The 54,221-nt window shown below is 64.0% G+C and carries 61 protein-coding genes (2 of these 61 only partly in view); 36 read left to right on the top strand and 25 right to left on the bottom strand.

Annotated features, from left to right (window positions below; all coding sequences use genetic code 11):
• Window positions 1-271, top strand: the 3' portion of a protein-coding gene (locus tag GQY20_RS04955) for a heterodisulfide reductase-related iron-sulfur binding cluster (RefSeq protein WP_157215885.1). 1,097 nt of this gene lie to the left of the window's left edge; the window shows 271 of its 1,368 coding nt (coding positions 1,098-1,368); the start codon falls outside the window, past its left edge; it ends in the stop codon at window positions 269-271.
• A gap of 3 nt (window positions 272-274) precedes the next feature.
• Complete coding sequence (locus GQY20_RS04950; RefSeq protein WP_157215884.1) at window positions 275-865, top strand: DUF3501 family protein; 591 nt, start codon at window positions 275-277, stop codon at window positions 863-865.
• 41 nt (window positions 866-906) lie between these two features.
• Here GQY20_RS04950 and GQY20_RS04945 read toward each other — a convergent pair whose 3' ends face one another.
• Window positions 907-1,173 (bottom strand): hypothetical protein, encoded by a 267-nt coding sequence (locus tag GQY20_RS04945; protein ID WP_157215883.1) that lies wholly within the window; start codon window positions 1,171-1,173, stop codon window positions 907-909.
• A gap of 95 nt (window positions 1,174-1,268) precedes the next feature.
• Between GQY20_RS04945 and GQY20_RS04940 the strand changes: the two genes are divergently transcribed.
• From GQY20_RS04940 to GQY20_RS04930, 3 genes are all read left to right on the top strand, one after another.
• Window positions 1,269-1,523 (top strand): peptide chain release factor-like protein, encoded by a 255-nt coding sequence (locus GQY20_RS04940; protein WP_232475884.1) that lies wholly within the window; start codon window positions 1,269-1,271, stop codon window positions 1,521-1,523.
• Between the two features lie 137 nt (window positions 1,524-1,660).
• Window positions 1,661-1,867: a hypothetical protein gene (locus GQY20_RS04935; RefSeq protein ID WP_157215882.1), complete on the top strand. Its 207-nt coding sequence runs from the start codon at window positions 1,661-1,663 to the stop codon at window positions 1,865-1,867.
• Window positions 1,868-1,998: 131 nt separating this feature from the next.
• Window positions 1,999-2,844, top strand: a complete 846-nt coding sequence (locus GQY20_RS04930) for an SDR family NAD(P)-dependent oxidoreductase (protein ID WP_157215881.1) — start codon at window positions 1,999-2,001, stop codon at window positions 2,842-2,844.
• A 103-nt stretch (window positions 2,845-2,947) separates the two neighbouring features.
• Here GQY20_RS04930 and GQY20_RS04925 read toward each other — a convergent pair whose 3' ends face one another.
• Together GQY20_RS04925 and GQY20_RS04920 are read right to left on the bottom strand one after the other, a co-directional pair.
• Window positions 2,948-3,283, bottom strand: a complete 336-nt coding sequence (locus GQY20_RS04925; protein WP_157215880.1) for a hypothetical protein — start codon at window positions 3,281-3,283, stop codon at window positions 2,948-2,950.
• Window positions 3,284-3,311: 28 nt separating this feature from the next.
• Window positions 3,312-3,608: a hypothetical protein gene (locus tag GQY20_RS04920; RefSeq protein WP_157215879.1), complete on the bottom strand. Its 297-nt coding sequence runs from the start codon at window positions 3,606-3,608 to the stop codon at window positions 3,312-3,314.
• A gap of 227 nt (window positions 3,609-3,835) precedes the next feature.
• Here GQY20_RS04920 and GQY20_RS04915 point away from each other — a divergent pair, with 227 nt between their 5' ends.
• The 3 genes from GQY20_RS04915 to GQY20_RS04905 all read left to right on the top strand — a co-directional run bounded on the left by GQY20_RS04915 (window position 3,836) and on the right by GQY20_RS04905 (window position 6,129).
• Window positions 3,836-4,111: a metal/formaldehyde-sensitive transcriptional repressor gene (locus tag GQY20_RS04915; protein ID WP_157215878.1), complete on the top strand. Its 276-nt coding sequence runs from the start codon at window positions 3,836-3,838 to the stop codon at window positions 4,109-4,111.
• A 10-nt stretch (window positions 4,112-4,121) separates the two neighbouring features.
• Entirely contained in the window at window positions 4,122-5,102 is a 981-nt protein-coding gene (gene dmeF, locus GQY20_RS04910; protein ID WP_157215877.1) for a CDF family Co(II)/Ni(II) efflux transporter DmeF, read from the top strand.
• Window positions 5,103-5,241: 139 nt separating this feature from the next.
• Window positions 5,242-6,129, top strand: a complete 888-nt coding sequence (locus GQY20_RS04905) for a TIGR03619 family F420-dependent LLM class oxidoreductase (RefSeq protein WP_157215876.1) — start codon at window positions 5,242-5,244, stop codon at window positions 6,127-6,129.
• A gap of 50 nt (window positions 6,130-6,179) precedes the next feature.
• Here the strand turns inward: GQY20_RS04905 and GQY20_RS04900 are convergent, their stop codons facing one another.
• The 4 genes from GQY20_RS04900 to GQY20_RS04885 form a co-directional block, all read right to left on the bottom strand.
• Window positions 6,180-7,028 carry a hypothetical protein gene (locus GQY20_RS04900; RefSeq protein WP_157215875.1) on the bottom strand — a complete coding sequence of 283 codons (849 nt, stop codon included), beginning with the start codon at window positions 7,026-7,028 and terminating at the stop codon, window positions 6,180-6,182.
• Window positions 7,025-8,368: a lipopolysaccharide biosynthesis protein gene (locus tag GQY20_RS04895; RefSeq protein ID WP_157215874.1), complete on the bottom strand. Its 1,344-nt coding sequence runs from the start codon at window positions 8,366-8,368 to the stop codon at window positions 7,025-7,027. Before GQY20_RS04895 ends, GQY20_RS04900 begins: the two co-directional genes overlap by 4 nt.
• On the bottom strand, window positions 8,365-9,072 hold the full coding sequence (locus GQY20_RS04890) for a nucleoside/nucleotide kinase family protein (protein ID WP_157215873.1): 708 nt from the start codon (window positions 9,070-9,072) through the stop codon (window positions 8,365-8,367). Before GQY20_RS04890 ends, GQY20_RS04895 begins: the two co-directional genes overlap by 4 nt.
• A 148-nt stretch (window positions 9,073-9,220) precedes the next feature.
• Window positions 9,221-9,679: a hypothetical protein gene (locus GQY20_RS04885; protein ID WP_198350832.1), complete on the bottom strand. Its 459-nt coding sequence runs from the start codon at window positions 9,677-9,679 to the stop codon at window positions 9,221-9,223.
• Window positions 9,680-9,694: 15 nt separating this feature from the next.
• Between GQY20_RS04885 and GQY20_RS33000 the strand changes: the two genes are divergently transcribed.
• Complete coding sequence (locus tag GQY20_RS33000; RefSeq protein WP_408641052.1) at window positions 9,695-10,672, top strand: DUF6882 domain-containing protein; 978 nt, start codon at window positions 9,695-9,697, stop codon at window positions 10,670-10,672.
• On the opposite strand, the gene GQY20_RS04875 is transcribed toward GQY20_RS33000, so the two are convergent.
• The 5 genes from GQY20_RS04875 to mgrA form a co-directional block, all read right to left on the bottom strand.
• Entirely contained in the window at window positions 10,587-10,790 is a 204-nt protein-coding gene (locus GQY20_RS04875; RefSeq protein WP_157215870.1) for a hypothetical protein, read from the bottom strand. The two genes, GQY20_RS33000 and GQY20_RS04875, sit on opposite strands and share 86 nt — an antisense overlap.
• 220 nt (window positions 10,791-11,010) lie before the next feature.
• On the bottom strand, window positions 11,011-11,274 hold the full coding sequence (infA, locus tag GQY20_RS04870; protein WP_157215869.1) for a translation initiation factor IF-1: 264 nt from the start codon (window positions 11,272-11,274) through the stop codon (window positions 11,011-11,013).
• A 4-nt stretch (window positions 11,275-11,278) separates the two neighbouring features.
• Complete coding sequence (locus GQY20_RS04865; RefSeq protein WP_157215868.1) at window positions 11,279-11,485, bottom strand: cold-shock protein; 207 nt, start codon at window positions 11,483-11,485, stop codon at window positions 11,279-11,281.
• An 87-nt stretch (window positions 11,486-11,572) separates the two neighbouring features.
• Window positions 11,573-12,214 (bottom strand): hypothetical protein, encoded by a 642-nt coding sequence (locus GQY20_RS04860; RefSeq protein WP_157215867.1) that lies wholly within the window; start codon window positions 12,212-12,214, stop codon window positions 11,573-11,575.
• Window positions 12,215-12,335: 121 nt separating this feature from the next.
• Window positions 12,336-13,412 (bottom strand): L-glyceraldehyde 3-phosphate reductase, encoded by a 1,077-nt coding sequence (mgrA, locus tag GQY20_RS04855; protein WP_157215866.1) that lies wholly within the window; start codon window positions 13,410-13,412, stop codon window positions 12,336-12,338.
• A gap of 100 nt (window positions 13,413-13,512) precedes the next feature.
• Here mgrA and GQY20_RS04850 point away from each other — a divergent pair, with 100 nt between their 5' ends.
• From GQY20_RS04850 to GQY20_RS04805, 10 genes are all read left to right on the top strand, one after another.
• Window positions 13,513-15,027, top strand: coding sequence for an ABC1 kinase family protein (locus GQY20_RS04850; RefSeq protein ID WP_157216165.1), 1,515 nt, complete (start codon window positions 13,513-13,515; stop codon window positions 15,025-15,027).
• A 100-nt stretch (window positions 15,028-15,127) separates the two neighbouring features.
• Complete coding sequence (locus GQY20_RS04845) at window positions 15,128-15,382, top strand: hypothetical protein (RefSeq protein WP_157215865.1); 255 nt, start codon at window positions 15,128-15,130, stop codon at window positions 15,380-15,382.
• A 24-nt stretch (window positions 15,383-15,406) separates the two neighbouring features.
• Window positions 15,407-15,910 (top strand): hypothetical protein, encoded by a 504-nt coding sequence (locus GQY20_RS04840; RefSeq protein WP_157215864.1) that lies wholly within the window; start codon window positions 15,407-15,409, stop codon window positions 15,908-15,910.
• An 83-nt stretch (window positions 15,911-15,993) separates the two neighbouring features.
• Window positions 15,994-16,251 (top strand): hypothetical protein, encoded by a 258-nt coding sequence (locus GQY20_RS04835; protein WP_157215863.1) that lies wholly within the window; start codon window positions 15,994-15,996, stop codon window positions 16,249-16,251.
• A 49-nt stretch (window positions 16,252-16,300) separates the two neighbouring features.
• A complete protein-coding gene (locus tag GQY20_RS04830) occupies window positions 16,301-16,495 on the top strand; it encodes a hypothetical protein (protein ID WP_157215862.1) in 195 nt (64 codons plus the stop codon).
• 102 nt (window positions 16,496-16,597) lie between these two features.
• A complete protein-coding gene (locus GQY20_RS04825) occupies window positions 16,598-17,251 on the top strand; it encodes a hypothetical protein (RefSeq protein ID WP_157215861.1) in 654 nt (217 codons plus the stop codon).
• A gap of 2 nt (window positions 17,252-17,253) precedes the next feature.
• Window positions 17,254-17,907, top strand: coding sequence for a ubiquitin-activating E1 FCCH domain-containing protein (locus GQY20_RS04820; protein WP_157215860.1), 654 nt, complete (start codon window positions 17,254-17,256; stop codon window positions 17,905-17,907).
• The gene (locus GQY20_RS04815) at window positions 17,907-19,727 is read left to right on the top strand and encodes a hypothetical protein (RefSeq protein WP_157215859.1); all 1,821 of its coding nucleotides are present in this window, start codon (window positions 17,907-17,909) and stop codon (window positions 19,725-19,727) included. The genes GQY20_RS04820 and GQY20_RS04815 overlap by 1 nt, the downstream gene beginning before the upstream one ends.
• Window positions 19,724-20,176 (top strand): hypothetical protein, encoded by a 453-nt coding sequence (locus GQY20_RS04810; protein ID WP_157215858.1) that lies wholly within the window; start codon window positions 19,724-19,726, stop codon window positions 20,174-20,176. The genes GQY20_RS04815 and GQY20_RS04810 overlap by 4 nt, the downstream gene beginning before the upstream one ends.
• Entirely contained in the window at window positions 20,176-20,727 is a 552-nt protein-coding gene (locus GQY20_RS04805; RefSeq protein WP_157215857.1) for a hypothetical protein, read from the top strand. Before GQY20_RS04810 ends, GQY20_RS04805 begins: the two co-directional genes overlap by 1 nt.
• Window positions 20,728-20,741: 14 nt before the next feature.
• On the opposite strand, the gene GQY20_RS04800 is transcribed toward GQY20_RS04805, so the two are convergent.
• Complete coding sequence (locus GQY20_RS04800; protein ID WP_157215856.1) at window positions 20,742-21,656, bottom strand: hypothetical protein; 915 nt, start codon at window positions 21,654-21,656, stop codon at window positions 20,742-20,744.
• A gap of 320 nt (window positions 21,657-21,976) precedes the next feature.
• Between GQY20_RS04800 and GQY20_RS04795 the strand changes: the two genes are divergently transcribed.
• From GQY20_RS04795 to GQY20_RS04775, 5 genes are all read left to right on the top strand, one after another.
• On the top strand, window positions 21,977-25,282 hold the full coding sequence (locus GQY20_RS04795; protein WP_198350831.1) for a hypothetical protein: 3,306 nt from the start codon (window positions 21,977-21,979) through the stop codon (window positions 25,280-25,282).
• A 291-nt stretch (window positions 25,283-25,573) separates the two neighbouring features.
• Entirely contained in the window at window positions 25,574-26,011 is a 438-nt protein-coding gene (locus GQY20_RS04790) for a hypothetical protein (protein WP_157215854.1), read from the top strand.
• Window positions 26,008-26,475 (top strand): M15 family metallopeptidase domain-containing protein, encoded by a 468-nt coding sequence (locus tag GQY20_RS04785; RefSeq protein WP_157215853.1) that lies wholly within the window; start codon window positions 26,008-26,010, stop codon window positions 26,473-26,475. The genes GQY20_RS04790 and GQY20_RS04785 overlap by 4 nt, the downstream gene beginning before the upstream one ends.
• Window positions 26,472-26,726 (top strand): hypothetical protein, encoded by a 255-nt coding sequence (locus GQY20_RS04780; RefSeq protein WP_157215852.1) that lies wholly within the window; start codon window positions 26,472-26,474, stop codon window positions 26,724-26,726. The genes GQY20_RS04785 and GQY20_RS04780 overlap by 4 nt, the downstream gene beginning before the upstream one ends.
• Before the next feature lie 471 nt (window positions 26,727-27,197).
• The gene (locus GQY20_RS04775) at window positions 27,198-28,271 is read left to right on the top strand and encodes an acyltransferase family protein (RefSeq protein ID WP_157215851.1); all 1,074 of its coding nucleotides are present in this window, start codon (window positions 27,198-27,200) and stop codon (window positions 28,269-28,271) included.
• A gap of 181 nt (window positions 28,272-28,452) precedes the next feature.
• On the opposite strand, the gene GQY20_RS04770 is transcribed toward GQY20_RS04775, so the two are convergent.
• From GQY20_RS04770 to GQY20_RS04750, 5 genes are all read right to left on the bottom strand, one after another.
• The gene (locus tag GQY20_RS04770; protein ID WP_157215850.1) at window positions 28,453-29,391 is read right to left on the bottom strand and encodes an acyltransferase family protein; all 939 of its coding nucleotides are present in this window, start codon (window positions 29,389-29,391) and stop codon (window positions 28,453-28,455) included.
• A 222-nt stretch (window positions 29,392-29,613) separates the two neighbouring features.
• Window positions 29,614-30,687 (bottom strand): acyltransferase family protein, encoded by a 1,074-nt coding sequence (locus tag GQY20_RS04765; protein ID WP_157215849.1) that lies wholly within the window; start codon window positions 30,685-30,687, stop codon window positions 29,614-29,616.
• Window positions 30,688-30,737: 50 nt separating this feature from the next.
• The gene (locus GQY20_RS04760; protein WP_157215848.1) at window positions 30,738-32,057 is read right to left on the bottom strand and encodes an O-antigen ligase family protein; all 1,320 of its coding nucleotides are present in this window, start codon (window positions 32,055-32,057) and stop codon (window positions 30,738-30,740) included.
• Between the two features lie 90 nt (window positions 32,058-32,147).
• Window positions 32,148-33,239 carry an SGNH/GDSL hydrolase family protein gene (locus GQY20_RS04755; protein ID WP_157215847.1) on the bottom strand — a complete coding sequence of 364 codons (1,092 nt, stop codon included), beginning with the start codon at window positions 33,237-33,239 and terminating at the stop codon, window positions 32,148-32,150.
• 10 nt (window positions 33,240-33,249) lie between these two features.
• Window positions 33,250-34,836: an MBOAT family O-acyltransferase gene (locus GQY20_RS04750; RefSeq protein WP_157215846.1), complete on the bottom strand. Its 1,587-nt coding sequence runs from the start codon at window positions 34,834-34,836 to the stop codon at window positions 33,250-33,252.
• A gap of 230 nt (window positions 34,837-35,066) precedes the next feature.
• On the opposite strand from GQY20_RS04750, the gene GQY20_RS04745 reads away from it, so the two are divergent.
• Window positions 35,067-35,948: a polysaccharide lyase gene (locus GQY20_RS04745; RefSeq protein ID WP_198350830.1), complete on the top strand. Its 882-nt coding sequence runs from the start codon at window positions 35,067-35,069 to the stop codon at window positions 35,946-35,948.
• Between the two features lie 17 nt (window positions 35,949-35,965).
• On the opposite strand, the gene GQY20_RS04740 is transcribed toward GQY20_RS04745, so the two are convergent.
• Complete coding sequence (locus tag GQY20_RS04740; protein ID WP_157215844.1) at window positions 35,966-36,595, bottom strand: CatB-related O-acetyltransferase; 630 nt, start codon at window positions 36,593-36,595, stop codon at window positions 35,966-35,968.
• Between the two features lie 125 nt (window positions 36,596-36,720).
• On the opposite strand from GQY20_RS04740, the gene GQY20_RS04735 reads away from it, so the two are divergent.
• The 6 genes from GQY20_RS04735 (at window position 36,721) to GQY20_RS04710 (ending at window position 43,335) form a co-directional block, all read left to right on the top strand.
• On the top strand, window positions 36,721-38,274 hold the full coding sequence (locus GQY20_RS04735) for an O-antigen ligase family protein (protein WP_157215843.1): 1,554 nt from the start codon (window positions 36,721-36,723) through the stop codon (window positions 38,272-38,274).
• A gap of 139 nt (window positions 38,275-38,413) precedes the next feature.
• Window positions 38,414-39,088 carry a polysaccharide biosynthesis/export family protein gene (locus tag GQY20_RS04730; protein ID WP_157215842.1) on the top strand — a complete coding sequence of 225 codons (675 nt, stop codon included), beginning with the start codon at window positions 38,414-38,416 and terminating at the stop codon, window positions 39,086-39,088.
• Window positions 39,089-39,125: 37 nt separating this feature from the next.
• Entirely contained in the window at window positions 39,126-41,381 is a 2,256-nt protein-coding gene (locus GQY20_RS04725; protein WP_157215841.1) for a GumC family protein, read from the top strand.
• A gap of 36 nt (window positions 41,382-41,417) precedes the next feature.
• Window positions 41,418-42,632, top strand: a complete 1,215-nt coding sequence (locus GQY20_RS04720; RefSeq protein ID WP_157215840.1) for a hypothetical protein — start codon at window positions 41,418-41,420, stop codon at window positions 42,630-42,632.
• 25 nt (window positions 42,633-42,657) lie between these two features.
• Window positions 42,658-42,885 carry a hypothetical protein gene (locus GQY20_RS04715; protein WP_157215839.1) on the top strand — a complete coding sequence of 76 codons (228 nt, stop codon included), beginning with the start codon at window positions 42,658-42,660 and terminating at the stop codon, window positions 42,883-42,885.
• 75 nt (window positions 42,886-42,960) lie between these two features.
• The gene (locus tag GQY20_RS04710) at window positions 42,961-43,335 is read left to right on the top strand and encodes a DUF427 domain-containing protein (protein WP_157215838.1); all 375 of its coding nucleotides are present in this window, start codon (window positions 42,961-42,963) and stop codon (window positions 43,333-43,335) included.
• Between the two features lie 17 nt (window positions 43,336-43,352).
• Here the strand turns inward: GQY20_RS04710 and GQY20_RS04705 are convergent, their stop codons facing one another.
• The gene (locus GQY20_RS04705) at window positions 43,353-44,111 is read right to left on the bottom strand and encodes a class I SAM-dependent methyltransferase (protein ID WP_157215837.1); all 759 of its coding nucleotides are present in this window, start codon (window positions 44,109-44,111) and stop codon (window positions 43,353-43,355) included.
• An 82-nt stretch (window positions 44,112-44,193) separates the two neighbouring features.
• On the opposite strand from GQY20_RS04705, the gene GQY20_RS04700 reads away from it, so the two are divergent.
• Window positions 44,194-44,982 carry an MmyB family transcriptional regulator gene (locus GQY20_RS04700; protein WP_157215836.1) on the top strand — a complete coding sequence of 263 codons (789 nt, stop codon included), beginning with the start codon at window positions 44,194-44,196 and terminating at the stop codon, window positions 44,980-44,982.
• Window positions 44,983-45,217: 235 nt separating this feature from the next.
• Entirely contained in the window at window positions 45,218-45,913 is a 696-nt protein-coding gene (locus GQY20_RS32995) for a TonB family protein (protein WP_157215835.1), read from the top strand.
• Here the strand turns inward: GQY20_RS32995 and GQY20_RS04690 are convergent.
• Window positions 45,901-46,665, bottom strand: coding sequence for an AraC family transcriptional regulator (locus GQY20_RS04690; RefSeq protein WP_157215834.1), 765 nt, complete (start codon window positions 46,663-46,665; stop codon window positions 45,901-45,903). The two genes, GQY20_RS32995 and GQY20_RS04690, sit on opposite strands and share 13 nt — an antisense overlap.
• Before the next feature lie 88 nt (window positions 46,666-46,753).
• Here GQY20_RS04690 and GQY20_RS04685 point away from each other — a divergent pair, with 88 nt between their 5' ends.
• Window positions 46,754-47,959 carry an MFS transporter gene (locus GQY20_RS04685; RefSeq protein ID WP_157215833.1) on the top strand — a complete coding sequence of 402 codons (1,206 nt, stop codon included), beginning with the start codon at window positions 46,754-46,756 and terminating at the stop codon, window positions 47,957-47,959.
• Here GQY20_RS04685 and GQY20_RS04680 read toward each other — a convergent pair whose 3' ends face one another.
• Window positions 47,960-48,802, bottom strand: a complete 843-nt coding sequence (locus GQY20_RS04680; RefSeq protein ID WP_157215832.1) for a LysR substrate-binding domain-containing protein — start codon at window positions 48,800-48,802, stop codon at window positions 47,960-47,962.
• Window positions 48,803-48,879: 77 nt separating this feature from the next.
• Between GQY20_RS04680 and GQY20_RS04675 the strand changes: the two genes are divergently transcribed.
• Complete coding sequence (locus GQY20_RS04675) at window positions 48,880-49,416, top strand: DinB family protein (RefSeq protein WP_157215831.1); 537 nt, start codon at window positions 48,880-48,882, stop codon at window positions 49,414-49,416.
• A 7-nt stretch (window positions 49,417-49,423) separates the two neighbouring features.
• On the opposite strand, the gene GQY20_RS04670 is transcribed toward GQY20_RS04675, so the two are convergent.
• From GQY20_RS04670 to GQY20_RS04660, 3 genes are read right to left on the bottom strand one after another with little or no spacing between them, the layout of a single operon-like run.
• Window positions 49,424-50,953, bottom strand: coding sequence for a DHA2 family efflux MFS transporter permease subunit (locus tag GQY20_RS04670; protein ID WP_157215830.1), 1,530 nt, complete (start codon window positions 50,951-50,953; stop codon window positions 49,424-49,426).
• A 9-nt stretch (window positions 50,954-50,962) separates the two neighbouring features.
• Complete coding sequence (locus tag GQY20_RS04665; RefSeq protein WP_157215829.1) at window positions 50,963-52,138, bottom strand: HlyD family secretion protein; 1,176 nt, start codon at window positions 52,136-52,138, stop codon at window positions 50,963-50,965.
• Complete coding sequence (locus GQY20_RS04660) at window positions 52,131-53,630, bottom strand: efflux transporter outer membrane subunit (RefSeq protein WP_157215828.1); 1,500 nt, start codon at window positions 53,628-53,630, stop codon at window positions 52,131-52,133. Before GQY20_RS04660 ends, GQY20_RS04665 begins: the two co-directional genes overlap by 8 nt.
• Window positions 53,631-53,717: 87 nt before the next feature.
• Here GQY20_RS04660 and GQY20_RS04655 point away from each other — a divergent pair, with 87 nt between their 5' ends.
• Window positions 53,718-54,221, top strand: the 5' portion of a protein-coding gene (locus GQY20_RS04655) for a TetR/AcrR family transcriptional regulator (RefSeq protein WP_157215827.1). 135 nt of this gene lie beyond the right edge of the window; the window shows 504 of its 639 coding nt (coding positions 1-504); it begins with the start codon at window positions 53,718-53,720; its stop codon lies beyond the right edge, outside the window.

Here is a 54,221-nt window from a genome sequence, read left to right as displayed (position 1 = left end):
GATCCCCGACGCGACGATCGAGCTGATCGAACGTTGCTCGGGCCATGGCGGCACTTTCGGCGTGATGAAGGAGACGCGCCCAGCGGCGGTGAAGGTCGGCAAGCCCACGGCGCGGCAGATCGCCAAGAAGGAGGGCGACGTGCTCTGTTCGGATTGCCCGCTGGCATGCAAGCATCTCGGCCAGCTCGTCTCGGCGGAGCTGCCCGAAGGCAAGGCCGCGCCGCGGCAGGCGAGCCCGATCGAGATCTTCGCCCGCGCCTATGGATTGTAGCCCATGCCCGTCGCAACACGCCAGGTGACCCGGGACGACATCCTTCCCGACGCCGAATTCCGCCTGCAGCGCAAGGACCGGCGCGCCGCGCTGCTGCCCCGGAAATCGCTGCGCCGGATCGCGCTCGGCCCCTGGTGCACCTTCTATTTCGAATGTTTCGAGACGATGCTGTTCCAGATCCAGGAGATGCTGCTGATCGAAAAGGGCGGCGAGGCGCAGATCGCCGACGAGCTGGCGGCCTATAATCCGCTCATCCCGCAGGGCAACGAGCTGATCGCCACGGTGATGTTCGAGGTGGACGATCCGGTGCGGCGCGCGCGCGTGCTGGCCGGGCTCGGCCGCGTGGAGCATCGTTTCGAGATCCGCATCGGCGCCGAGCGGGTGAAGGGCGTGCCGGAAGACGATGCAGAACGCAGCCGGGAGGACGGCAAGACCTCCGCCGTGCATTTCCTGCGCTTCGCCTTCACCGCCGAACAGGCGCAGGCGTTCCGCGAGAGCCCCGAGCCGGTGATCCTCGCCTGCGACGATCCGCGCTACCTGCACATGGCGGGCATTGGCCCGGAAACGCGGGCTGAGCTGGCCGCCGACTTGTGAGGAGCGATCATCCTCCCGCGAACGGGGAGAATGAGGAACGACTACGCCAAACCCAGCAGCCAGCGATCCAGCTCCACCGGCACGATCGGCGCGCCAGGGGCGCTGCGGGCGAGATCGGCGCGATGGGCCATGATCCAGCGCAGGCATTCCGCGCGCGTCTCGAAGGCAGGAAAATCGCTGTAGTCGGGCCGCAGATCGCGTTCGCTGATCAGGAAGCGGGCGCCACGGCGACAACCGGGCCACCCATCCCAGTCGCGCGAGGGCGCAACCACTGACGGCACCCAGTGGGGGCGCGTGGGATCGAGCATGGCTTGCCTCTCCTCACTCTTTTATTGCGCAACATTATAAGCGTTCTGCGAGGCCACGGAAAGGAAAACGGCAGCGTATCGATCGGTCGGGAGATGTGCTCGGGGTCCGGCACCAGCAGGCCAACCGCACCGACAGCGCGGTTCGGGCGGCGCATCGGCCGACCGGCCTCACTACCAATTCGCAGGACCAGCGATCGCAACATGCCAACAAACGGATCGCGCGGCTGAAGCTGACGATGATGCTGGCGGACCAGTGCCTTAAGAACGGGGCCGGGCTTCGTGCGAAGAGGATAGCATCCTCCCCTCGACACGTGGCCACAAGCGACGGAGTCACTGACCTGAACCGGTAGCGCCCTGCCCGAAGCGGAACCATGACAAGTATTTAACGTTATCTTCGCGCAGTCTTCGGACTGAGCAGCGAAGCCTTGGCCGGCGGCACGACCGCTGGCCATTTTTCTTCCGTCAGCGAGCTGTGATGGAGCGGCACATGGCGCCCAAGATTCAGGAAGAACCCGGCGAAATCTATCATGAAGATGGCGTGGTGATCGTCGATGGGCCGGACGGGTGCGCCCTTTCGCTCTCGCCCCGCGCCGCCAAGGAGATGGCCAAGCGGCTGATCGATACGGCCGAAGCGGCCTATGACGCGGCCGATGCCGCAGAAGGGGATGGCCGGCACGGCAAGGCGGCAGGCTGAACGGCGCGGCCGCCGCATCTGCCGAAGCTGGCCCTTTGGCCGCACATGGCCGGAGTGGAAGGGCGGCCACACTCGACGCCGCGGCGGCTTTACCCCTATTCCGCCTCCGCAGCGAAGGGAGAGCAACAGCCATGCAGACGCAGCCGCTTGCGGGGAAGACCGCGTTCATCACCGGGGGCTCGGGCGCGATCGGATCGGCCACGGCGCGCGTGCTGGCGGCGGACGGTGCCGCCGTCCTGATCATGAGCCGCCGCGCCGAAGCACTGGCCGAGGTGAAGGCGGCGATCGAGCGGGACATTCCCGGCGCGCGGATCGACTATCATGCCGGCGACGCCACCAAGGTGGAGGATGTGCGCGCGGGGCTTGAAAAAGCGCATGCGCTGCAAGGCCGGCTGGACATCATCGTGCCGCTGGTCGGCGGCGGGCCGTTCAAGCCGTTCCTGATGCTGGATGTGGAGACGGTGCGCGAGACGCTGGATTTCTGTATCACCAGCGCGTTCATCGCGATGCGCTATGGCGCGCCGCTGATGACGGAGGGCGGATCGATCGTCTGCATCTCCTCCAATGTCGGCAAGATGCCGTTCCGCTATCTTTCCGCCTACCATGCCGGCAAGAGCGGCCTCGAAGGGCTTGTGCGCGCGGCCGCCGAGGAGCTGGGCAGCGCCGGCATCCGCGTGAACGCCGTCCGCCCGGGCCTCACCCGCACCGAGGCGGCGGGCATGATGTTCACGGAGAAGAGCTTCCTCGATCGCTATACGGAGCAGACTCCGCTCGGCAAATGCGGCGGCGAGCCGGAGGACATCGCCAGGGCGGTGCGCTTCCTGGCCGGGCCGGACTCCTCCTGGATCACCGGCCAGAGCTTCGCGGTGGACGGCGGCCACGAACTGCGCCGCAATCCCGACATGACCGACCTCGTCACCCAGATGTTCGGCCAGGAGGCGATGGACGCGGTGTATAAGGGGCAATCGCCGGCGTGATATAGCTGCGGGCAATCCGCCGCTTGCCCTCGATGCTGCGGCTTGCCTAGCGTGACGGCAACGCCGAGGCTCAGCTATCGCGTCGACAGATAGAAGGCCGGATTTACGATCGATACCGGCTCACCAGCCGGCGCCAATCGCGCTCGGGCGGCGGGGGGAGTTGGTGGCCGGGGGTTTCGTCCTCATCGGTGATGCGGATCGCCGGGCGGATCCTGCCATGGCCGGCCTCATAACAGGCCCCACAGTGAAACCGCTGCGACGCGTCCTTCAGGGAATCGTTCCAGCGGCGCTGCGTGAACAGCCACCATGTCCCTGCCGCGTTGAGGATCCGCACCCTGCGGCACCGCGGACAGACCAGGCGTAGATTCTTGCGATACAAGGCCACATGCTCGACATGGCTGAGGCGCGACGCCAAAAAGCGATCGGAGGAATCCGCCATGACCGCGACGCTCCATCATCTTTCCTCCTCAATCGCGCACCAGCGCGGGATCGGGCAGCGATGCGATCAGATCGGCCGCGCTGATCGTCCAGGCACGGGCGAGCGCGTCGATCTCCGCGCGGGAGAGCCGATCGCCCGCCGCAATCCCCGCCAGCCGCGCCGCGGCGATGCCGGTCTGCTTCGCAAGCTGGACGACGGGCGTGCATTTCTGCATCTGCCAGGCATGGAACCAGGCGCTGCCGGTCGCGATCGCATGCGCCACCGGATGCGCGGGCGACCAGAGATCGAGCTGCTGCGGGATCGTCCGCTCGCCCTTGCGCCGCATCACGGCAGCGACGAGGCGGCGGGTTCACGATAACGGGGGCGCACGGCTAAGCGCCGCGGCTGATCATGCTGCATGACTGGACTCCATCGATTTGCGATCCGGCAGCCATTGGCCACCCTCTAGAACAAAAGTGGAACATCGAATCGGAGTCGGTCAAGCGGAGAGTCTGACAAAATATGATCCAGACATTGCTTCAACCCCACATATAGGATACCCCCCTTACCTATATGGCTCATCTCTCCTCCCATAACGACGCCCTGCTCAAGCGGGTAAGGCGCATTGCCGGGCAGGTCGCGGCGATCGAACGGGCGCTCACATCCGCGGCCGAATGTGCCGAGACGCTGCATCTGATCGCCGCCACGCGCGGCGCGATCAACGGGCTGCTCGACGAAGTGATCGAGGCGCATCTCCACGATCATGTCGCGCGGCCCGGGCTCGGCGACGCCGAGCGGGCTCAGGGGGCCGAAGAGCTGCTGGCGGCGATCCGCCGCTATTCGAAATAGGACCGCTGCCATGACCGCCTCCGCCCTGCCCGATCCCGGCCGCTTCGCGCACGACCACGTCTATCTCGGCGCGCGCCACGACGAGAATGCCCGACGCACGATATGGGTCGTAGCGCTGACCGCGGTGATGATGGTGGGCGAGATCGTCGCGGGCTATGTCACCGGATCGATGGCGCTGCTCGCCGACGGCTTCCACATGGCGACCCATGCCGGCGCGCTGACCATCGCGGCGCTGGCCTATGGCTTCGCCCGGCGTCACGCCACCGATCGCAGCTTCAGCTTCGGCACCGGCAAGGTCGGCGATCTCGCCGGCTTCGCCTCGGCGCTGGTGCTGGGCATCATCGCGCTGGGCATCGGCGTCGAATCCGCGCTGCGGCTGGTGACGCCCGTGAAGGTGGCTTTCGACGAGGCGATCCTGATCGCGGCCGTGGGCCTGGCGGTGAACATCGCAAGCGCGCTGCTGCTCGGCCACGGCCACGATCACGGGCATCACCACCATGGTCATGACGACCATCATGATCATCACGGCCACGCCCACGCAGATCATGACCATGCTGCGCTCAGCCGGGACAATAATCTGCGCTCGGCCTATGTGCATGTGCTCGCCGACGCGCTGACCTCGGTGCTGGCGATCGCCGCGCTGGTCTGCGGGCGGTTCCTCGGCTGGGTGTGGCTGGATCCGGTAATGGGCATCGTCGGCGGCCTGGTGATCGCGCGCTGGGCCTGGGTGCTGATGCGCGACACCTCCGCCATCCTGCTGGACCGGACCGACGGCAATGTGGCCGCGGAAGTGTGCGAGCTGATCGAGGCGCCCGGCGATGCCCGCGTGGCCGACCTTCACGTCTGGCGCGTCGGCCCCGAGGCGCATGCCGCGATCGTCAGCGTGGTGACGCGGCCCGGCGCAGATGGCGAGCAGATCCGCCGCCGTCTGGCGCCGGTGCACGAACTCGCGCATCTGACGGTGGAGTGCCGGACGGCGGAGGCGGCCTGAGCGAAGTCGGCTGAACGGCCATCTTGATCGCGATGGCCGCAAACGGGCGCGCGCGCCCAATCCGCCGCCGCCCTCCCCTTTCCTGCCGCGGGATGCCATGATCTAACGCCGCCAAAGACGCGAGCGAGAGGATCTCCCGATGCGGTTCGGCTATCATTCGACGATGTGCGATCCATCCTTCTACATGCCGCTGGCCAAGGCGGCGGAGGCGGCCGGATTCGACACCTTCACCTTGCCGGACAGCATCTGCTATCCCGAGCATGCCGAATCCAAATATCCTTATAATACGGATGGTTCGCGCGAATTTCTGGACGGCGTGCCGTTCATCGATCCGTTCATCGTCACGGCCTGGATGGCTGCCGGCACGACCACGCTGAAATTCTCGACCTCCGTGCTGAAGGTCCCGATCCGGCACCCGGTACTGCTCGCCAAGCAGCTGACCAGCCTCAATACGCTGATCGGCAACCGCTTCGTGTTCGGTATCGGCCTGTCGCCGTGGGAAGAGGATTTCCTGGCGACCGGCACCGACTTCCACTCGCGCGGCAAGCGGATGGAGGAGATCATCCAGATCATCCGCGGCCTTTCGACCGGGGATTATTTCGGCTGGGACAGCGAATATTACCAGATCCCGCGGATCAAGCTGTGCCCGGTGCCGACCGAGCCGGTCCGCATCCTCTATGGCGGTCACAGCGATCCCGCGCTGAAGCGCACCGCGAAGCTGTGCGACGGCTGGATCAGCGCCGGCGGCCATATGAACGAGCTGGCCGACATGATCCATCGCCTGAAGGATTATCGCAAGGCGTTCGGCCGCGAGGGCACGCCGTTCGACATGCAGGTGATGGGCCCGGAAGTCTATAATCCGGACAGCATCAAGCGACTGGACGACATGGGCGTGCAGGAAGTGCTCGTCGCCTTTCGCGACGCCTATGCCGCCGAAGAGGACCATCGCACGCTGGACGGCATGATCGCCGAGATGAACCATTATGCCGAGACGGTGATCGCACCGGTGCGCGCGGCGGGACGCTGAGGCGGGGCCGGGAGCAAGAGCAAAGCCCTCAAACGCCGTCAGAGATTGCCTCAGTGGCGCAGTGTCGCCACGTCCTCCTCATAGCGCCCGACCAGCGCGGCGATGCGGTCCCGGATCGCAGGCGGCAGGGCTACGGGCTCGCTATGGTAATCGAGCGCACCGGTCGTGTGACGCTCGACGAGATCGTCATGCATCGCACCCATCAGGCCGTTGATCGCGCTGAGGAAGCGGGACAGGCGGTAGACATCCTCGCCGGGGCGTAGCGTGCGCAGCACGTCGATGAAGGCGACGAAGCGGCTGACGATCTTGCGCATCGCATGAAAGGCGTCGCCGGTCAGCTGCGGCGCCGCCAGCATCGCGGCAAGACGGCGCATCTCGGCCGTGCGATAGCGGCGGAAACCCTCGGCGCCTTCCGGCCGGAGCACGCGCGCCTCCCACGTCATCAGTGCCCAGAGCGGGCGCGAAAGCAGAAGGCGCAGCAGCAGCGCATAACCGCGCACCGCCATCGGATGCCGGTTGCGAAAGGCGTCCTGCACATGGCCCATCAGCGTCGTCACCGCCTTGACCAGCGGCGGGCAGCGATGACGCCGATCGTAGAGCACGCAGGCGAAGCGGAGCTGCTTGAACTTGGCGCGGACATGCTTGTAGGCGACGCGATGCGCCGGATCGAGATCGGCATGGCGCACCAGCCGACCGACGAGCATGCGCGCCTCGCGACGATCGATTCCATCCCGCCAGAGCTGAAGGACCAGAGCGAAGCAATCCTGGATCAACCTGTCGTCGATCGGGAAAGCGATACTGTCGGGCAGGCTCGTATTGGGTTCGACGACGTCGTTGACCAGCACCGCATCGAACAGCGCCTCCACCTGCCCAGAGGCGAAGCGCGCCGGCACGATCATGCCGGCGCCCCCTCTTCCGGCGGCACCGGCCGGGCATAGACGGCGCGCCGCCGATAGCTCTGTACCGTCGGCAGCAGCATGCACAGCGCCGTCGCCAGCGTACCGAACAGGAAGGCGATGCCCGCGCCCGTGAGCCCCCAGAGATGCGACAGCACGACCAGCGCGACGCAATAGATCAGCGCGGAGGAAAGCTGCGCCGCCAGCGCCGCGCGCTGCCGCCCGACCATGTAGAGCAGCGATTCGAGGGGGAAAGTGCCCATTTCGAGGATGAGCGCGGCGGTCATGATCTGCAGGAGCCCGAAGGCGGGCAGATATTTTTCGCCGAAGACGAAGCCGATCACCGGCTTGCCGCCGACGAACACCACGAGCAGCACCAGCGCGCCGATCGCCGCCGCGATCAGTCCGGTGCGCAGCGCGAGTCGCCAGGGACGCTTGGTCGCCGGATCCAGCCGCATGATCTCCGGATAGAAGCCGCGGGCAAGCAGGTCCGCCGGTTTGCCCGCCGAATCCGCTATGGTTCCGGCGATCTTGAACAGGCCGGCAGCGGCGGGGCCGAGCATGGCGCCCACGATCACGTTGCTGATCGGCCCCCAGGCGGCATAGACCGAATGGGCGATGTTCGTCGTCCAGACGAAATCCCAGGAACCCGGCAGGCGGCGCGCCGTGCCGAACAGGCCGGGTCGCAGCGCCGACAGCATCGAGCGGCGGCGCAGTTCCTCCACCGCCATGCCCCACACTGTGAGATCGCCGGCCAGATCGGCGATGTACCAGCTGGCGACGAAGCCGGGAAAACCCAACTCGAAATGATAGGCGATCAGCGCGCCGATCGCCCGGAGAGCCGGCGTCACGATCTGCTGCATGGCGATGAGATCGAAGCGATCGAGCAGCCGCAACACGCCGGTGGGCGTCGCCGCCGTCATCGTGGGCACCAGCGTGCAATAGAGCAGCGCCAGAGTGAGCTCCTCCGGCCCGATGCCGAAGCGCGGGCCAAGCAGCGGCAGGGCGATCATCGCCGCGACCATACCGATCAGACCGCTCGTCACGTCGAGGCCGAAGGCGAAGCGGATCGTATCGCGCACCGTGCCCGCCTCGCCCGCCTGCAGCGGATGGGTGCCGTAGCGGACGACGAACTGCCAGGTCTGGAACTTGACGAGCGATCCCGCGCCTGTGGCATAGGCGTGGACGATCACCAGCATGCCGAACAGCGCCGGCGTCATTCCCCGTCCGGCGCAGCCGAGCGAGACGAGGCCCAGCACGGCACCGACCAGCTTGGAGGATCCCAGATAGGAGGCGTTGCGAAGGATGCTGCGGAACGCGCCATCCGCGAACCACCGCTTCATCGCGGCTGCGGCGCCCCGTCGCGCGCGTCGAGAACCGCCCGTACCGCCCGCTTTGCCTCTTCCAGCACTTCGGGCAGCGGGCGCTGTGCGTCGATGTCGACGATCGGCGCGCCCTGGAAGCTGAGCCGCGGTACATCCGCCACCTTGCGCGCGAGCGATGACGGCCGATGATCCGGCTTGCGAGCCAGCGCGGTTTCCAGCGAGACGTTGAGGCGGATCACCAGATCGGGACGATGCGCGGTCATCCAGCGATATTGCGCCTGCTCCCGCCGGGAAAGAAAGCGCACCACGGCATTGCGCAGCTCGACATCCGCCAGGGCCATGCCGTCCATCGGACCGGGTACCGCCATCTGCGGGAAACGATCCGCGACGATCGCATAGCCTTGCCGGCGCAGTGCGAGCATCCGGCGGAAACGACGCACCCGGCGCATCGAGAAGGCATAGATGACAAGCGCAGTAAGGATGCCCGGCCCGCCCTTGGTCTTGGCGACCTGCGCCTTTTCATGGATCGTCTTGTCCAGCCGCTTGCCCATGAACGGCAGGCGCGCGATGCGGCGCCCGATATTGCCGGTCTGCTTGCCGAGATGGCACAGTGCGGTGCGCCGCTCCTGCGCCATCCAGTCGCGCAGGATCGTCGTCACCGTGGACTTGCCGGAACCGTCGCACCCGACGACGGCGATCAAGGGGGGCTGACCCGACGTCATGGCCGCCCGCCCCATAGCGATGTCAGTTTCATCGGGGCGTCTCTAGAGACTTAGGCGTCGCGCGGAAATAGGCGATGTGGCCGTGCTGGGGGTTCGCTTATCCTGGCAGAGACCAGCGCCCTTACCGGAATGGGAGGATCAACGGCGGCTAGCGGCCGAAGGGCCACCAGCGCTTCTTCGGCGTCGCCTCCGGTCCGCCATCGATACGCAGCGAGCGCACGATGCCGCGCACCTCGGCCAGTTCCTGCCCGCTCGGCGTACCATTGCAGAAATAGCTGGCCTGGATCCGCGCAGTAGCGCCGTGCAGGCACCAGAGCTGCGCGTAAGCGAGATCGCGCAGATCGAAGATCGCCGAGCCGAGCTTGCCATATGGCGTCGTCACCCGCGTGATTTCCCGGATGCGGCCGCCGAAGGCCACGGCGGCATCGGCGGCGAAGCGGCCGGCGTCGATCGTCGCGGGGGACCCGTGCGGATCGATCTCCCCGCAAACCTCAAGGACGTTGCGACTTGCCGAGTCGCGGAGGCGGAAGGAAGAGAACGACATATTGCCCTCCACTATTTCCCAATTTTCAGGCAGATCGAACGCGGGCAAAGCCGGGCTGGTCATCATTCCCTCAGAGGGATGCCGCAGGAACGCCGGCACCCGATTCGACCGCATAGCCAGCGATTCATGACAATCTCACGACAGCAGCATGTCCAACTTTCCATCTCCGCCGGCGAGCACGCGCATTGCGGCTCGGGGGCAGCGGTGGCATTTTTTCACCTGGGGAAGGGAAGCATGATCGGCGAACAACATGGCGAGGAGCCGGAGGCTACCTTCCGGCGGGCAACACGCGAAATGAAACTGAAGCAGCAGCGCAACGCCGCGCGCTGGGGCCTGGGCGATCATGAGCATTGGCATGCCGATCTGAGGCTGGGCCATATCCTGTTCAGCAGGCCGGGCGGCGAATTGCTGATGGCGCCGGTGCAGCTGATCGGCAGCTATGATCCGACGGAATCCCGCTGGCGCTGGGGCTGGGATCATCCGCCGGCCCATGCCGCCGTCACCCGGGCGGCCGAGCTGGTCCGCCGATTCGGCGAGGTCTATGGCCTCGCGGCTCTCACCACGCGCGAGATCCAGTGTACCGAGGATCAGGCGTGGCGCTTCACTGCGATGGCACTGCATCTCTCCGAAGCGGAGGGTGCCTATCGCGGCCGCGCTGGCGAGACACTGAGCTTCATGACGTTCGGCGCGATGACCGTCGGCAAGGCGAACTACGGGGCCTGCACGCAGGCTCCTCAGCGCGATCGGGACCCACGGGTCACCAGAACCGCTTCGACCGCGGCTAGGCCATCGGGGCCCGCAATCGCGAGATCGATCGGTCTTCCGCCCAGTTCATCGTCATGGGCGTTCAGAAATGCGACGGCTTCGGTCCTGCCGAATGCCTCCAGAGCGAGCCTGGACACCCGGCCCTGGCGTTCGGCCTCCCCGGGCGAAAGGCGCGGGGGGCTGAGTTTCTTGACGAAAGACCGGCTCACTGGCCGGCCTCCATGCGATCACTCCGCTCGACCGCCTGCCGCCTGCGTTCGGCCTCGCTGCGCAAAAGGCGATCCGCCATAGCTTGCCAAGCTGCTTCGGCACGCAGGCACCGTTCGCGGACGTTGACCAGCTGGGTCTCCCGGGCAGCACGAGCGCTTTCTTCGGCACGGGCGAGATAGAAATCGCTGGTGGCGGACATGCGCATGCTCCTTGATAGGTCCGGGAAGAGGGAAAATCGGTCAGCCGACCATTTCGGCTACGAGCCGTCGCAACTCGCGGCGGGAGATGGTCGCATAAGGCGGCTCCGGCTGCTTCGGCTTGGAAAGAGAAAAAGGGTAACGGGATTCGGTAACGATAGACTTGAAGTACATAATATCCTTGGCGTGCGCAGGCACGCATGCTTGTTGACGATGGAAACGCTAACGGCGCGCTCCCTTCCTTTGACCGGGACCGGCCATGCCGGGCGTACGTTCGCGGAAGATGAGCCGACCCTTTTCGAGGTCGTAAGGGGTCATCTCGACTTGGACGCGATCGCCCACAACGGTCCGAATGCGGAAGCGCCGCATCTTGCCGGCCGTATAGGCAATGATCTTGTGCTCATTCTCCAGACGAACGCGAAAGCGGCCGTCCGGCAGAACCTCGTCGATCAAGCCGTCGAGGACCAGAAGATCCTCCTTGGCCATGGTCTCAGGCCGACTGGAGGTTGACGGCGGACTGCTTGCCGCGACGATCGGTCTCGATCTCGTAGCTGACCCGCTGATCCTTGTTCAGGGTCGCCATACCGGACCGCTCGACCGCACTGATATGGACGAAGCTGTCAGCGCCGCCCTCTTCGGGCGCGATGAAGCCATATCCCTTCTCGGTGTTGAAAAATTTGACTGTGCCGATCGGCATGGGATCTTCCTTTCACGGAACAGAGAACCCGCCAATCCTCATTGGCGGAGCTGGAAGCGTGAGAAGGGAAGGATCCGCTTTAAAGCGTCAAATTCCGTCGCAGGCGACGTTAGCACCGCCCAAATAGGGGCGAAGCGCCGGAAAGTCAACGTCCTGCCTGTGGACGAGTGCCTGACTGACCAACATATCGCCGATACCGCGGTAGAATTGGCCGATGCGGATGCGCGTCAGCGACGCCAGCCGCAACGGGCTGGCGGGATCGAAGCGGGCGATGCGGCCGTCGTCGCCGTGCGCGATCATTACATCCCGCCGAAGAGCCGCCGCGTGGATCCGGCCGGCACAATGATGAAGGCACGCACTGATCCGTCCGATCGCCCGCAGACGCTCATCGTCGCCACTCGCCAGCGCCATCATCGCGCGCACCTGCCTGAGCTTGTTGGCGGTATTGCGCAGCCGTGCGAAGGCAGCGCCGTCATGCCCCGGATCGCCGAGAAACAGGGCGGTCTCCTCGGTCAGGACGGACAGGAAGCGATCCAACTCGCGCAGCTGGTTGCCGAGCATGCGGGTGCGATAGAAGGACGGCAGGCCGTCGTCGCCCACATCGCCGAGCGCATAGGCCATCACGAACTCCGCGCCGCTACGGAGCGTGACATAGGCACGCTGCAGCGCGGGATGCGCGCCCAGGGCGACATGCGCCGCCCCGAGGCCATGGCCTTCATTCGGATGCATTCCACGCGCCTTCGGCAGTAAGCGGGAGCGCGCAGGTCTCTCAGCCGCCTGCGCTTACGAAACCCTGCCGGCGATGGTGTGCAATAGCATGGCGCGAGCGCTTCGTCGACTTGAGCCGCCTTCAGCGGCGCGGCCCCGGCCCCTCCGGGAGGTTCTCGATGCGCGAAGAAACGTCCCACAGGTCGATGCCGCCCTCGCCGGCATGCGCATCGATGCGGGCCAGTTCCTCATCGGAGAAATCGAGGCGCGCGAGCGAGTCGAGCGAATTGTCGAGCTGAGCGACAGTGCGCGCGCCAATCAGGGCGGAGGTGACGCGCGGATCGCGCAACACCCAGGCAATTGCCATCTGCGCCAGCGTCTGGCCACGTGCCGTGGCGATCGCGTTGAGCGCCTGCACCCGCGCCAGATTCTCCCCGGTCAGCAGGCGGGTCGAGAAAGAGCCGGGCCGACCGGCACGCGCATCCTCCGGCACGGCCTTCAGATATTTATCGGTCAGCATGCCCTGGCCGAGCGGCGAGAAGGCGATGCAGCCGGCGCCGAGATCGTCGAGCGTGGCGAGCAGTTCACCCTCGATCCACCGATTGAGCATCGAATAGCTGGGCTGGTGGATCAGCAGCGGCACCCGCTCCTCGGCCAGGATCGCCGCCGCCTTGCGGGTAAGCGCCGGGGAATAGGAGGAAATGCCGACATAGAGTGCCTTTCCCTGGCGATGAAGATGGGCGAGCGCGCCCATCGTTTCCTCCAGCGGCGTCTTCGGATCGACGCGATGCGAATAGAAGATGTCGACATAGTCGAGCCCCATCCGCCTCAGGCTCTGATCGCAGCTCGCGATCAGATATTTGCGGCTGCCACCGATATCGCCATAGGGGCCGGCCCACATGTCCCATCCCGCTTTCGTCGACACGATCAGCTCGTCGCGATGAGCGGCGAAGTCGCTTGCCAGGACGCGGCCGAAATTTTCCTCCGCCGAGCCGTAGGGCGGGCCGTAATTGTTCGCGAGATCGAAATGGGTGACGCCGCGATCGAAGGCCCGGCGCAGGATCGCCCGCCCGGTCTCGTAAACGTCGGCGCCGCCGAAATTCTGCCAAAGACCCAGCGAGATCGCCGGCAGATCCAGGCCGGAACGGCCGCAGCGTCGATAGGGCATGCGCCCGTCATAACGGTTCGGATCGGCGACGTAGGGCATGGCGTGAGACATGATGGATCGTCCTCCGGCCTGGGGCGTGCGCGGGTCTAACAACGGAGCAGGGGCAGCCAATGCCCTTCGCAAGCGCAGGGCGCAACCCTATGTCGAACCTATGATCAAGACGCTTCTGGTGGCCGCGCGCGATCGCGATCGGCTGGGTGAGATCGGCGCGGTCGCCGCGCGCTATGGGCTGGGCGCGCTGCTGGCGCGGCTGGGCCTGAGCAACGGAGACGAGGGCGAAGGCAGCGCTGCCGGAACGCTGCCCGAACGTACGCGACGCGCGATCGAGGAATTGGGGCCGACCTTCGTGAAACTCGGCCAGATCCTCGCGACGCGACGCGACCTCCTGTCCGACGAGTGGATCGAGGAGCTGGAGCGGCTGCACAGCCAGGCCCCCACCCTGCCGTTCGAGATGCTGCGCGAGGCCGTGGAAGCCGCGCTCGGCCAGCCGCCGGAACAGGCCTTTGCCAGCTTCGATCCGGCGCCGCTCGCCGCCGCGTCGATGGCGCAGGTCCATCGTGCGACGCTCAAGGACGGCCGCGCCGTGGTGCTGAAGATCCGCCGCCCCGGCATCGGCCGGCGGATGGAGGCGGACCTGAGGTTGATCGCGCATCTCGCCGAGATGGCCGAACGGACAAGTGCCGAGGCACGCCGCTTCGCGCCGGGGGCGCTTGTCCGCCAACTCGCCCAGGCCGTGCTCGAGGAACTGGACTTTACCCATGAGGGCCGCAACGCAGACCGTCTGGCCGCGGATTTCGCCAAGGATGCGCGCGTCGTCGTTCCCGCGATCCACTGGGGCTTCTCCTCACCCGGTCTGCTGGTGATGGACTATGTCGCGGGCGTCGCGCCGCGCAACGGCGAGGCGCTGCGCGCGGCCGGCATCGACCCGCAGGCAATTGCCGATCTGGGCGCCGACCTGGTTCTGGACATGGTGCTGCTCAACGGCCGCTTCCATGGCGATCCGCATCCGGGCAATCTGCTGTGCCTGACCGGCAACCGGCTGGCGCTGCTGGATCTCGGCCTGATCGGCCATGTGAGCCCGCGCCGACGCGAGGAATTTCTACGCTTCATCCATGCCATCCGCGCCGGCGATCCCGCGGCGCTGGCCGATACGCTCGCCGTCTGGTCGGGCGGGGCCGGGACATCGCACGAGCGGATACTCGCCGCGTCCGAACGGTTGGTTGCGCGGCACAGCGGCGGCCGGCTGGTGCTAAGCGCACTGGTCCGCGACTTCTTTCCACTCTTGCGCGAGCAGGGCATGATGCTGCCGCCGGACCTGCTGCTGATCTTCAAGGCGATGATCACGATGGACGGCGTGCTCGTCGCCATCCAGCCGGATTTCGATCTCACCGCCTCGATCGAACGGGCGCGGCTGCGCATCCTGATGGAGAGGCTCTCACCCGATCGATGGAGCGCCAAGCTGGACGCGCTTGCGCTCGAGCTGGCCAGGATCGGCGACGACGCACCGCGGCTGATCCGCGTTCTGGTGAACAGGCTGGAGACGGAGCCGGCAGCGGACAGGGCCGGCGCGCCGAGCGCCGATGCGATCGTGCACGCCGGAAAATGGGTGGCAGGCGCGATCGTAATGGCAGGCCTGCTGATCGCGGGCGCGCTCTTTCTGGGCTGAGACCCATCTCATCTCCATCGGCCACACTGCGCAGAATCAATAATCATCCGGAACCGGGAAAAGACAAGAGGGTTTTCGCTGTCGTAGAGGGAGAGACGACATGACCGATTATCGCGCAGCCGACACAGATGGCAGCCGCACGACGATAGTAGAGAGCAAGACCAGCAGCGGCGCCGTCATCATCGCAGCCGCGCTAATCATAGCGATCGTGATCGGCGCTATTTACCTGCTCAACATCCAGCATTCGACCAGCAGCCGCGATCAGGCGGTTACAAGCGCCGCCCAGAGCGTGTCCGATGCGGCCGACAAGGTCGGCAGCGCGGCCAGCGGGAAGGCCGGCGACGGCGGACAATGAGGGCGGCGGCCGGGAGGCAGCGCGATGAACCCGATCTGGACGCATCGAGCCGGGAAGGCCGTGGGGGCGATAATCGGCGTGACGACGCTCACCATGCTGATGCTACCGCCAACGACGCCTCGGGCCGCCGCCCCTTCCCCGCTTGCCGCCTTCGCCGCGAGCGCGCCGGATCCCGCGCTGATCGCACCTAGCGGGCCGCAGATCGCGGTGCTGACGCCGGCTGCCCTATCCGGCCCGCTTTACACGCCTGACGCGCGCTCCAGTACGGGCATGGTCACACCATCCGTACGGGATCTGCCTCTGGTGAAAGAAGCAGGCGAGACGGAGGACATGGTCTCGATGGCCGAGCCTGCGGACTTCGACGCCGATGTTATTCCGGCCGAACGCGCCGAAGCAGCCGAGCCGGCACCACCGATCATCGTGCCGCCACCGGTCCAGGAGATGGCAACCCCCTGGCAGGGCGACAGCCGCTATGCCGAAGCGGGGCGAGAGAACACCTCTCCAGACTTGCTCGCGATCCGGCACTGAAAAGACCTCGGCCGGGAAAAGGCCATTTCGATCAGGTTGAACGCCCGCGTCTCCGTCTTTCCATCGGACGACAGGACAAGCCTATGATCGACACCCTCCCAACACCTTATTTCAGCGGTCTGGTTCTGTGGGCGATCGATCGTATCGACGGCGCCGTTCGTCGCATATGGATCCAGCAGAGAGGAACCGCCCAGCACGACCCTCGGTTCCTTCGGATCGTTGCGCACGGTTTCAGCAGCCGGGGCATCAGCACCGAGACGAGGGTGGAGCAATGGCTGAAACCACGGCCCGTTGTCGGCATCTCCGGCCTTATCTTCTTTGGGGCTGCGGCAGGTGAATAGTGCGCTGGCCCTTCTCCTGCGCGACCGGCAGGATGAGCAGGGTTGGGGGATGAGCCTCGCCCGGCTAATCGGCTGCATTGCCGTTGCGGCGACATTGGTCGCGCTGGCCACGCTGTCGCCTCGCACGAAGCCTCCGATTCCTGCGGTGCGCGCATTGCCCGTTCTGGAGGATCAGCAGACGATGCGGCCCGAGGCTGGGGCGCTGAAGCGGGCGTCGTTTGGCATGAGCCGCAGCCGACCATAATAACGGCGCGAGACCAGGACAGGCGACGATTTCCGCCTGTAACGAATCGATGCCGTACGATCCGCTGGCGGCAATCCCGATGCCGATGGCAGCGTCATCGTCATGGCCACATCAATCATATCCATTTGCAACCTCGCCCTCGTCGAGGTTCCGAGCAAATCCATCGCCTCGCTGGACGAGCAATCGCTCCCTGCCGCGAAATGCCGCGAACATTATCCGGCAGCCCGCGACGAGCTGATGGAGCTGCATGACTGGGAATTCCTGGCGAAGCGCGTTGCGCTGGCCGCCGTGCCCAACGACCGTCCGACCGAATGGGCTTGCGCTTATGCGGTGCCGAACGACATGCTGTATCCGCGGCGCATCCTGCCGCCGCAGGATCCGGCGCTGGCGGTGGGCGCCTTCGCGACGGCAGGACAGCGGGCGGCGCCCTGCTGGCACCATGGCGGCGGCGAGGCGCTGCGCATTCCCTATCTGATCGAAGCCGGTATTCTTTATAGCGACCAACCGAACGCCGTGCTCGCCTACAGCCGCTCCGGCGTGACCGAGGACCGCTTTCCGCAAAGCTTCGTGCGGGCGCTGTCGCTCGATCTGGCAACACGGATCGTGATGCCACTGATCAAGAATCGCGCACGCCAGGGTGATCTGATCAAGGCCAGCGAAAATGCCAAGCAGCGCGCCATGGCACAGGATCTCAACCGATCGCCGCACGACCGGACGGGCTATGTCTCCGAAGCGGCACGGGCACGGAGGGTCTGACGATGAGCTTCCGGGCCGGCCTCTACAATTTCTCCAAGGGCGTCATCTCCCCCGAACTGATGGGGCGGATCGATGTCGCCGCCTATAATTCGGGTCTCAAGCAGGCGACCAACGTCGTCATCCTCAAATATGGCGGCGTGCAGATGCGAATGGGCACGCGCCTTGTCATGGAAATCCGGGAAAGCGACCTCGCAAAGCCCGTGCGGCTCTTCCCCTTCGAATTCTCGATCGAGCAGACATACGTGCTCGAGATGGGCCAGGGCTATATGCGGCCCGCGGCGCTCGGCGGCATAGTGCTCGAGGAAGAGCTGATCGTCACGGGCGCGACGCAGGCAAATCCGATCGTCATCACCGCCGCCTTCCACGGCTATGCGCCCGGCGACGACGTCTTCTTCAAGGGCATCGAGGGCATGACGGAACTCAACGATCGCGCCTTCCGCGTGCTGGCAGCGATCGACGACGACACTTTCTCGATCGATGTGGACGGCACGGGGTTCGGCGCCTTCACCGGATCCACCGGCGGCATCACCCGGACCGCGGCGCCCGAGCCACCGCCGCCCGATCCCGTCGTGCCCCCCGTGGTCACGCCGCCGCCGCCCGTCGTCGTAGGCGGTGGCAGCAGTTTCGCCGACATCTTGCACAGGATGTTTCCCTGATGGGTATCGCACGTCTCTACAAAGTCGGTTCGCCGTACAACGCCGTCGATCTCGAAGAGGTCGATTATGAGCAGACGGCGGACACCATGTATCTCGCGCACCTCAACTATCCGGTCACCAAGCTGGTGCGGGGCGGGCATACCAGCTGGAGCTTCGCCGACGTCACGTTCGGCCCTACGCTCTCACCGCCCACCGGACTGACCGGCGTCGCCTACATCCCGAACACCGACGACGACAATGACGGCAACAGCTATTTCCCGCAGCCCGCCAGCTATGTCGTGACCGCGGTCGACGACGACAGCGGCCAGGAAAGCCGCGCGTCCAACTCCGTCACCTTCACCAACGATCTCACGCTGAAGCGCAACTATAATTCGCTGAGCTGGACGGGAGTGACCGGCGCCGAGCGCTATCGTGTCTACAAAGCCGACAATAGCGGCAGTTACGGTTATATCGGTACCACCGAATCGACGGCCTTCCGCGACGATAATATCGGCCCGGACCTGACCGACGGCCCGCCGAAGGGCGAAAATCCGTTCGCGGCCTCCGGCGATTATCCTTCCACCGTCACCTTCCACGAGCAGCGGCTGATGCTGGGGCGCACGATCAACAAGCCCAACGGCGTGTGGGGATCGCAATCCGCCGATTTCGAGAATTTCGACACCTCGACGCCGCTGAAGGCGGACGATTCCCTGTCGTTCGTGGCGGTGGGCCAAAAGGTCAATTCGGTGAACCAGCTCGTTTCATTCACCGATCTGCTGCTGCTCACCTCTGACGGGCTGATCAAGGTCAATGGCGGCGACGACGCCGGCGGCTATCTCTCCGCCACCCAGATCGTGGCGCGCAAGCAATCCGGACGCGGCTCCTCCCGCCTCAATCCGCTGGTGATCGACAGTGCGGTGTTCTTCAAGCCGAAGGTCGGCACCTCGGTGCGCGCGATTGGCTTCAAGTTCGAGATCAACGGCTTTTCGTCCAACGACGTCGCCATTTATTCGCCGCATCTGTTCCGCAACATGGACATCACCTCCTGGGCCTATGCGCAGGATCCGCTCTCCTGCATCTGGGCGGCGCGCGACGACGGCAAGCTGCTCTGCTTCACCTGGGAGGCCGAGCAGGAGGTGTGGGGCTGGACGATCTGCGAAACGGACGGTTTCGTCGAGCAGCTATGCGTCATATCGGAGATCATCGATACCGAAACCCAGCGCACGGAGGACCGGCTCTATCTGGTGGTGCGGCGGGCGTTCGGGGACGGGGAAAAGCGCTTCCTCGAACGCATGGCCTCGCCCTCCTGGGAAAATGTCATCGACGCCTGCCATCTCGATTGCGCGGTCTCCTATGCCTTTGACGAGCCGACCCAGACGCTGACCAACCTGCATCATCTCGAAGGCCGCACGATCAGCGCGCTGGCGGACGGAAACGTGCAGGATGGGCTCATAGTGACGGATGGAAAGGCCTTCCTACCCGTCGCCGCGAAGGTGATCCATGCGGGCATTCCCTACACGGCGACGGTCGAAACGCTGCCGCTGAGCTTCCCGCTCGACGGCACGAACATGGGCAAGCAACAGATGGTCGGCCGCGCGGTGCTGCGCCTCGTCAACACGCGCGGCCTCTTCGCGGGGCCGGACCAGGACAGCCTTTACGAGCTCAAGCCGCGGCTGGACGAGCCGTGGGGCGAGCCGGCTCATCTGCTGAGCGAGGATGTGGAGGTGGACATGGAGCCGGTGGCGGCCAATCAGAGCAGCCTCATCATCCGCCAAAGCTATCCGCTGCCCTTCACGCTGACGGCGGCGTTCCTCGACCCGATCGTGACGGAGGACGCATGATCCTGTCCATCATCGAGGCCGCGCCCGGCCATGTCGCGCCCATTGCCGCACGGATGCGGACGATCGACCGATTGGAATGTGCCGCGGCCGGACATGCGCCGGACGCCGCGCTTGCCATCGGCCTTGCGGGCGCGACCGTCGCTTGGAGCGCGCTGGTAGACGGCGAACCGCAGGCAATGTTCGGCGTCTCGCCGCGATCGGCGCTGGAGCGCAGCGGCATCCCCTGGTTTCTCGGATCGGACGCCGTGCTGCGCCATGGGCGGGCGCTCCTGCGCTTCGGACCCGCCTTTCTCGATCGCATGCACGCCGATTTCCCGCGGCTCGACAATGCCGTGTCCTGCGGCAACCGAGCGGCGATCCGGCTGCTGAAACGCTGGGGATTCGTCGTCGAGCCGGACCTGCACATGATCGGCAACCAACCCTTTCACTTTTTCTGGAGCCAACGCTGATGTGCGACCCCGCAACACTGATCATTGCATCCACAGCGGTGACCGCTGCAAGCAAGCTGACCTCCGGCATGGTTCAAGCCAGCCAGCAACGCTATGCCGCCAATGTGGCCGACCAAAGGGCGAAGTTCGCCGCCGACCAAGCCAAGGACGCGATCACAGAAGGGCAACTCGCCGACCGGGACCTGCAGCGCAAGACCGCGCAGCAGATGGGCGCGCAACGCGCGGCGGCGGCAGCGAGCGGGCTGGACGTCGGCTTCGGATCGGCCGCACAGGCGCAGGACGACATCGCGATGCTGGGCCAGGATGCGCTGGACCGGCAGCGACGCGGCACTGCGAGCCAGATCCGCGGCTATGACGTCGACGGCTGGAGCAATCGCGCCAGCGCCATCGGGAACCGGGCCGCGGCACGAGGAACGATGCTGGATGCTGCATTCGGCACCGCGAGCAGCATTCTTGGCGGAGCGACCAATTTCTCCAAACAATTCAGCCCTGAAAAATGGGAGAAAATCCCGAAACCGCCAGCCTTTCCAGGTAAGGTTACGATGGCATAGGTTGATCCCGCGCCCTAACCCACCTCACGCAGCCGCGCCTCGCTTTCCAGCGCGCGGCGGGCGACGGCGGCGGTGAGATCGTGGGCGGACATGCCGTCCGACACGAAGCGGTCGAGCATCGACCATAGCGGCGGCAGCAGGTCCACCTGCTGGCCGCCGCGGCCGTGCAGCCGCATCAGGCCGCGCGCGGCGGCATCCTGGAGGAGCAGCCGCACATGCGTGCGCGAGACCGCGAAGCGGCGGCCGATCGCATCGAAAGAGCTATTCCGCCCGTGCTGCGCATCCTGCACGACCTGCGCGAGGATCAGCGCGCCGGCGTCGCGGCCAGCGAACAGCATCATGTCCGGATTGCCGACCAGCACCTGCGCCGAGCGCGGATTGAAGGCGAAGGCGGCGCGGCGCTGCGCGAACTGGAAGGCGCGATCGCGGGCCAGCGGCCGTTCGTAGAGCGCGCCGGGATACAGCAGCGCAAGCGGCTGATAATAGGCCGCGAGCCAATCCTGGTCATGGCGCAGCATCGGCATGGTCGGCGCCAGCAGCCGCACGCGCGCGTCGTTCGGCGCGCTGCGCTGCACAACATAGCCGACCGCGATCAGGCGCGAGACGATCTGCTCGATTCGCCGCGGGCTGCTCATTCGAAACGGCTCGAGCAGGCGCTTCACATTTGCGAGGGTCGGCCAGGTGGTGCGATCGGCCGGGTCCTGCGCGGCGACGAGGCATATAATGCCACCGAACACGACGGTGCGCGCCGCTTCCAGCAACAGCTTGTTGAGGAACGGATCGTCGCCATAGAGCGTGAGCAGATTCTGCAGATAGAGGCTGCGCGCCTCAGCAAAACGCGGATGTGCGCGGATCGTTTCGGCTGTGATATAGGGGACGCCGAATTCGGGATCGGTGATGCGGTGCGCCTCGTCCTGCTCCTTCGCCATGCCGCCCGCGCCGATTCTGACCAAAGCCCTGATTACACAGGGAGATAGGGCGAAAGCAGGTAGCCGAAAACGGAGAAGATTGCGTGAATCTGCCGCATCCATTGCAAAATCCCGATCATCGCGCTTAACCGGCGCCACGGAACGGCAAAAGCCGTCCTCGCGTAATAAAGCATATGCCCTCCAGATAGTTATCCCGACAATGCAGCGTGTGCCCGAGGATGCCGCACGCCGCGATGCGGAATTGGGGCTCCGGCGGACGAGACGCCTCTTTGCGCGGGCTCCACGCGGCCGGCCGATCTGTGGGGTAGGGTGGGCGCGCAGTGCCAGAACGGCGCGCCCGCCCGGAGCACCCGGGCGTACGCCAGCATCGATGGCGCGCCTTGTACGCAATCCCGAAGATGCCGGCGTATCAAGCGCTGATTTCGCTCGAGCCCCGCACGGGTTCCTATCAAGGCCCGATGAATCGGCCACGTCGCGCCTTGATAACAGGCTCCTCCCGCTCCCGCCTTTCGCATCTGGCGGGACGGGCGAGGACAGGGCTGGCGGCAATCCCCCTGCCCTCCCTAGCCTTTCGATATTCCACCGAAAGGGCCGTCATGCCGATTTCCAACATCGAATCCCATGCGGGGCCGTTCTCTCCGGACGGCGTCGTCACCGATTTTCCCTTCGCGTTCGACATGTTTGTCACCGACGGCGCCCCCGGCATCGCAGTGGCGCGCATCGCCGAGGACGGGAGCAGCGCGATCCTCGATCCCGGCCTGTACAGCGTGATCCCCGGCGATCAGGGCGGCACGATCCGCTTCGCCACGGCGCCCGCACCGGGCGACCCGCTGTTCATCCTCTCCACCCCCTCGTTCAAGCAGCAGATCGCGTTCAGCAACCAGGCGCCCTATCTGCCCGAAGTCGTGACCAACGCACTGGACCGCGCGGCGGCACGCGACATCTACATGAACGGCCTGCTCCAGCGCGCCATCCTGATGCCGCCGGGGGAAACCGTCGGAAACGCACCGGTAGCCGCCGATCGCGCAGGCAAGGTGCTGGGCTTCGATGATACGGGCGAGTTGCTGGTGGGCGCGAGTTATAGTGATCTCCTGAGCGCTGCATCGGGTGCGCGTGAAGATGCGGGCATTGCACGCGAGGCGGCGCAACAGGCCGTCGCGGCGACGATTAGCGGCAAGCCGATCAAGACAGTGTCGGGTAACTATTCCCTGCTCGACAGCGACCTTGGGTTCCATGTGCGGGTGAACGCCAATGCTGACGCAGAAGTACGCTTCGATCCGGCCTCTTACCGTGATGGCTGGTATGCCGAGGTAGAGCAATATGGCCCTGCAACCATCCACCTGAAACCTGTCGCGGGCGTGACGGTGAACAGCAAGAGCGGGTATAACAACGTCAATCTGCAGTTCGGCGTCTTCACCGTCCTTAAGACCTCCGCCGCAAGCGGCATCGCGTATGGCGATCTTACCAGCATCTATACGCCGCCGCCGCCGCCCGTCGGCAATCCCGCGGTGCTTGACGATTTCTCGGGATCTTCCTCGACCATCACAGCTCGGACAACTACTCAAGGCAGCAAGACTTGGGCGGCCACAGCCTACACCGGATCGAACAATAACCCGATCACCACGGATGGCAGCGGGCGGCTTTCGGGTGGCCAGGGTTCGGCGGCCAATGGCACATTCGTCACGATCCAGACGGACACGTCGAACAGCCAGTGGATCACCTATACCGGGAAAATCAGCACTTACACCGGCGGTTCCGCGATCGGGTCCGGTCTGTTCTGTCCGCAGCATCTCACCATCGCCGCCGGCGGCGGCACGGCGGGCCTGAGTGGCTACGCCTTCCTGCGCACCGGCGCCGCGGGCGTTGCGGGAAGCTGTTCGTTGCGAGCATTCCTCAATGGCACAGTCAATGCCGGCGGCGGCACGGCCGCCGGAGGGGCATTCTCCACGTCTGACACCGGCCTGGACGATGACAGCTATTGCCTCGAATGGGCACCGTCCGGATCCGACAAGATCGTCACCCTCTACCATAATGGCCGCCGGCTCGGAAATCAGGTGGTGGCGACGCAACTGTCGCAAGCGGCGCCGCTTACCTACAAGCATGGCTTCCGTGGGAGCATCCCGGCTTCTAGCGCCAGCGAATTTACAGTGGGTGATCCCAACAGCCAGCTCATGGCGCGCCTGTTCGCGCCCAACCGCGTGCTTCAGCGCGAGGCTAATGGTTCGCTTAACCTCAAGGTGCGCGGCAAGCTGACCGTGCAGAACCCCGGAAGTCTTCAGTGTCGGATCGACGACGCGAGCGGCAGCCAATTGTTCGACTGGACAACGCTCAGCAATTTCAGCACCGATGACCAGCTGAATTTCAAAGGCAACGCGCCGACGATCGACACCCCGCCAAGTGCTGGCATCGTCTTTCGGGTGCAACGGAACGATATAGTCAGCTCGGGCCACGCGGTCTCGCCGCCGAGTCCGATCGCGAAGGCTGGCGAGGTGATCCTCTGGCTCGGGCAGAGCCTTGAGGTCAATCCGTTGCTGGCGACCAGTGGAGGAGCGCTTGCTGCACCTGCTGATTATTGGGCCATCCATGGCCTGATCGGAACGCAGGTCGGGAACATGAGTTGGCCGACACCGGACACCCGGCGGCAGTTCATCCCCGCCAGCAACACGCCGATTGCGACCTTCGGCGCGACGGCCCAGAACCTTACCTCCGCCTTTCCGATGTGCAATATCATCGGCGGTCGCGGGGCGACCGACGCGACGCAGCGCGCGCCTGGCAGCGACAATTATTCCGCCGTGCTCGACGGCATCGATCATGCCGGCGGCGATTTCGGCAGCTTCATCTACATCGGTGGCCAGTATGATCTACAGGATACCGCAAAGTCGACCGCCTACACCGCCAATGTAAAAGCGGAAGTGCAGGCGCTCATGGCGGTGACGGGACGGCCGGTCAAAGGGTTGCTCGTGCCCTGCACCTCCGTATGGGGCGCTGATGACGTCCGCTTCGAAGCGCTCAACAAGTCAATATGGCAGGCATGTCAGGACAATCCGGACCTGTTCTTCCTCGGCCCGTACCTGCTCGACATCAAGCATGTGTCGGGCGACCAGTACCACTTTGAAAATGGCGGCTACGACGAGGAAATGCGCCGTCTCGCGTATCTCTGGAACCTGATGCGTGGCCAGAGCGTGAAGGATTTGCGCGGGCCGAAGCTGTTCAGCGTCGCGCGCAACAACGACGGCCAGTGTACAGTGACGATCGACCTTAACGGCGCGGATAGCGTAACGTTGCTCAACGCGGCCGCTCATGGCGATCGGCGCGGCGGCTTGAGGTTCAGCGGTTCGTCCAGCTTCGCGACCACCTATAATCCCACCGGCCACAGCATAGGCGCCGTAGTGGCAGGGAAACAGGCGATCACCTATTCGTTTTCTGACACGCCGTTTTCCGGAGGCGCGGCGTTCGTGAGCGGCCCTTATGGCAGCGAGCCTTTCAATTACGACAAGTTGCCCGACGTCCGGAACGACATGGCCAACCTGGCTTCCATGCTCGTCGGCCAGTATAGTGGCCTGCCGAGCATTCCTATCCAACCTTTTTATCAAGCCGCCGGCCTCGGCGACTATGTGAGCGGCTGATGGCGCGACCCGTTCGCTCTGTGCCCTACATTGGCCTTCCCTGCTCATGTTCCATGCATTCCAGCCTGCCTGGGATAGCAGGCTCGCCGCAGCGCCAACATGTGGCGTTCTTGCAAGACAGCCAATCCGCCAAGGCTGTGAAGATATGGCGCAGCATGTGCACAGTCGGCCCCCGTAATCACCACACCCCCCGCCAAGTCAGGACGGTTGGCGCTACCTTTTGTAATCAAATGCATTGCGCGAGTCTATCTTGGCCCGTCCCCCTCTCATGCCGACAAGTGAGCCTTGAACATGCCTGACGGCCACGCCTCACCCAAAGCCAACGACGTCCGCTTCCAATATGAGGTTATCCGCAATCTTGCGGAGAGCGTGCGACAGACTGCGACCAGCGTGGAGCGGCTGACCAGCACCATTGGCCAGGTTCAGCAGACACAGGTGGGCATGCTCGAACGCTTGGCGAAAATCGAAGCGAACCGTGTTAACGAGGATCTGGCGGATCTCAAGGTGCGGGGCGAGGCTCTGACTGCCCGCGTCGACAAACTCGAATCGGCGCACGACTACGAGGCCGGAATGCGGGGCGCGCGCAAAGCAGTCATTTTCTATTGGCCTGTGTTCGCGGCTCTGTCTGCATTCATGCTCCTCCTCCTTATCGCGACCGGCATCGTCACGGTGCCTGAAACCCAGAAGGCACCCGTCGCCACGCAGGCGCCGCCGAAAGGAATGTCATGACCTATTCTCTCGGTGCAAAATCTCTTGCCAACCTGTCCGGCGTGCATCCGGCTATCGCGCACGTCGTTTGCCGCGCGATCACTATCACCGAACAGGATTTCTCAGTCTACGAAGGGCTGCGCACGCAGGCGACGCAGGATGCCTATCTCGGGCGAGGCGTCACGAAGGTGAAGTTCAGTCAGCATATGAAGCAGGCGGATGGCTATGGCCACGCCGTCGATCTCGTGCCGTGGATCGAAGGGGCTAACCGCTGGGAATGGCCGCTGATCTATCCGATCGCATCCGCAATGCGGGCTGCGGCGGCCGAACGAGGCGTTTCGCTGCGCTGGGGCGGCGTCTGGGATCGCGCACTTTTGGAGCTAGGCCGCAGCCCCGCGTCGTTGAAAAAGGCGGTGAGCGAATATTGCACCCGCCATCCCGGCCCCGATTTCTTCGACGGGCCGCATTTCGAGCTGGCGCGGTGACCCTCAATTTCCTCAAGGGCATCGGCAACCGGCATCTGGATGTCGCGCGGCTCTGCTGGTTCGCGTCGGTGGCAGCGGGCATCTCCTTCACCGGGGCGCACCTCCTGATCGACCACAGATTCAACATCATCGAATTCGGCACAGGCATGGGATTGCTGCTCGCGGGCGGCGGAAGCGCCACGGCGCTCAAGGATACGGCCGTGGCGAAAGCCGCGGCGATCGTACCCCCGTCGGAAGATCGCCCGCAATGACACACACCATTCGTGCGAACCTGCTGAAGGTAGATCGCCGGCGCAGGTGCGCCCGGCCTGCTGGCTACGCCGAAAGCCGCATTGACGATCGCGCACGACGGGAGAACCAAATGCGGCCTTGAAGTGGGGCAAGATCGAAAGCGCCCCCCACCTTGGAAACAACGGGCGCCTCGGGCCCCTGCTGCGCTGCGGCATATTTTTCTGAACGGCATCCCCTTCGTTGACACGCCCGCACGGCTGGCAGATGCTAAGTCTATGGTTAGAAGCGCCTCCATGACCTCCACACCGAGCATGGATTATTTTCGAGCCGCTACTTGAAGACTGCAGCGTCGCGTTGGATTGGCCTTCGCATATGCGATACAAAATGCGATTATGGATAGCGAGGAAACCGCTTTTTGATGAAGATTCTGCTTGAGCCTGATAAGCGATTGCGGACTTCGGAATGGCTAAGCTTGCATTGAGATGGGGCAAATGACCGAGCGGCACGATAACAATTTCACATTCTTGCGGTTCGTTGCAGCCTCGATGGTCATCGTAGCGCACGCCTACGACCTGTTGAACCAGCCCGCGATAAAAGATCCGCTCTTTCAACTGATCGGTCGAACGATGGGCTGGACGGGCGTTAGCATATTTTTTACGATGAGTGGCTTCTTGATCATGAATTCGCTCAATCGCTCGGCGAACCTGGTCAAATTTGCCCGGGCAAGGGCTCTGCGCATATTCCCAGGGCTTAGCGCATGTATCCTCTTATCGATCGTATTTTTGGGGATCTTCGCAACCTCTCGCCCTCTGGTCGATTATTTTACCGATGTTCAAACTCTCCGGTTTGCAGTCGGCAACATAAGCCTCCTATCCATACAATATATTCTTCCGGGTGTATTCCAACATAACCCGATGCCAGCCGTAAACGGCTCACTCTGGACTTTGCCCTATGAAGTAATTTGTTATATTCTGGCTGCCTTCGCCAGCGGTTTGGGCCTGCTCCGAAGCGATAGCCGGCGGGCCGCGACATTCGCTGTCAGCCTGTTCATGATCCTGGCTTTCGTCGCTTTCCAAGCTCACCGGCCTTCTGGCGGGATCTCGACGCGGCTGCTCTTAATGTCTCGCCTCGACGCGTGTTTCATATTCGGCATGGCCTACGCCACTTTCGGCAATCGCTTCAAACTTCGCATATGGCACGCAGCCGCGCTGGGCCTCATTTCCTGGCTGACTGCTGCGACCCCTTTCTATGATCTCACTCTTTCCGCCGCCCTGGCAGCGTTCGTGCTGTGGCTGGCTTTCGTACCCAGTCAGATATTACGCCGCATCAGCCGTTGGCCCGATTACTCCTATGGCATCTACATTTACGCGTTTCCGATCCAGCAGTTCCTAATAATGAAAACGCCCGGCTTAACCCCAGCGCTTCACGCCCTAACCGCCTTCCCCCTAGTTCTCATACCCGCCAGCCTGTCATGGCATTTCATCGAAAAGCCAGCGCTCAAGTTAAAGAATTTAGGAACCAAGCGTGATCTTTTTAAATCGACAGCAGATGTGCCGGCCGAATAGCTTGCGTCACCAGCACCTTAGTTCATCGAGGACCACAATCCCGTAGGCGGTCTGCGGTAAAAATCAATTTCGCAGATCGCCACGGGCCAATGAAGATGAGAATACCGAACTGAAGCCGGAGGGTGAGCAAGAGACATATCTTGTGGTCGGTGTCACGCTTCGATCAATGACATCCGGACCATCATATTTCCTTATTCTGTATCGAACGCGCCTCAAGCCGCTTTAACAGCGCGTGGCGGAAATTCTCGATCGGAATATCCAATACCACATAGAACAACACGGCGATCAAGATCGCGCCCGCAATTATACCCAATTTTACGACCGAACTATGGGGATTAACATACTGTATGATTGGCTCGTGTACGAGGTACAAAGGATAAGACAGATTACCTAAATGGCGATCGAACTTTCCCGATCTCAAACGCAGAGAATGACCAATATACACAACGAGCGGCACTGCCCAAATCATTGCAAATATATCTTCATTCATAACGTCAGGTATTTTGTTGCTCAGCATTGCCCGTCCCGCCGGAAATACAGCGAAGATACCCGTCAGCACACAAAATGCTAGAAGAGCCTGCATAGCAGACGCCGGAAGTGGCACCTCCCGATATTTGTATAGAAGCATACCTGCAAAGAATGCAGGAATATACATGAATACATTATGTATTCCTGTATAGTAAACAACCGTCCACCCAATTAAAGTCGCAGGCACAATTAGCCAAGCAGACGGGCGCATCGTCAACAGCAACGGTAATAAGAGGTAGAATTGGGCTTCAATATCCAGCGACCACTCTACTCCCAGCGGCTTAATGTCCGGAGCGGAAGCAACGCCGAAGATCGTAAAATTCCAAATGTGTAGATTTCGACCTAATAACGCGGCTGCTACCAACACAGCTATAATATAAAGCGGCCAAATTCTCAGAAATCTGTTAATAAAAAAAAGGCGAGCCCCATATACGCCTTGCCTACGCCAAAGATCAGATATCCAATAGCCACTCAAAAGAAAAAACAATATTACTCCAATTCGGCCCGTCGAAAAGCTACTCAAATGACTTATCAAGACCAGTCCGGCCAATAGAAGGCGGAATGCGCCAGGCCGAAGTAGCAAAAATCCCATTCGCCGCACTCCCACCAAATCCATCTTGCGTAATAGCTAGATTTCCTGACGTCAACTTGCACTTCGCGCGCGCAGCAAGCAAAACCCGATGGGTTAAGGCACCTCTACGCTCTCGCGGATCAAAACAAACGAGATAGCCCTCTCACCTAGCTACGTAGCGGCTTCACCAGAGCCAGTTGACGCGAGCTTTCCACGGGAGCCAGAGAGAAAACCAACTCCCTCTCACGCCATTTTAGTATCCGGCTGCCGATAAATTCGACTGTTGTAGATAAGCCTGTAGGGTCCAACTTCCACAACCTTGTGGATAATCCAGGAAGCCGTCAGCGCAAGGATCATGTTCGCAAGCAGGTAAACAGGGAAGGTCACAAACCACGGGTACGAGCCGAGTTTGATTTTATAGCCAATCTGGCGGATCACCAAATAGGTATACGGATGCGTGAGGTAGAGTGAGTAACTGATCGTGCCCATGAAGCGGAGCGGCCGGCTCAGCAAGAGCCGTGAATAAATGTTATCCTCATGCAACAACAGCATCACGAGAAAGAGCGTCGATACCACCAGGGCCAAGCCGGCGAGCTCGGTGCCGGGCACCTCCAAATAGGTCTTGGGAGGAAAATCCCAAAGCGTTGCGATGACAGAGACAACGATGAGCACCGCTGTAACAGCCAACGTCTTTGCATGCATTTCGAAGCGGTCCCGCATGATGCGGCTATTGATGAAGAATAGGAATGCGCCGCCTACAAAATAGACTGTGATATCGAAAGCAGCCACCATGAAGCCGGCGAAGGCGATAGCTGCCACGGCCAAGAACGGATTAAATCGGTCGGCGCGCCGGATCACACTATACACCAGCATATAGGTAGCAACGTAATACCAAACCTCGAACGAGATCGACCAAGCGTTCGGCGTCAACGGCACTGTGCCGAGGAAAATGTCGAGAAATAGGAGATTGGATACCAAGCTCGCCAAATGGCCACGACCTGGATCTTGCGGATAAAAATGATTGAGCACAAAATAGAGGAGCGTAAACATGGCAAACAATGGATAAAGGCGCCAGAATCGCCGCCCAAAAAATTCGCGAGGAGGATAATTCAGACAGCTCGACGTGATCACGTAACCGCTGATTATGAAAAATAATTCGACACCAAAAGTCCCGAAATTGGCGAAGTAAGCCGCCACCGAAGCCATCGTCGCGTTCTGATGATAAAAATGATCATAATAACCATAGGAAATATGAGCAAAAAATACCATCAGTGAGGCAACGCCACGCAGGCCATGTAGAGGCCGATTAAAACCCATTAGGACCTCCAACAAGACCGTGACTGGCGGTCACCTGGTTAAACACGCGATTACGCCAAAGCACTCGTTCCGACGCCAGCCCTCTGCGAATTGCGTAGCATCCGCTGATAGATCGGGATCGCCGAACCACCGATGCCAAGCATGAAGAAAAAGAGGGGCTGAATCCCGCCAAAGAACATCACCGAGAAGCCAGTAAAAGCGAATGCAATGTATGCGAAAAACCATCCCGTGCGAAATTGAGAATAAATGGGAGGCAGCCGGCGAGTATCAATCTTAGCAAACTTCCACATCGTAGTCAGAATCGCTAGGATCAAAAATGACAAGGCCGGCAAGCCACCAAGCATCGTGATTACAATCCAATAATTATCGCATGAAGGCTTCATAAATGGCGCGCGTACCCAGTTATCAGCATCAAGCCCGAAAATTGGATGTTGCTGAATATTAAAAACTCCCCAATTCCATATAAGGATACGATTGAACGCTGAAGCGGAATTAAATGTAAGATGATTAACAATAAAGCCTACGATCCCAGAATTTGTAGTCACATTCATTACGACGGTGGCAATTGCACCTAATGTTAGCGTTATAGGAACCCGCCCTTTCACGCCTCTTGTCACGTACTCTCCAAAGATCATCAAGAGCTGCACATTCATTGCAAGCAAAGGTCCTGAAGAAAGCGAAAAAAACGTTGCAGCAGCGAGTATCGCAAACCGAAACCAGCGCGTCATTTTATCTTTGGCTGTATACCAAACCAATGCAATGCAACTTGCGCAGAAGAGGCCATAGAGAATAGTATTGGAAAAGAAAGCTTGAGGCCGTCTCATACCCAATCGAACGTCGGCGCCCTCGGCATACTGAGCATAGTGCATGCCTGTCATCGCAGAGGTAGTGTCCATTATGAACTTTTTTCGCGTTATCGCTTCTGGTACAGCGAGAATAAAAGCCACCAAGCTAAAATAGAATATCAACTTAACAACGTGAAGCAGATCATCCATTGATCGGATAGTCACTCGGGCAAGCAGGTATGCGCAGACTGTTTCTAAAAAATATTGCCCAGCACGCTGCACGCCGTCTTCAATATTATTTACAACGCACATGATAGTCCACGCGCTGTAAACAAAAACCAATAAGTCAGCCGGCCCAGGCTTAATAGACTTATCCGTAAAGAATTTGAAAAGCATATACGGGAACAGTATCATCACGTAAACGCGATAAGGCGTAATAAGCACACCACCCACATATCCAGCTATCGTGATCGGCGTACAAAGAACGATCAGAAACCCCAGGATCAAGAGCTGATGCACCGAGCGCTTACGCAGGGGCTTAGCCGGAGCCGCCGCTGGCCGCCGATATGCGATAGCCTGGTTCATCTCACCAACTCCCACCTGCACTCCGGCACCGCGATCTTCGGCGCCTCTTCCCCACACCCGCAAAAGCCGAGGCGAGGCAATCGCATCGCTTTAGCGGCAGCCGCGGAGCGTGCCGCTTTCCTCTATGCGTCTTATCGCTTCCCCACTCAACAGCGCCGCGCCCGTCGGCGTCAGGTGGCGCGCGCCGTGGGGGAAGAAGAGCGTCGCGCCGTCCTTCTTCAACGCCTGGCGGAACAGGGGAATCGCATCCACTGGCGGCAGGGCCTGCTTCACCTCCGGCGGCATCAGATCGTAGGAGGAGCTGAACACCCGCTCCGGCGTGCGGTTCGGGATATCGACCACCATCATGTGCGCCCCGTCCCGTTCCACCTCGGCCTTCGCCTCGGTGAGCAGAGCGGCTGCGAGCCGCACCTGGATCGGGCTGATCAGATAGGTGTTCTGCTCCACCTCCTCGCCGCCGGCCGGCCCCGCCTCGCGCTTTCGGACGAAGGCCAGGAGCTGCTTGGCACGCCAGCCGATCTGCTCGCGCAGGAAATTGTAGAGCTGGCTGTGATCGGCGAGCGTGCGGTAGAGGGCCGATTTCATCAGCTTGTCCTGCGTGGCGACGCCGGGCAGGAAACGATCGCTGGTCTGCACGAGCGCGCCGTCCTTCAGCGCGAACAGGCCAGAGCGGACATTGTCATCATAATCCGTCACCTGCCACTGCATCAGCACGAGATCGGGATGGAAGGCGCGCGCTTCCTTGCGATAGGCGATCAGATTCTCCGCCGTGCCGAAACCGGAGACGGCGAAGTTCAGCACCTCCACCTTATAGCCCGCGGCACGCAACCCCGCCTCGATGCGGTGCGCGATCGTGTCCTTCAGGTCGAGCTCATAGCCGACGAAATAGGAATCGCCGAGCATCGCGATGCGGCAGGTGCCGGCCGGCTTCGCATCTGCGAAGGTGCGATCGTCGCGCATGCCCTGCCGGTTGATGCGATACTCCACGCTCACATCGGGCGTATAGTGATGGTAGGTCGCGCCCGGGATGTTGCCGCGAATGCCGTAGGGCGTGCCGGTGACGTAGCGCGGCATCAGCGCCTGCGGCTCGATCAGGCGCATGAACAGCTCGCCAAAGGCCAGCGTCCACAGCGCCAGCGCGATCACGATCGCCGTTTTGCGGAGGATCTTCGCGCCCGTCACCAGCCCATCCCTAGAAATCGAAATAGATGAAGGCCTGCCCCTGCGAGGAGGTCAGCACCATCACGGAGTAAAGCAGCCCGATCACCGCCGTATAGCGCAGCAGGAAAGGCGAGCGTTCGTAGCGGATACGCAGCGGCGCGAACCGCAGCCCGCATTCGATCAGGAACAGCGGCACGACGTAGAAGGCCAAAGTGGACCAGGCACCCGACGTCATCCCGTCGAACCGCGCGATGCGGGCAAGCATCATGTTCGCCTGCGCCATGGTCTCCGCCCGGAAATAGGCCCAGGTGACGCAGACGATAGGCATGAATACCGCCCAGGCGGCGAGATTGGCGATCACACCCTTGGCGCTGCCGTCGTCCACACGCTTCAGCCGGTCGTCGATGTTGAGCATCCGATAGATCACCTGGACCGCGCCGTGCAGGAATCCCCACATCACGAACGTCCAGGCTGCGCCGTGCCACAGCCCGCCGAGCAACATGGTCAGCATCAGGTTGCGGTACATCATGAACTGCGTGCCGCGATTGCCGCCGAGGCTGATGTACAGATAGTCGCGCAGCCATTCGGACAGACTGATGTGCCAGCGCCGCCAGAATTCCGAGGGTGTGCGCGCGAAATAGGGCAGGTTGAAGTTCAGCCGGAGATCGAAGCCCATGATCTTGGCGAGGCCTCGGGCCATGTCGGTATAGCCGGAAAAATCGCAATAGATCTGGAAGGTGAAGGCCAGCAGAGCGACGGTGAGCTCACCCGAGCTGAACCGTTCCGGATGGGCGAAGATGGGATTCGCCATCGCGGCGAGATTGTCCGCCACCACGATCTTCTTGGCGAGGCCCCACAGGAAGAGCATCGCGCCCGAGCGGATCAGCGCCCAGGTGATCGGCGGAATGGTGCGGAACTGCGGCAGCATGTGCCCCGCCCGTTCGATCGGACCGGCCAGGATCTGCGGGAAATAGGAGAGGAAGGCCGCGAATTCGATGAAGCCGGTCGATGGCTCCAGCTTGCCGCGATAGGTGTCCACCGTCCGGCCGATCGACTGGAAGGTGTGGAAGGAGATGCCGAGCGGGAGCACGATGTTCAGCGCGACGAAGCCGAGATGCACGCCCAGCGCGGAAAAAGCCTCGTCCAGCGATTCGCCGAAAAAGTTCACATATTTGAAGAAGGCAAGCACCGCGAGGTTCACCACGATCGAGAGCAGCAGCCACGTCTTGGCGCGACGCTGGCGATCTTCGATGCGGTTCAGAATCCATGTTGCAAGTGCGAAGAGTGCGCATGCAGCAAAGGGAGGCAGCAGCAGCAATTCCGCCTGGCGCAGGCCGTTCAGCGCGAAGCCGATTCCCGATATGAGCAGCAGGAAACCGCAGCTTTTTGCCAGTTGCTGGCTATCGAGCCGTCGCCCCGCCGCGCCGAGCGCGGTCAGATAGTCGAGGCCCGTGGTAAACGCCAGCAACGCCAGGAAATGAACGTTCCACCAACCATAAAAGAAGTAGCTCGCGATGATGAATACGAGATTCCGCGAGAGAACGGTTCGCCGGCTGAGCAGATAGATCGGATAGAATATCGCGAAAAATGCTGCAAACGGCCACGTGAAAAAGAGCATGTCAGCCCCGAATTAGGCGATTCGACGGGATAGGCTGTGTGATAAAGCGCACATGTCCGGCATTATTCGCGCTCGAACCCCCTATGTCGCCGCTGTCACAGCCGTTCGGGCTGCGATCCACCCACCTGCGGTTTACCAGCCACGCCTTTTCTTGCAATGCAAAAATAGTTCATGCGAAATGCTGCGCGGCGAAGCATATGGTCGCGACAGAATCGGTGGCGGGGACATTCATGCGAGTGATGCTCAGGCGGGTTTTTGGTTGGCTTGCGCTTGCCTTGGGAGTCGCCGCGCTGGGCGCACACCTGATCGCCAACAAGGTTCTTTCGATGCGCTACGGCACGCCCGTGACGCTCACGTTCGAGCCGGACGAACAGTTCGTACGATCCGAAAGCGCGCTTTTCCGCGGCCATGCCGACTATGCCATTCAGGCGTGCTGCGAGGGTTCGACCTTCACCGTGAAGGGGCTGGATGGTGACGCGGGAACCGCACGCGGCTTCCGCGTGAGGCCGACCGACAGCAAGGTGAAGGGCAATTTCCGCAGCGAACTGCGCATGCGGCCGACACCGGTGGGCTGGACGGTCTGGTATCGGTCGAACATCTTCGTGCCGGCCGACTGGAAAAACGCCTCGACGCCGGTGATCGCGATGCAGTGGCACGGTTCCAAGGACTTCTTCCTGCTCGAACCGGGTAAATATCCGCCGCTGGAGCTCAACATCACCAACGATCATTGGGTGATCAAGAAGAGCTGGGATACCCGCATCATCACCACCAGATCGGCGTTCGGCAACACCGAAGGCATCAGCCAGATCGGCACTGTCCCGGTGGTGAAGGGGCATTGGCAGCGCTGGACCTTCCGCGTCCACTGGTCGGTGAGCGGCAAGGGCAGCGTGCTCGGCTGGCTGGGCGATACGCTGGTGGTCAACGACCGCGGCCCCAATGCGCATCGCGACCTGATCGGCCCCTATCTCAAGGCCGGCGTCTACGTCCCCCACTGGGGCTATCATGGCGCAGATCCCGGAATCAGCGAACGCGTGCTGTATTTCGACACGATCGAGACCCGGTTCGGCGCCAATCCCTACGGCCTAACCTTGCCGGCAGGAGATCAGGGCTGAGCGTGCGCCCGCCTCGATCAGCGGGACGGCCGCCGATCCGCGAAGGCAGCCGCCAGCGTCTCGGCCGTCGGCGCATAGACGGTGTCGCGATGCGTAGCGACGAGCTCGCGCAGCTGTGCCATGTCCATCTCCCACCAGCGCGTGGCCTCGACCGCAGCGGCAAGTTCCTCCGAAAAGCGCTGCCGCAGGTGGCGGGCCGGCACGCCGGCCACGATCTCGTAACGCTGAATGTCGCGCGTGACGATCGATCCGGCGCCGATGATCGCGCCGCGGCCGATGAACTTGCAGCCCGGCAGGATCACGACATTGTGACCCACCCAGACATCGTCCTCGACGATCAGGGGAGCGGCGTGGATCAGATCCCTGTCGACCACGCCGAACTGCTTCTCGTAAAGGGCAGGATGCGTGGTCAGCGCCTCGACCGGATGGTTCGCATCGACGACGCGCACCGTCTTGGCGAAGGAGCAATAACGGCCGATCTTGAGCGGCCCGGGCATGCGCCAGCGATCGAAGCAGCCGTAGGAATAGAGGCCTACCTCGATCCCGTGCCGCGCGGCGAAATGCGCGCGCAGCGCAGCGCTGTCATTCTGCTTGCGCAGCAGGAAGAACAGCCGGCCCTTGTCCAGCAGCGATCGCGCCAGTCCCATGATATCGTCGCACCCCCCTCAAGCGGCCGAACGGCCGGGATCGACAGATCCCTTATGCGCGCGGCGGACGGCTGGCCATCGCAAAGTGCCTCGCCAGCACGCGCATTCTTGATTAGGCATCGCATATGCTGAGGTTGCGTACCGCGTTCGCTTCGCACGGGCAGGACAGCCGCCGTCATCGCGCGCCGCCGCGCCGCGATTCGATCGACTATTGGTCTCTCGTCCCGTCCGCCGTCCTGCTGGTGGTCGCCCTGATTTTCGGCGGCGGTGGCGCGGAATCGCCCGCGACCGAGCTGCTCGTCGAGCTGGTAGCGATCGCCGTGCTGATGATCGAGCTCTCGCGGATGCGCTGGAGCCGCGTGACCCGGCCGGTGCTGCTCGCCTTCGCGGTGCTCGGCCTGATCCTGCTGGTGCCGCTGATCCAACTCGTGCCGCTGCCGCCCGCGCTGTGGACGGGCCTGCCGGGCCGCGGCGTGACCGCTCAGATCGCCAAGCTGCTCGGCGACGCCGGCGGCTTCCGGCCACTCTCGCTGGATCCCGACATGACGCTGCGTAGCGCGCTGTCGCTGCTGCCGGGCATCGCCATGTTCGTTGCCGCGCTGCGCCTGGACGTGCGCGAGACGCATATCCTGATGCTGCTGACGATCGGCATAGCGCTGGTCAGCATCGCGCTCGGCGCGGTGCAGCTCGCCATGGGTCCGAACGGCACCGCCTATCTCTACCTTACGTCCCATCAGGGCCTAGCGACCGGCTTCTTCGCGAACCGAAACCATCAAGGCACCTTTCTGGTGATGGCGTTCCTGGCGACGGCGGCGATCTCTTCGGGCTTCAACAAGAGCACCGCCGCAAAGGCCGCGGCCGCGGACCAGCTCCAGGCCGAGGAACATGGCTCCCGCGCCTCTTCGTCGCGCCGGCGCACGCGCCGGGATCGCGGGCCGGACCGAGCCGCATTCGTGCGTATCGCCCTATGGTGCACGCTCGCCATCTGCGCGGTCGGCACGCTGGCGACGGCCTCGCGCACCGCCTCGGCGCTGCTCGTTCTTGCCATCGGCCTCACCGTCTCCTGGTACACCAAGTTGCGCACGCGGGCGCGGCCGCTGCCCACCTTGCTCGTCGTGCTGGCGATCGTCGCCTTCGTTACCTTGCTGTTCTTCACCCAGGGCGTGCAGACGCTGCTGGATCGCTATCAGTCGTCCCACGACGCGCGCTATGAATTCTGGCCGGACGTCGTTTATGCGGTGAAGGCCTTCTTCCCGCTGGGCGCCGGCATGGGCGCGTTCGATCCCGCATTCAAGACGGTGGAGCAGCTCTCGATCGTCAGCACCGCCTATGTGAACGACGCACATAATGATTACTTGCAGATCTTGGTCGAAACAGGAATTGTCGGCCCGATCGTGATCCTGATGTTCGTCGCATATCTCATCTACGCTGCAGCACGGATGCGCGCATCGGGGCTTGATCCGATACGCCGGACACTTGCGATAATGGGGATTTACGGCATTCTGCTGCTGATGCTGCACTCTATCGTCGACTATCCCTTGCGCACACTTGCGCTCGAGACCGTCTTCGCCTTTTTGTGCGCACAGGTGGTGATCGCTGCGCGGGACGCAAAAGATAGCGAACCGCAACCGAATGATGCTGGGGGACAATATGAATCTGAGGCAACAAATCCCTCATAAAGTCGCCAAGTTGCGGTAATCATAACGGCCGGACAAGCCGATTGCGCAGCGCGACAATCATGCTATGACCTCATGCTGCTAGTGCGAAGTGCGGCGGCGGGGGGTTTTACCCGAACATCGCATCTGGAATGAGGACGTAATGACTAGAAAGCTCGCGGCCCTCGGTTTCGTTGTCCTTTCGGCTTGCCAGGCCCCGATTAAGCTTCCGCATGGCGAGGCCACTTTCAAGTCGGCCATACCGGCGCCTCCGGGCAAGGAAGAATATCGCATCACCCGCGGCGACACCTTGTCCGTGAACGTCTTCCAGGAACCGGACCTGTCGACGAACAATCTTCGCGTGGACAGCGGCGGCTATGTCGCCATGCCGCTGATCGGCCAGGTGTCCGCACTGAACAAGACCGGCCCCGAGCTTGCGCAGGACATCACGCGCCGCCTGGCCAGCCGCTATCTCGTTTCGCCCAATGTGACGGTGAACGTCGTCACGCCGTCGGCGCCGAAGGTCATCGTCGAAGGCTCGGTCACCAATCCTGGTGTCTACGACATTCGCAGCGGCCAGACGACGCTGCTTGAGGCGATCGCCCTCGCAGCCGGTCCGACGCGGACTGCGAAGCTGAGTCAGGTGGTGATCTTCCGCGAAGTCGAGGGCCAGCGCATGGGCGCACTGTTCGACGTGGCGGCGATCCGCCGCGGCGAGGCGCCCGATCCGCTGATCATGTCCGACGACACGGTGGTTCTAGGCTATTCGAACATCAAGTCGGCATGGCGCGACTTCCTGCAGGCGGCGCCGATCATCGGCGTCTTCACGCGGTTCTGATGGCGGCGATGCAATCGGTATTCAGTCAGGTGGGTATATGACCGACACGAGTGTGAACGCGACGGGTGAAGACCGCCCCTGGAACGGGACGCGGAGCTATGCCGGCAGGTCCGGCTATGTCGATGCGGGGGGTGATGGCGATGCCGACGAGGGCGGCTTCAGCATCAACGTTCCGCTGATCCTCGGCACGCTGCGCCGCAATGCGGTGCCAATCGCTGCCATCATTGCGGTGTGTCTGCTGCTCGGCATCGTTAAGACGCTGCTTTCGACGCGCATCTACCGCGGCTCCTCGGTCGTCCAGATCGAACAGCAATCGGCCAACATCGTCGACACCCAGTCGATCGAGAGTGCGACCCCCATCGCCGATTCCTCCCGCTTTCTGCAGACCCAACTTGCCATCCTCAACAGCCGCTCGCTCTCCGAGCGGGTGGCCGAGCGGCTGAAGCTCTTCAACAACAGCTTCCTGGTGCAGATGGGCGGATCCGGCATCAGCGCCGATCCGAAGTCGCCGCAGGGCCAGCAGACGCTGCGCGATGCGGTAGTCGGTCAGCTGCGCGCGCACATGTCGGTCGATCTGCCCGGCAACAGCCGCGCCGCGACGCTCAGCTTCGACTCCCCGGATCCGAAGCTGTCGGCCACGATCGCGAACGGCTATGCCGACGCCTATATCGCCAACAATCTCGAGCGTAAGTTCGACAGCTCGGCCTATGCCCGCTCCTTTCTAGCGCAGCAGCTGGTGACCACCCGCCAGCGCCTTGAGGATTCCGAGCGCAACGCGATCAACTATGCGCGCGACAACGGCCTGATCATGAGCGCCGGCGGCGGCAGCGCCACGAACGGCACGGACACGACCGCCAGCGGCTCGCTGACGACCAACACGCTGATGCAGCTCAACTCGGCCTATGGCGATGCGCGCACCGAGCGCATCAAGGCGGAACAGCGCTGGCAGGCGATCCAGAAGATGCCGCTGATGGACATTCCGGACGTCATGTCCAACGCCGCCATCCAGTCCATGCTGCAGAAGAAGGCCGACCTGCGCGCCCAGCTCCAGGAGCAGAAGCAGCGCTACAAGTCCGACCATCCGACCATCGTGCAGCTCAACGCGCAGATCGCCGAGATCGACGCGCAGATGACGCGCATGGCCACCGACATCAAGAACGGCTTCTACCAGACGTATCAGGTCGCGCTGAAGCAGGAAAACTCCTTCGTGGACTCGGTCTCCAACGCACGCGGCGATGCGCTGAAGGAGCAGGGCAAGGAAATCCAGCTCAACATCCTGCGGCGCGAGGTGGATACCAACCGCACCCTGTATGACGGCCTGCTGCAGCGCTTCAAGGAACTGAGCGCGGTTGCCGGCATCGAGAGCAACAATCTCTCGGTCATCGACCGTGCGGACGTGCCGAAATCGCCCATCCAGCCGAAGCCGCTGGTCAACATCGCGGTGGCGCTGCTCGTCGGTGTCGCCCTGGCGGGTCTGTTCGTGATCGGCCGCGAGATGCTGGACGATGCGATCCGCACGCCGGAGGACGTCCGCCGCAAGCTGGGGGTGCCGGTGCTCGGCACCATCCCGGTGCTCAAGGGCGGCCAGTCGGCGATCGACGAGATCAACGATCCGCGCTCGGGCCTCTCGGAAGCTTATTATTCGCTGCGAACCGCGCTCGAATTCTCCACGCCGGAGGGCTTGCCGCGGGTGCTCACCTTCACCTCCAGCCGGCCTTCGGAAGGTAAATCCACCTCCGCGATCGCCACTGCGCAGAATCTCGCGCGCATCGGCAAGAAAGTGCTGCTGGTCGACGCCGACCTTCGCCTGCCCTCGCTGCACCGCCAGCTTCCGTTCAAGAACAATGGCGGCTTCGTCAGCGTGCTGACCAACCAGAACCCGCTTGAGACGGTCGTCCAGAAGTCCGACAATTCGAACATGGACTTCCTGTCGTCCGGCCCGCTGCCGCCGAACCCGACGGATCTGCTTACGAACTACGCACTGCAGCGCTTCTTCCAGAGCGCGCTCGAGCATTACGACATCCTGATCGTCGACTCCCCGCCGGTCATGGGTTTCGCGGACTCGCTGCAGATCTCGTCGATGGCAGAAGGCGTGGTGTTCGTGATCGACTCCAACGTCGGCCATCGCGGTGCCACCAAGATCGCGCTGCGCCGCCTGGCCGCGAGCCATGCGCCACTGCTGGGTATCCTGCTGACCAAGTTCGATGCCGAGGCGAGCGGCTACGGCTATGGCTACGGTTATGGCTACAGCTACAGCTACAGCTACGGAAATCAGCCGAGCAAGGCGAGCTGAGGCGGCAGTCCAGACAGGCGGCAGGGCGGCAGACCCATGGCATCCGGCCTCATTCCACGGATCGGCCTGGGCGTTGTGGGCATCGCGCTCGCCGCCCTGGCCGTCAGCGTCAACCTCGGTTTCCAGAAGCTCAGCGACGACGATCCCGAAGCCGCGGTGGGCTTCATGCCCTGGGGCGCTGCGGCCAATGCGGGGGCCGCCGAGGACGCGCTGAAGGCGCAGCAATATGATGCGGCCAATTTCTACGCCGCCCGCTCGCTCGACCGCACGCTGTTGAACGTCAAGGCGCTGCGGACCCTTGCCCTTGCCCATGCCGGTCGCAATCCCAACGACGGCATCGTCGGGCCAGGCATGATGCTGGCCGGCCAGCTCGGCTGGCGCGATACCCCGACCCAATATTGGCTGATGATAGCCGCGCTCCAGGCGGCCAATTATCCGGCCGCGATGCAACGGGCCGATGCGCTGATGCGGCGTGATCAGGGCACCGATCAGGTGCTGGCGATCCTGCGCCAGCTAGCGAACGATCCGGACGGGCTGCACGCGATCCTCGACACGCTCGAAACCCAGCCCAACTGGCGGCAGGCGCTGTTCCAGATCGGCGCGACGCCGTTGTCCGCCCCCGAGGCGTCCGGCATGGAAGCCATCGTCAACGCGCTGCAGAAAACGACGACCCCTCCGTCCCGGCACGAGCTGTGGTATTATCTCGACGGGCTGATGCGCGCGCGTGACTATGATCGCGCTTATCGCGTGTGGCAGACCAGTCTCAAGGGTCACGCGACGGGCTGGCCGTACGACCCCCATTTCACCGCCGCTGCGGTGCTCGCCAGCCAGATCGCCGGCCCGAATGCCGATCAGATGCCGTTCGAATGGAATTTCAAGACAGATCAGGCGAGCATGCCGCATTTCGGCCCGAAGGGGACGGTAATCCTCGACGGCAATTATGATCTGATCGCGAATTTCCTGTATCAGACGATGCACCTGGCGCCAGGTGCCCACCGTCTGGCGATAAATGTTTCGGGCCGGAAGGATCAGCTCGATACGCTACAATGGAAGCTGGTGTGCCTGCCCGCGCGCAAACAGCGGCTCGGCATGCCGATCATGACACCTGCACCGGGCGCGACGCTGGTCAACTTCGATTTCACCATACCGACCGACGACTGCGCCTATCAGCAGCTGAGCCTGACGATCAGCCCGCCGGTCGAATCCGGCGACACCTCCCTCACGATCAACAGCGTTGCGATCGCCGGATGATCGCAGCAGCGACGGCGGAGCCCGCATGACCGACCATCACGCCATTCGCGGATATCTGACGATCGGGCCGCATCACCTGCCCGAGGCGATGTCGCTCGCCGCCGCCCTGACCGAGATCGAGCCGCTCGACGATGCGGCCCGTGCCGCGGCCAGCTTCTCCGGCGGCCCCTTCCCTCTCGCAGGGCTGGAGAGCAAGGAGACGCTCGACGGCGCGGACCTCACCGCCCTGCTGAAGGCCGCTCGCGCTGGCTGACCGGCTGCGCGGCGCTTGCAGCGCACCCGCCACATACCCATTTCTGCCATCACCCGTCCCATTGGGGAGAGCATGATGAGCAGCAGGCCTCGGCTGGTTCCCGGCCCCGATCACCCCATCACCGTCACGCCCGGTGACACGCATGTCGTGATCCGCGTCGGCGATCGCATCGTCGCCGACAGCCGCAGCGCGCTGACGCTGAAGGAATCACACTATCCCGCGGTGCTCTACATCCCGCGCAGCGACGTCGACATGACGTTGCTCGAACCGAGCACCCACCGCACCTATTGCCCCTATAAGGGCGACTGTTCCTATTTCAGCATCGCGATCGACGGCGAACGCCGCAGCGACGCGGTCTGGAGCTACGAGCATCCCTTCCCCGCCGTCGCGGAGATAAAGGACCATCTCGCTTTCTATCCGGACCGCGTCGACAGCATCACCATCGGATAGGCCGATCTCAACGGCGGTCAGATCGCCTCGATCGCCACCGTGTCGATGGTGAAGGAGCCGTCCGCTTCCAGCGCGAAATGCCCCGCCACGTCGGCCGAGGCTAGCGACTGGAGCGAACGGATCGCCGCGACGTGCAGTTCGCTGGTCCGCATCCGTGCCGTCCAGCTGGGGAAATCCATGCGCAACCGCAAGCTGCGCAGATCGCGGATCTCAAAACCCGCCCGGCCCAGCGCTGCGATCCACTCGCTCACCCGATAGTCGCGCACATGCGAGGGATCGCGCAGCAGCTCGACCGCCTGGAGATGCATGTCGAGGCTCGGCCGCTCCGGCGCGACGACGTCGACGAACAGCGCCGGAGCGCCCGACGCCAGCACGCGCCGCGCCTCACGCAGCCCCGCCTCGAAATCGCGCCAGTGATGCGCCGAGAAACGGCAGGCGAGCAGATCGAAGGCGGCGTCCGCGAACGGCAGCGCTTCGGCCGGCGCGATCTCGCCCGCCACATTGGCGAGCCCCTTGCCTTCTGCCGTCGCCAGCACCGCGGCGACCATCTCCCCGGCCAGGTCGGAGGCCGTCACCCGCCCCGCCTGCCGGGCGAGGCGATAGGCGACATGGCCACCGCCCGTGCCGAGATCGAGCGCATGGGCGGGCCGCGCCCGTGCCGCGACCTGCTCGATCCAGTCGAGATCCTCGCCGCCGGCATGCACGCTGCTCTCGACATAGGCGGCGGCCTGCTCGCCGAACTGGCGGCGGACGATCATATCATGGGTCTGGGTCATGGTCGGCTCCTTATCCGCCATCGTGATGCGCCTGGCTTCACCCTGTTACAATATGCGCGTTTATCCTGGTATAAGCTGTGCCATGCAGACGGACGAACAACGCATGCTGCTCGGCGCCTTCGTGCGCGCCCGGCGGGAGGGGCTGCGGCCCGAGGAGCCCGGACGGCGCCGCCGGACGCCGGGCCTGCGCCGAGAGGAGCTGGCCGATCGGGCCGGGATCAGCGTCACCTGGCTGAGCTGGATCGAGCAGGGCCGCACCGTGCGCGCCTCCTCCGAGGCGCTGGCCCGGCTCGCCGCGGCGCTGCGCCTGACGCGGGCCGAACGCCTCTATCTGTTCGAGCTTGCCGGGCGGCACGATCCGGACAATCCCTTCGCAGGCGGCGGCAGCGATGCGCCCGCTTCGATCCGCGTGCTGGTCGAGGCCCTGCCCCACCCCGCCTACGGGCTCGATCCCGCCTGGAACATCTGCTGCTGGAACGCGGCCGCAGCGCGGCTGCTCGTCGGCCTGCTCGATCGCGCGGAGGGGCATCGCAACCTGCTGCGCTACGTCTTCACCGATGCCGCCGCACGGCAGCTGCTGCCAGACTGGGAGGCGCGGGCCAGCCGCATCCTCGCCGAGTTCCGCACCGATTATGGCCGCAATCTCGCCGATCCGCGCGCCCGCGCGATCGTCACCTGGCTCACCGGTGAAAGCGAGCCGTTCCGCCGCGCCTGGGATGCGCAATCGGTCGCCGAGCGCGAGGGCGGACGGCGGCGCTTCGATCATCCCGAGGATGGGCGGCTCTGCTTCCGCCAGCACACGCTGCTCGCCGCGGATCGGCCGGATTTCAAGCTGGTCGCGCTGGAGCCGATGGCCCGGCAGCCGGACTGACTCCGCCGCCCTGCCGGGACGGCTCGTTCTGAGCCTGTTTGAGAATGCGCCAGAGGCGCATTGCGCGACACCACCCTCCACCGGCTCTCCGACGATTCTGCGCATCGCTGAAACCTTAGCCGGTTCCGCTCATACCCCACCCAAGCTCCCAGCAGCATCCCGCATGGGCGGCCGGACGGCTTGCGTTCATTGACCGCCCGCGTCATCGTGAGCCCGCTGTGATAGGGGCCCTGCGATGTTCAGCATGTTGATGATTGCGGCGCTGGAGGTTGCGCAAGGACCTACGGCGACCGACCTCAGTCAACCGCCCCGGCTGCGTAACCCTCAAGCGCCGATCACGGCCTGGGATTACCCAGCAGAGGCTTCGCCTGGGAAAGACTACGGCATCGCAACCATATTTCTGCGTGTGTCGACTGAAGGACGGGTGACTTCCTGCGATGTTACAGAGAGTAGTGGCTCGACTATACTCGACATGACAACGTGTTCTCTACTTAAAAAGCGAGCTCAATTCGAACCTGCGAAGAATGCATCCGGCTCTCCAGTCGAAGGAGAGTATCGATCGGCGATTAGCTGGGGCATAAACGATCACCAGCCTACAACTTCCATCGATATAGAATTACAAGTATCATCTATTCCTCGAAGCTACCGATCCCCTGTTAAAGCTAAAATTATATTTGGCGCGACCGGACACGTTACGACATGCGAAATCACCGCTACTAGCGGCAGCAGTGCGGCGGATCGCGTGGCCTGCACCTACATTACACAGCATGTTGTCATCACTGCTCCCCAGAGTGCGTCCAGAGACATTCCACCGGTAGCGGTGCGGTATCTGACCGCGAGCCTCTCGACACAAGCTGTCGAGACTCCGCAAGGAGGTAAGTCTCCCGTTCCACCCGCAACCTCAATCAGACCAGCTTCTCAGAGCCGGTAGCGGCTCGGCGGCACGCCCAGCACGCGGCGGAACATGGTGGAGAAGCTGGCCGGGCTGTCATAGCCGAGATCGAGCGCGATCGCGGTGACCGGATCGCCCGCCGCCAGCCGCGGCAGCGCCACCGAGAGGCAGGCCTGCTGCCGCCATTCGGCGAAGCTCATTCCCGTCTCCCGCCGGAACAGGCGGGTGAAGCGGCGCCGGTTCATCGCCAGCGCATCGGCCCATGCGTCGATCGTGTCGTTCGCGCGCGGCTCCTCCAGAAAGGCGTGGCAGCGCGCAACCAGCGCCGGGCTCGCCGGGAAGGGCACCGCGAGCGGGATCAGCGGCGCCCGCTCGATCTCGGCGACGAGCAATTGCATCACCAGCCCGTCGCGCCCCGCTTCCTCATATTCCACCGGCACCTCGGATGCCGCGACGAGCAGCTGGCGCAGCAGCGGCGAGATGCCGACCACCCGGCAGGCAGGGCCGAGCGCGCCCGACGCCGCTGGATCGATCAGCACGCTGCGCGTCTGCACCGCACCCACCATGCGGACGGAATGGGGCGTGCCGCCCGGTATCCATACGCCGCGCTCGGGCGGCGCCACCCAGGCGCCTTCCGGCGTGCTGACCGCCACCACGCCGCGCGCCGCATAGAGGAACTGGCCGCGCTGGTGGCGATGCTCAGCCAACTCGAAGGACGGCGGATATTCGTTGCCGACGCCCACCACCGGGCGCGGCACATGCTCGTGATCGTCCGGATAACGCGCCGGCATCGCTGTCCCATTCTCGAAATCGAATGACCCATATTCCGATGCGGGACAGGAAGAAAGCGACTATCGGCTGCTTGCGAGAGGAATGACGATGAGCAAGACGATAGCGCGCAACGATACGGCAGAAGCCGCAGGCGGCACCGTGTTCGGCGTGATCCTCGCGATCAGCTTCTGCCACATGCTCAACGACATGATGCAGTCGCTGTTGCCGGCCATCTATCCGGGGCTCAAATCGGATCTCGGGCTCAGCTTCGGCCAGATCGGCCTCATCACCTTCGTCTACCAGATCACCGCGTCGATCCTGCAGCCGCTGGTCGGCCTCTATGCGGACCGGCGGCCGACGCCGATGGCGCTGCCGGGCGGCACGCTCTTCTCGCTCGCCGGGCTCACCGTGCTGTCCGCCGCGCACAGCTATTGGCTGCTGCTGGTCGGCGCATCGCTGCTCGGCATGGGCTCCTCGGTCTTCCATCCCGAATCCTCGCGCGTCGCGCGCATGGCGGCGGGCGGGCGGCACGGTCTCGCCCAGTCCCTGTTCCAGGTCGGCGGCAATGCCGGCCAGGCGCTGGGGCCGCTCGCCGCGGCGCTGGTGGTGGTGCGCTGGGGCCAGTCGAGCCTCGCCTTCTTCGCGCTGCTCGCGCTGCTTTCCGGCGCGGTGCTGTGGAACGTCGCGCTCTGGTATCGCCACCACGGTCTCGGCCGGCTGAACGCGAGCCGGCGGAGCGGAGGAACGACACCGCTGCCCCGCGGCCACGCCGCGCGCGGCATCGCCATCCTGCTGGCGCTGATCTTCTCCAAATATGTCTATCTCGCCAGCCTGACGAGCTACTTCACTTTCTATCTGATCCACCGCTTCGGCGTTTCGGTGCAGAATGCGCAGCTTCACCTGTTCGTCTTCCTGGCGGCGGTGGCGGTCGGCACGATCGCCGGCGGCCCGCTCGGCGACCGGTTCGGGCGCAAATATGTGATCTGGTTCTCGATCCTCGGCGCGCTGCCTTTCACCCTTCTGCTGCCGCATGCCAGCCTGTTCTGGACGGCGCCGCTGACCATCGTGATCGGCCTGATCCTCGCCTCCGCCTTCCCGGCGATCGTGGTGTTCGCGCAGGAACTGGTGCCCGGCAAGGTCGGCATGATCTCCGGCCTGTTCTTCGGCTTCTCCTTCGGCATGGGCGGGCTCGGCGCAGCGCTGCTCGGCTGGATCGCGGACATGACGAGCATCGAGACGGTCTACCGGCTCTGCGCCTTCCTGCCGGCGATCGGCCTGCTCACCGCCTTTCTGCCGAACGTCGAGCGCGACTGATCAGGCTGCCTGTTCCGCCAACCAGTCGCGGAGCAGACCGACCGCCCCTATGTTGCGCGCGCCACTAACGGGTGCGACCAGATAATAGCCCTCGGGCAGCGTCACGGTGGGGCCGAGCGCGCGGAGGCTGCCGTCGGCGAGATGCGGCGCGGCATAGGCCGCGTCCATCATCGCGACGCCGGCGCCCGCCAGCACGGCCTCCATCGCCTGGCCGCGATTTTCCACGATGATGCCGCGCTCCGGCGGCACGCCGGCCTGCCCCGCTCCCTGCCACCAGCGATGCCAGTCACGGAAGCGCGAGCGGGCGCGGATCGCCACGCTGGCCGGCGAAAGCGGCGGCACCCCCGGCCGCGCAACCGGAAGCAGCGTCTCGCGGAACAACAGCGTTTCGGAAAGGCCCGGCCAGCCGCCGAACCCATGACGGATCGCGCAATCGAAATCGTCGGCGGCAAAATCGATCGGGCGGGTGGAGGTGGCGATGGCAAGCGCGATCGCGGGATGGCGGCGCTGCCAGTCGGCCAGCCGCGGGATCAGCCAGAGCGAAGCGAAGGTAGCGACCGTGCTGATGCGCAGCTCCCCGCGCCGTCGGCGGAACGGCTCCACCGCCGCCTCGATGCGATCGAGCGCATCGCCCATCACCAGCAGCAGAGCGCGCGCATCGTCGGTCAGCTCTGCGCTACGCCCGGCCTGACGGACCAGGGTGACGCCCAGCTGCCGCTCCAGATCCGCGATGCGATGCGACAGCGCCGACCGGGTGACACCGAGCGCAACCGCCGCCGCCGACAGGCTGGCAGCGCGATCGAGCGCGGCGAGCGCCTGCAATCCCTTGACCGACGGCAGCATCGCGACGCCTTCCGATCCGATATGACGGGTGAGATTATCTCACGCTTTGTCGGCCTCCAAAAGCCTATGCTGGCGCCATGATCAAGCCCCTGTTCGAACAGTTCGCCGGCTATAATCGCTGGGCCAATGCCAGGATCTACGAAGCCGCGCTCGCCCTGCCGGAAGAGGCGCTGCGCCGCCCCGTCGGCGTCTTCTTCGGCAGCCTCTTCGGCACGCTCAGCCATTTGCTGACCGCGGACCGGATCTGGCTCAGCCGCCTGACCGGCGAGGGCGAGGCGCCGAAGCGGGTGGATGCGGTCCTGTGCGCGGACATGGCCGATCTCACGCAGGCGCGGATCGCCGCGGATGCGCGGCTGATCGCTTATGTTGCCGCCCGCGACGAAGCCGATTTCGAGGATATCCTCGCCTATCGCACGACGCGCGGCGATCCGCATGAGCAGCGCGTCGCCGATATCCTGCTGCATGTCTTCAACCATCAGACGCATCATCGCGGCCAGGCGCATGGCTGCTGCTCGATCCTCACCGGCCGGGAGCCGCCGCCGCTGGACCTGCTGCTCTTCCAGCGCGGCGCCCCCGCCCCCGATCCGGAGGCGCTGCGCGCCCGGATCGGATGAGATCCGATCAATGCGCCGCGCTGCTATCCACTTCCCGGGTCGGCCGCGGCGAGAGCCAGATCAGCATCGCCGCACCGGCGAAGATCAGCGCCGCCACCAGGAACAGATGGGTGGTGGCCAGCGCCATGCTCTCCTGCTCCACCAGCCGCTCGACGGTGCTGCGCACCTGGCCGAGCGAGAAGCCGCCCGCCTCCAGCGCCGTCTGGGTGGGCACGCTATGCAGCGATCCGACGATCTCGCTGCGGGCGACGCGGGCACTGTCATACCACCAAGTGGACGAGAGCGAGGTTCCGATCGCGCCCGCCATGGTGCGCGCGAAGTTCATCACGCCGGCCGCGGAGGCGGTTTCCTCCGGCTCCACCGCGCCGAGCGCGATGATCGTGGTCGGCACGATGAAGAAGGGCAGGCCGAATCCCTGCATCAGCTGCGGCAGCGCCAGCGTCCAGAAATCCGCGCCGCTCGTCCAGTGCACGCGCATCAGCGACGCAAGGCCGAGCCAGAGTATGCCGAGGCACACCAGCAGGCGCGGATCCACCTTTTCGGTCAGCTTGGCGACGATCGGCGACATCACCACCGCGGACACGCCGGTGAAGGCCGTCACATAGCCCGAATAGGTGGCGGTGTAGCCGAGGCTCGACTGCAGCCATTGCGGGATGATCACCATCGTCGAGAAGAAGGCGCCGAACGCGAAGGACAGGCTCGCCACGCCGACGCTGAAGCCGCGATGGCGGAACACCCGGAGATCGACGATCGGCTGCGTTTCGGTGAGCTCCCATGCCAGGAAGACGAGGAAACCGATCGCCGCAATCACGGCGAGCGCGACGATGAAGCCGTCGCCGAACCAGTCATGCTCGCGGCCGAGATCGAGCATCACCTGCAACGCGCCGATCCACAGCACCATCAGCGCGAGGCCGATCCCGTCGACAGTCAGCCGCTGTGTCGGCGTCTCCGCCTGCGACAGCAGCCGTAGCGCGCCGAATGCACACAGCGCCACGACCGGCACGTTGATGAAGAAGATCCAGTTCCAGGACCAGTTGTCGCTCAGCGTGCCGCCGAGGATGGGACCGATCACGGGCGCGACGACGGTGGTCATCGCCCAGATCCCCATCGCCTGGCCCTGCTGCTCCTTGGGGAAGATGCGCAGCAGCAGCGTCTGGCTGAGCGGCATCAGCGGCCCGCCGCACAGCCCCTGCCCGACCCGGCACAGCACGATCATGGCGAGGCTGCCGGAAAGGCCGCACAGCACCGAAAAGACGCCGAAGCCGATCATGCCGACGATGAAGGTGCGTACCGCCCCGAACCGCCCGGCGAGCCAGCCGGTCAGCGGCACGCAGATCGCCTCGGCCACCGCATAGGAGGTGATGATCCACGTCCCCTGCGACGAGGAGATGCCGAGCGAGCCGGCGATGTGCGGCAGCGAGACATTGGCGATGGTGGTGTCCAGCACGACCATGAAATTGGCGAGCGCGAGCACCAGGCCCGCCAGGAGCAACGGGACACCGGTCAGCGCCGGCAGCGCGTCCTTGTCCTGGGTCATGCGGGCGGCCTAGTTGGAGGTGTCGATCTCGGCCGTCATCGACAGGCCGACGCGCAGCGGATGCGCTTCCAGTTCCGCGGGATTGAGCGCCACGCGCACCGGCAGCCGCTGGACCACCTTGATCCAGTTGCCGGTCGCATTCTGCGCCGGGATCAGCGCGAAGGATGAGCCGGTGCCGCCGGAGAAGCCGACGACGCGGCCATGATAAGTCACGCGGCCGCCATAGAGATCCGAGGTGAGCGTGACCGGCTGGCCAGGGCGCACCGCCGAAAGCTGGCCCTCCTTGAAGTTCGCATCGACATAGAGCTGACCCACCGGAACCACGCGCATCACCGTGGCGCCCGGCGCGATCCGCTGGCCGACCTGGACCGATCGGCTGGTCACGATGCCGTCCACCGGCGCGCGGATCACGGTGCGCGACAGATCGAGGCGCGCCTGACGCACGCGCGCCTCGGCGGCGAGCACGTCGGGATTCGTGGTGACGGTGCTGCCTTCGATCAGAGCGTTGTTCGCCGCGAAATCGCCGAAGGCGGCGCTGCGGGTCGCCTCGGCCTGGACGACGCCGACCTTCGCCTGCTCCAGCGCGGCGCGCGCGGACGCCAGCGCATTGGTGGCGCTGGTCAGCTCGTCGCCGGAGACGGCGCCATTGGCCGACAGCTTCTGCCGCCGATCGAAATCGATCTGGGCTTTCTGGTAGGCGGCCTGGGCGGCGGCGAGCTGTGCGCGCGAACGGGTGATCTCGGCCGCGCGGGCCTGCACCTGCGCCTGCAGGGCCTGGCTGGTCGCGCTGGTCTGGCCGAACTGGCGGCGGGCCTTGGCGAGATCGGCCTCGGCCTGGCTCAGCGCGATCTGCGCATCGCTGTCGTCGAGCCGAACCAGCACGTCACCGCGCTTCACCTTGTCCGTGTCCGATTTCAGCACGGCGGCGACCTGCCCGGCCACCATCGGCGTCACCTCGGCGGTGTCGGCGCCGACATAGGCATTGTCGGTCTCGACATGGTGGCTGCCGATGGCGACATACCAGCCGCCATAACCGACGCCGGCCAGCAGCACCGCACCGGCGATGCCCGCGAGCAGCTTCTTGCGGCGATCGGCCATCGCGGGTGCAGATTTCGGCACGGCTTCGGGCGCGACCTCCAGCGGGATGGAGCGGCTGGGGGCGGTGGGGAGATCGGCTTCAGCCATGATCGCTATCCTTGCTGGTCTGTTCGGCAGCGGACGCGGCCGGCGGGGCGAAGCCGCCGCCAAGCGCGCGCACCAGCGCCACGTCGAGGGTGAAGGCACGGGCCTTGAGGTCGGTTACGGTGCGCAGCGCCTGGAGGGCGCGGTCCTGCGCGGTCAGCTCGTCGAGGAAGGTGGAGAGGCCGCCCTGGTAGCGCTGGCGGGCGATGGCGTAGGCCGCCTGGGCATCGTCCAGCGCCTGCTGCGATTCCGCCAGCCGGGTCGCCAGCGCGTTGCGGCTGACCACCGCATCGGCGACCTCGTGGAAGGCGTCGGCGACAGCGCGGTCATAATTGGCGACCGCCTCGTCATAATCAGCGCGCGCGCCGCGATAGCGCCCCTGGATCTCGCCGCCGTGGAAGATCGGCAGGCTGAGCGCAGGACCGGCATTGCCGAAGACCGATCCGCCCTTCAGCAGATTGGCGAAGCCGAGCGATTGAAAGCCGATCGCCGCGCTGAGATTGACCGCAGGATAGAAAGCGGCGCGGGCGACCTTGATCCGGCTGGCCGCCGCCTCCACCCGCATGCGCGCCGCGATCACGTCCGGCCGGCGGCCGATGAGGTCGGTGGTGACGTCGGCGGGCAGGCCCCGTGCAGGCACGATGGCGCGCGGCGCCGCGATCGCCAGGCCGCGATCCGGCCCCTTGCCGAGCAGCGCGGCGAGGCGATTGCGCGTCAGCCCGATCTGCTCGTCAGTCGCGGCGAGATCGGCGCGCGCGGCCGGGACGGCGGAGCTCGCCTGCTTGAGCTCGGCCTGGGTATCGAGGCCGGTGGTCACGCGATCGGCGGTGAGCGCCGCCGTCTGGCTGCGGATCTCGAGCGCGGCAAGCTGCACCTGCCGCTCCGCGAACAGCCGCGCCAGATCGGCATAGGCGTCCGCAATGTTGGTCGAGAGTATCAGCGCCGCCTGTTGCCGCTCCAGCCGGGCGACTTCGGCATCGGACAGCGCGGCCCGATAGGCGGCCCGGTTCGCGCCCCACAGGTCCAGATCGAAATTGAAATCGGCGGCGACGCGCCCCGTATTCTTCCAGCCGTGCGGCACGAAATCGGCGGGAATGCCGTTATGATAGCTCTGCTTGGCGACGCCGGCGCTGCCCTCCGCGTCGAGCGTGGGCAAACGCGCTGCACCCGAAACCTGTGCCGCCGCTTCGGCTGCGCGCAGCCTGGCCGCCGCGGCGGCCAGATCCGGCGCTTCGGCAAGCGCTTCCGCGATCAGCGCGTCAAGCTGGGCATCGCCATAGGCCTGCCACCAGGCGCCCGCCGGCCAGTCGGCCGCGGCGGTAGGGCGCGCGGCCGGAGAGGCCGGGGATGCCAGCGTCCGCTCCGCCGCGAAATGCGAAACGGGCGCGATCGCCGGAGCCGGGCCGAGCTTCGGCATCGGGGCACAAGCGGGCAGCAGCAACAGGCCGACAAGCGACAGCCCGCTGCCCCGCATGGAGCGCAGTTGAATTGTCATGAATCAAAACCGTACTTAGTGGTACGATTCGTGATTGCCTCAGCGCGATGCTATTGTCAATGCAAATTCGTACTCTATGGTACAGCTATGAACGATACCGATAAGCCGACAATAAGCCGGCGCGAACAGAGCAAGCAGAACCGCCGCGACGCCATCGTACAGGCCGCCCGCGCCTCGTTTCTCGAAAATGGCTATGCCGGCACCTCGATGTCGGCGCTGGTCCATACGCTCGGCGGATCGAAGCAGACATTATGGTCCTACTTCCGATCCAAGGAGGAATTGTTCGCCGCGGTGATAGAAGAGGTCACGTCATCGTTCCGGGCCGAGCTATCCCAGCTGCTTACCGGATCGGATGATTTGCAGCGCAGCCTGCTCGATTTCTGCCGCAGTTTCCTGCGCCGGCTCGACGCGGACGATGCGGTGGCGGCCTGGCGGCTGGTGGCGGGCGAGAGCGGCCGTTTTCCCGAGGTCGGCCGCATCTTTTACGAACGCGCCGTGCGCCTGACCGAAACGACGCTCGCGCAATTCCTGGCGCGCTTCATCGCCAGCGGGGAATTGCGCGAAGAGAGCGCGCCGCGCATGGCCGAACTG

The organism is Flavisphingomonas formosensis, assembly GCF_009755815.1.
GTDB lineage: Bacteria > Pseudomonadota > Alphaproteobacteria > Sphingomonadales > Sphingomonadaceae > Flavisphingomonas > Flavisphingomonas formosensis.
This window is presented reverse-complemented; position numbering and strand designations above follow the sequence as displayed.

What these genes read in the sequence shown, in the direction of transcription:
- GQY20_RS04950 (WP_157215884.1), top strand. Translation starts at nt 275, where the DNA reads ATGCCCGTCGCAACACGCCAGGTGACCCGGGACGACATCCTTCCCGAC.
- GQY20_RS04945 (WP_157215883.1), bottom strand. Translation starts at nt 1,173, where the DNA reads ATGCTCGATCCCACGCGCCCCCACTGGGTGCCGTCAGTGGTTGCGCCC.
- GQY20_RS04935 (WP_157215882.1), top strand. Translation starts at nt 1,661, where the DNA reads ATGGCGCCCAAGATTCAGGAAGAACCCGGCGAAATCTATCATGAAGAT.
- GQY20_RS04930 (WP_157215881.1), top strand. Translation starts at nt 1,999, where the DNA reads ATGCAGACGCAGCCGCTTGCGGGGAAGACCGCGTTCATCACCGGGGGC.
- GQY20_RS04925 (WP_157215880.1), bottom strand. Translation starts at nt 3,283, where the DNA reads ATGGCGGATTCCTCCGATCGCTTTTTGGCGTCGCGCCTCAGCCATGTC.
- GQY20_RS04920 (WP_157215879.1), bottom strand. Translation starts at nt 3,608, where the DNA reads ATGCGGCGCAAGGGCGAGCGGACGATCCCGCAGCAGCTCGATCTCTGG.
- GQY20_RS04915 (WP_157215878.1), top strand. Translation starts at nt 3,836, where the DNA reads ATGGCTCATCTCTCCTCCCATAACGACGCCCTGCTCAAGCGGGTAAGG.
- dmeF (WP_157215877.1), top strand. Translation starts at nt 4,122, where the DNA reads ATGACCGCCTCCGCCCTGCCCGATCCCGGCCGCTTCGCGCACGACCAC.
- GQY20_RS04905 (WP_157215876.1), top strand. Translation starts at nt 5,242, where the DNA reads ATGCGGTTCGGCTATCATTCGACGATGTGCGATCCATCCTTCTACATG.
- GQY20_RS04900 (WP_157215875.1), bottom strand. Translation starts at nt 7,028, where the DNA reads ATGATCGTGCCGGCGCGCTTCGCCTCTGGGCAGGTGGAGGCGCTGTTC.
- GQY20_RS04895 (WP_157215874.1), bottom strand. Translation starts at nt 8,368, where the DNA reads ATGAAGCGGTGGTTCGCGGATGGCGCGTTCCGCAGCATCCTTCGCAAC.
- GQY20_RS04890 (WP_157215873.1), bottom strand. Translation starts at nt 9,072, where the DNA reads ATGACGTCGGGTCAGCCCCCCTTGATCGCCGTCGTCGGGTGCGACGGT.
- GQY20_RS04885 (WP_198350832.1), bottom strand. Translation starts at nt 9,679, where the DNA reads ATGACCAGCCCGGCTTTGCCCGCGTTCGATCTGCCTGAAAATTGGGAA.
- GQY20_RS33000 (WP_408641052.1), top strand. Translation starts at nt 9,695, where the DNA reads ATGCCGCAGGAACGCCGGCACCCGATTCGACCGCATAGCCAGCGATTC.
- GQY20_RS04875 (WP_157215870.1), bottom strand. Translation starts at nt 10,790, where the DNA reads ATGTCCGCCACCAGCGATTTCTATCTCGCCCGTGCCGAAGAAAGCGCT.
- infA (WP_157215869.1), bottom strand. Translation starts at nt 11,274, where the DNA reads ATGGCCAAGGAGGATCTTCTGGTCCTCGACGGCTTGATCGACGAGGTT.
- GQY20_RS04865 (WP_157215868.1), bottom strand. Translation starts at nt 11,485, where the DNA reads ATGCCGATCGGCACAGTCAAATTTTTCAACACCGAGAAGGGATATGGC.
- GQY20_RS04860 (WP_157215867.1), bottom strand. Translation starts at nt 12,214, where the DNA reads ATGCATCCGAATGAAGGCCATGGCCTCGGGGCGGCGCATGTCGCCCTG.
- mgrA (WP_157215866.1), bottom strand. Translation starts at nt 13,412, where the DNA reads ATGTCTCACGCCATGCCCTACGTCGCCGATCCGAACCGTTATGACGGG.
- GQY20_RS04850 (WP_157216165.1), top strand. Translation starts at nt 13,513, where the DNA reads ATGATCAAGACGCTTCTGGTGGCCGCGCGCGATCGCGATCGGCTGGGT.
- GQY20_RS04845 (WP_157215865.1), top strand. Translation starts at nt 15,128, where the DNA reads ATGACCGATTATCGCGCAGCCGACACAGATGGCAGCCGCACGACGATA.
- GQY20_RS04840 (WP_157215864.1), top strand. Translation starts at nt 15,407, where the DNA reads ATGAACCCGATCTGGACGCATCGAGCCGGGAAGGCCGTGGGGGCGATA.
- GQY20_RS04835 (WP_157215863.1), top strand. Translation starts at nt 15,994, where the DNA reads ATGATCGACACCCTCCCAACACCTTATTTCAGCGGTCTGGTTCTGTGG.
- GQY20_RS04830 (WP_157215862.1), top strand. Translation starts at nt 16,301, where the DNA reads ATGAGCCTCGCCCGGCTAATCGGCTGCATTGCCGTTGCGGCGACATTG.
- GQY20_RS04825 (WP_157215861.1), top strand. Translation starts at nt 16,598, where the DNA reads ATGGCCACATCAATCATATCCATTTGCAACCTCGCCCTCGTCGAGGTT.
- GQY20_RS04820 (WP_157215860.1), top strand. Translation starts at nt 17,254, where the DNA reads ATGAGCTTCCGGGCCGGCCTCTACAATTTCTCCAAGGGCGTCATCTCC.
- GQY20_RS04815 (WP_157215859.1), top strand. Translation starts at nt 17,907, where the DNA reads ATGGGTATCGCACGTCTCTACAAAGTCGGTTCGCCGTACAACGCCGTC.
- GQY20_RS04810 (WP_157215858.1), top strand. Translation starts at nt 19,724, where the DNA reads ATGATCCTGTCCATCATCGAGGCCGCGCCCGGCCATGTCGCGCCCATT.
- GQY20_RS04805 (WP_157215857.1), top strand. Translation starts at nt 20,176, where the DNA reads ATGTGCGACCCCGCAACACTGATCATTGCATCCACAGCGGTGACCGCT.
- GQY20_RS04800 (WP_157215856.1), bottom strand. Translation starts at nt 21,656, where the DNA reads ATGGCGAAGGAGCAGGACGAGGCGCACCGCATCACCGATCCCGAATTC.
- GQY20_RS04790 (WP_157215854.1), top strand. Translation starts at nt 25,574, where the DNA reads ATGCCTGACGGCCACGCCTCACCCAAAGCCAACGACGTCCGCTTCCAA.
- GQY20_RS04785 (WP_157215853.1), top strand. Translation starts at nt 26,008, where the DNA reads ATGACCTATTCTCTCGGTGCAAAATCTCTTGCCAACCTGTCCGGCGTG.
- GQY20_RS04775 (WP_157215851.1), top strand. Translation starts at nt 27,198, where the DNA reads ATGACCGAGCGGCACGATAACAATTTCACATTCTTGCGGTTCGTTGCA.
- GQY20_RS04770 (WP_157215850.1), bottom strand. Translation starts at nt 29,391, where the DNA reads ATGGGATTTTTGCTACTTCGGCCTGGCGCATTCCGCCTTCTATTGGCC.
- GQY20_RS04765 (WP_157215849.1), bottom strand. Translation starts at nt 30,687, where the DNA reads ATGGGTTTTAATCGGCCTCTACATGGCCTGCGTGGCGTTGCCTCACTG.
- GQY20_RS04760 (WP_157215848.1), bottom strand. Translation starts at nt 32,057, where the DNA reads ATGAACCAGGCTATCGCATATCGGCGGCCAGCGGCGGCTCCGGCTAAG.
- GQY20_RS04750 (WP_157215846.1), bottom strand. Translation starts at nt 34,836, where the DNA reads ATGCTCTTTTTCACGTGGCCGTTTGCAGCATTTTTCGCGATATTCTAT.
- GQY20_RS04745 (WP_198350830.1), top strand. Translation starts at nt 35,067, where the DNA reads ATGCGAGTGATGCTCAGGCGGGTTTTTGGTTGGCTTGCGCTTGCCTTG.
- GQY20_RS04740 (WP_157215844.1), bottom strand. Translation starts at nt 36,595, where the DNA reads ATGGGACTGGCGCGATCGCTGCTGGACAAGGGCCGGCTGTTCTTCCTG.
- GQY20_RS04735 (WP_157215843.1), top strand. Translation starts at nt 36,721, where the DNA reads ATGCTGAGGTTGCGTACCGCGTTCGCTTCGCACGGGCAGGACAGCCGC.
- GQY20_RS04730 (WP_157215842.1), top strand. Translation starts at nt 38,414, where the DNA reads ATGACTAGAAAGCTCGCGGCCCTCGGTTTCGTTGTCCTTTCGGCTTGC.
- GQY20_RS04725 (WP_157215841.1), top strand. Translation starts at nt 39,126, where the DNA reads ATGACCGACACGAGTGTGAACGCGACGGGTGAAGACCGCCCCTGGAAC.
- GQY20_RS04720 (WP_157215840.1), top strand. Translation starts at nt 41,418, where the DNA reads ATGGCATCCGGCCTCATTCCACGGATCGGCCTGGGCGTTGTGGGCATC.
- GQY20_RS04715 (WP_157215839.1), top strand. Translation starts at nt 42,658, where the DNA reads ATGACCGACCATCACGCCATTCGCGGATATCTGACGATCGGGCCGCAT.
- GQY20_RS04710 (WP_157215838.1), top strand. Translation starts at nt 42,961, where the DNA reads ATGAGCAGCAGGCCTCGGCTGGTTCCCGGCCCCGATCACCCCATCACC.
- GQY20_RS04705 (WP_157215837.1), bottom strand. Translation starts at nt 44,111, where the DNA reads ATGACCCAGACCCATGATATGATCGTCCGCCGCCAGTTCGGCGAGCAG.
- GQY20_RS04700 (WP_157215836.1), top strand. Translation starts at nt 44,194, where the DNA reads ATGCAGACGGACGAACAACGCATGCTGCTCGGCGCCTTCGTGCGCGCC.
- GQY20_RS32995 (WP_157215835.1), top strand. Translation starts at nt 45,218, where the DNA reads ATGTTCAGCATGTTGATGATTGCGGCGCTGGAGGTTGCGCAAGGACCT.
- GQY20_RS04690 (WP_157215834.1), bottom strand. Translation starts at nt 46,665, where the DNA reads ATGCCGGCGCGTTATCCGGACGATCACGAGCATGTGCCGCGCCCGGTG.
- GQY20_RS04685 (WP_157215833.1), top strand. Translation starts at nt 46,754, where the DNA reads ATGAGCAAGACGATAGCGCGCAACGATACGGCAGAAGCCGCAGGCGGC.
- GQY20_RS04680 (WP_157215832.1), bottom strand. Translation starts at nt 48,802, where the DNA reads ATGCTGCCGTCGGTCAAGGGATTGCAGGCGCTCGCCGCGCTCGATCGC.
- GQY20_RS04675 (WP_157215831.1), top strand. Translation starts at nt 48,880, where the DNA reads ATGATCAAGCCCCTGTTCGAACAGTTCGCCGGCTATAATCGCTGGGCC.
- GQY20_RS04670 (WP_157215830.1), bottom strand. Translation starts at nt 50,953, where the DNA reads ATGACCCAGGACAAGGACGCGCTGCCGGCGCTGACCGGTGTCCCGTTG.
- GQY20_RS04665 (WP_157215829.1), bottom strand. Translation starts at nt 52,138, where the DNA reads ATGGCTGAAGCCGATCTCCCCACCGCCCCCAGCCGCTCCATCCCGCTG.
- GQY20_RS04660 (WP_157215828.1), bottom strand. Translation starts at nt 53,630, where the DNA reads ATGACAATTCAACTGCGCTCCATGCGGGGCAGCGGGCTGTCGCTTGTC.